The following is a 57,671-nucleotide window of genomic DNA, read 5'->3' as shown; positions in this document are numbered from 1 at the left end:
GGATCTTCCAGGGTCACGGTTAACAATGCCAGTGAACGCTCACCGACCTGTCCAATCAAACGCTCCAGGGTTTTCGCACTGGTCAGTGGCACATCCCCATACAGCACCAGGACATTGGCATCATCCGGCACATTCGGCAGGGCCTGAGCCACCGCGTGCCCTGTACCCAGCTGTTCTTCCTGCAACGCCCACTGGATATCGTCGGCCGGCGTGATCGCGCGGACCTGATCGGCGCCATGGCCAATCACCCCGTGGATTCCGGCGGCGCCAAGCGTACGGGCGGTATCGGCGACATGATGCAGCATCGGCTTACCGGCCACACAGTGCAGCACCTTGGGTAACGAGGATTTCATACGCGAGCCCTGACCAGCGGCCAGGATGATGACGTGGAGCGGTGTCATGGCGGAAGGGATCTCCTGTTGTGGCGCCTCGGCGCACGGCTGGATAGCGTTGCAGAATCCGTTTGTAGAAATAAAAAAGCCGCAGCCCTGGGGGCAGTGCCGTCGGAGACGACACCCGCCCGTTCAGGATGCGGCTTTGGCGATCAGCAATTCCCGACCGTAAGCGTTTACTTCATCTTACGGCGCAGCTGCTGAATGGTCCGAAGCTGAGCAACAGCCTCGGCCAGTTCTGCAGCGGCACGGGAATATTCGAATTCACCGGTCTTGCTGGCAATTGCCTTCTCGGCTTCGCGCTGGGCTTCAACAGCTGCAGCTTCGTCCACATCCTTTGCACGAACTGCAGTATCAGCCAACAGCGTGACGAGGTTCGGCTGAACCTCGAGGTAGCCGCCAGAGACATAAAGAATCTCTTCCTCACCGCCTTGCTTGATCACCCGGACAGGGCCCGGTTTCAGCGCGGTCAGCAGAGGGGTGTGACCCGGGGCAATACCCAGGTCACCCTCTGAACCGGCGGCGATCAGCATTTCAATCAGTCCGGAAAAGATCTTCTCTTCGGCACTTACCACGTCACAATGCACGGTTATACCCATGTCAGTTGCCTCTTTGGTCGATCCGGAAACAATGGCTTAGTGGAATTAACCCTTGGCCTTCATTTCCTTCGCTTTCTCGACCGCTTCCTCCATGGAGCCTACCATGTAGAACGCCTGTTCAGGCATATCATCGTAGTCGCCGTTGAGGATGCCCTTGAAGCTGCTGATGGTTTCCTTCAGCGACACGTACTTACCGGGAGAACCGGTGAATACTTCCGCTACGTGGAACGGCTGGGACAGGAAACGCTCGATCTTACGGGCACGGGCTACGGTCAGCTTGTCTTCTTCTGACAGTTCGTCCATACCGAGGATCGCGATGATGTCCTTCAGTTCCTTGTAACGCTGCAGGTTGGTCTGCACGCCACGGGCAACTTCATAGTGCTCCTGACCGATGATCAGCGGATCCAGCTGACGAGAGGTGGAATCCAGCGGATCGATCGCCGGGTAAATACCCTTGGAAGCGATATCACGGCTCAGTACCACGGTCGCATCAAGGTGCGAGAAGGTGGTGGCCGGAGACGGGTCAGTCAAGTCATCCGCCGGTACGTAGACCGCCTGGATGGACGTGATGGAGCCGTTCTTGGTGGAGGTAATACGCTCCTGCAGCTCACCCATTTCCTGGGCCAGAGTCGGCTGGTAACCTACCGCGGAAGGCATACGGCCCAGCAGTGCAGATACCTCGGTACCGGCCAGGGTGTAACGGTAGATGTTGTCAACGAACAACAGTACGTCACGACCTTCGTCACGGAACTTCTCAGCCATGGTGAGACCGGTCAGGGCCACACGCAGACGGTTTCCTGGGGGCTCGTTCATCTGGCCGTAAACCATGGCAACCTTATCGAGAACGTTGGACTCCTTCATTTCGTAATAGAAGTCGTTACCTTCCCGGGTCCGCTCACCAACACCTGCGAATACGGAGAGACCGGAGTGCTCTTTCGCGATGTTGTTGATCAGTTCCATCATGTTTACGGTTTTACCTACACCGGCACCACCGAACAGGCCAACCTTACCACCCTTGGCGAACGGGCAGATCAGGTCGATAACCTTGATGCCGGTTTCCAGCAGGTCGGCAGAGGCAGACTGATCTGCATAGCCAGGTGCTTTACGGTGAATCGCCCAACGCTCTTCTTCACCGATGTCGCCGGCTTCGTCGATAGGACGACCCAGAACGTCCATGATACGGCCCAGAGTCTGGGTGCCGACCGGGACGGAAATCGGTGCGTTGGTGTTGGTTGCGGTCAGGCCACGCTTGAGGCCTTCGGTGCTGCCCATGGCGATGGTACGAACAATTCCGTCACCCAGCTGCTGCTGGACTTCCAGAGTTGTATCGCCACCTTCAAGCAGCAGTGCGTCATACACTTTGGGTACGGAGTCACGTGGGAATTCCACGTCGATAACCGCGCCAATGATCTGAACGATTTGTCCGCTACTCATGCTCGGTTCCTCGTTATCTTAAGTAGTCAATAAAACCAGTTGGACTGTGGGCGGGATCAGACCGAAGCCGCGCCGCTCACAATCTCCGATATCTCTTGGGTAATAGCTGCCTGACGCGCCTTGTTATAAGCCAACTGCAGCTCGTCGATGATGCCACCGGCGTTATCAGTTGCGCTCTTCATGGCGATCATTCGGGCGGCCTGTTCACATGCCAGATTTTCTACCACACCCTGGTATACCTGGGATTCAATGTAACGTGGCAGAAGACCTTCGAGGATCTGCCTGGCATCGGGCTCGTAGAGATAATCCCACTGGCTCTTGATCTCTTCTTCGTCCTTTTCACCTTCCGGCAGGGGCAGAAGCTGCTCTACCTTCGGGCTCTGGGTCATGGTGTTCACGAACTCGTTGTGTACGACGTACAAACGGTCGATCTTGCCTTCGTTATAGGCATCCAGCATGACCTTGACGTTGCCGATGAGTTGGTCAGAACTCGGGCTGTCACCCAGATGGGTCAGCGCCGCAACGACGTTTCCGCCGTAGTTCTGGAAAAAGGAGCTGCCTTTCTGGCCAATCGCGCACAGATCAGCGTCCACACCTTTCTCTTTCCACGCTCTCATTTCACGGACAAGCGCTTTAAACAGGTTGACGTTCAGACCACCGCAAAGGCCCCGGTCCGTCGATACCACGATATAGCCCACGCGCTTGACCTCGCGCTCGACCATAAACGGGTGACGATACTGAGCATTTGCCTTCGCAATGTGTCCGATAACCTGAAGCATCTTCTGCGCATACGGGCGAGTCGCCTGCATACGATCCTGAGCCTTACGCATTTTGCTCGCCGCCACCATTTCCATGGCGCTGGTGATCTTCTGCGTGCTCTTGATGCTGGAAATCTGGTTACGTATTTCTTTTCCGACGGCCATAACTCACTGCCTTCTCAAGTTAGACACTCGCTGACACAAAGCCGGCCTGCGATGACTCGCAGGCCGAAGCCTGTTACCAGCTCTGAGTGGTCTTGAATGTCTCAAGTGCAGCTTTCAGGCCGGCAGCGATGTCATCGTTGAAATCGCCTTTCTCGTTGATCTTGGCCAGAAGCTCGGATTGCTCCGCGCGCATCCAGTCCAGAAGCTGTGCTTCGAAAGACACAACCTTCTCTACGTCAACGTCGTCCAGGAAGCCTTCGTTGGCTGCGAACAGAACAGTACCCATTTCAGCCACGGACTGCGGGCTGTACTGGTTCTGCTTCATGAGTTCGGTAACACGCTGACCGTGCTCGAGCTGCTTACGTGTCGCTTCGTCGAGATCGGAAGCGAACTGTGCGAAGGCAGCCAGTTCACGGTACTGGGCCAGAGCCAGACGGATGTTACCGCCGAGCTTCTTCATGATCTTGGTCTGGGCCGCACCACCAACACGGGATACCGAGATACCGGCGTTCATAGCCGGACGGATACCAGAGTTGAACAGGTTGGTTTCCAGGAAGATCTGACCGTCGGTAATGGAGATCACGTTGGTCGGTACGAACGCAGATACGTCACCGGCCTGGGTCTCGATGATCGGCAGAGCGGTCAGGGAACCGGTCTTGCCTTTCACTTCACCGTTGGTGAACTTTTCTACGTAGTCAGCGTTTACGCGGGATGCGCGCTCAAGCAGACGGGAGTGCAGGTAGAAAACGTCACCCGGGTAAGCTTCACGGCCCGGCGGACGACGCAGCAGCAGGGAGATCTGACGGTAGGCAACGGCCTGCTTGGACAGGTCATCGTATACAATCAGGGCATCCTCACCGCGGTCGCGGAAGTATTCGCCCATGGCAGTACCCGCGTACGGAGCCAGGAACTGCATCGCTGCAGGATCAGCCGCACCGGCAGCAACCACGATGGTGTGGTCCATGGCGCCGTGCTCTTCCAGCTTGCGCACAACAGCGGCAATGGAAGACTGCTTCTGACCAACGGCAACGTAGATACACTTGATGCCGGTGTTCTTCTGGTTGATGATCGCGTCGATGGCGACAGCGGTCTTACCGATCTGACGGTCACCGATGATCAGCTCACGCTGGCCGCGACCGATGGGAACCATGGTATCGATGGCTTTCAGACCAGTCTGAACCGGCTCGTCAACGGACTGACGAGCGATTACGCCCGGAGCAACCTTCTCGACCGGAGAAGTCAGGTCGGTACCCAGCTCGCCCTTGCCGTCGATCGCGTTACCCAGACCGTCTACAACACGGCCCAGCAGTTCCGGACCAACCGGTACTTCCAGGATACGACCGGTGCAACGAACTTTCTGGCCTTCGGCCAGGTCGTCGTAGTCACCCAGCACAACCGCACCTACGGAATCACGCTCCAGGTTCAGAGCCATGCCGAAAGTGCCGTTGGCAAATTCAATCATCTCACCGTACATAACGTCGGCGAGACCGTGGATCAGCACGATACCGTCAGAAACAGACAGGATCGTACCTTCGTTCTTTGCTTCGGAAGAGATGTCGAGCTTCTCGATTCTCTTCTTGATGATGTCACTGATCTCGGATGGATTCAGTTGCTGCATGCCTTTATCCTCAAACCTTGTGCTGAAGTCAGGAGCCCAGAGTCTCGGCCAGCTTTTTCAGCTTTCCGCGGACAGATGCATCAATAACCAGATCGCCGGTGCGTACAATCACACCACCGATCAGAGACTTGTCCATTGATGCTGCGAGTGACACTTGACGCTCAAGCTTGGTCGACAGTGCCTGGGCGAGCTTCTGCTGCTGTTCGTCCGACAGCTCAAATGCTGTGGTAACGTCGATATCAACAGTGCGCTCCAGATCAGCGCGGTACGTGTTGAAGAGCGCTGCAATCTCGGGAAGCAGAGCAAGACGACGATTCTCAGCAAGAATCGTGAAGAAGTTGCGCACCCCGTCGGAAACCTTCACTTCGGCGGTTTCCAGAATCAGGTCTGCCTTCTTCTGCTCGTCCATTCCCGGATTAGCGAGAAGCTGTCGAATTACTTCGTTCGCTGTGATTTGCCCTGCTACCGTCAGCGCTTCAGACCATTCAGCCAGCTGCTGCTGGTCCTGAGCGGCCTGAAAAGCCGCTTTGGCGTACGGGCGAGCCAGCGTTCTCAGTTCTGCCATGATGAACCTCGTCGTTTACAGTTCTGCTGCCAGCTTATCCAGCATCTCGCTGTGTTTGGAGGCATCGACAGAGGTTTCCAGGATCTTCTCAGCACCGGCAATCGCGATAGCGGCAATTTCTGCACGCAGCGCGTCACGAGCCTGATTGCGCTCCTGTTCAATTTCGGCCTTGGCTTGCTCAATCAGCTTCTCGCCTTCCTTGCGGGCGTCATCTTTCGATGCTTCCACAATCTGGGCGGCACGCTTGTTGGCCTGTTCGATCAGGGTAGCAGCCTGCTGCTTCGCTTCACGCAGTTCCTGGGCAGACTTCTCTTGAGCCAGTTCCAGGTCACGCGCGGCACGATCAGAGGCAGCCAGTCCGTCCGCGATCTTCTTTTGACGCTCCTGCAGGGCAGCCATGATCGGCGGCCAAACGTACTTCATGCAGAAGACAACAAAGATAAAGAACGCGATGGCTTGACCGATAATCGTCAAATTAATGTTCACGTCTTCACCTCTCGCCTGTTGTTTAGTGAATCAACAAACCGGGGCTCGCCCCGGAATGGCGACTCGATTAGCCAGCTACCTGGGCAACAAACGGGTTGGCGAAGGTGAAGAACAGGGCGATACCAACACCGATCATGGTTACGGCGTCAAGCAGACCAGCAACGATGAACATTTTAACCTGCAGCATCGGGGTCATTTCCGGCTGACGGGCAGCGCCTTCCAGGAACTTACCACCGAGGATACCAAAGCCGATAGCAGTACCCAGGGCACCCAGGCCGATCAGCAGTGCAACGGCAATCGCGGTCATTCCAACTACAGTTTCCATGTTAACTCCTAGTTTTCAGTTAAGTTTTCAGTTAATGGTTAAGGTTTTCTTCAATTCAAAACGGTTATTGCGACAACTCTGTTTCTACGGCCAGTACTCAGTGACTGTCTTCGTGCGCCATGCTCAGGTACACGATGGTCAGCATCATGAAGATGAAGGCCTGCAGGGTGATAACCAGAATGTGGAAGATCGCCCAGGGTACGGACAGGGTCCACTGGGCCCACAGCGGCAGCAGGGCAATCAGGATAAAGATCAGCTCACCGGCGTAAAGGTTACCGAACAGACGCAGCGCGAGAGAGATCGGCTTGGCGATCAGGCTCACACCTTCCAGCAGGAAGTTCACCGGAATCAGCAGGATCTTCAGGAACAGGTTGTCAGAAGAGAACGGATGCAGGGTCAGTTCACCCATGAAGCCGCCCACGCCTTTGACTTTCAGGCTGTAGTAGATAATCAGTGCGAAGACCGACAGGGACATGCCCAGCGTGACGTTAACGTCGGTGGTCGGAACCACTTTCATGTAATCCAGACCAGCCATGTGGAACAGCTGCGGCAGGAAGTCGACCGGCACCAGGTCCATCAGGTTCATCAGGAAGACCCAGCAGAAGATGGTCAGGGCCAGCGGGGCAATGACCTTGTTCTTGCCGTGGAAGGTTTCCTTGACGCTGGTGTCGACGAACTCGATCATCACTTCGACGAAGTTCTGCAGTCCACCGGGGATGCCGCTGGTGGCACGCTTGGCGGCCATGCGGAACAGGAACAGGAACAGGATACCCAGGCCAATGGCCCAGCCCATGGAATCGACGTGGATAGCCCAGAACCCCATGTCGCCAGCTTCGGCGCCGGTCTGGGCTAAAGTCCAGGTAGCGTCCTGCAGCACGGTACCGTCGGCGCGCTCATAGCCCGCCGGCAGTTGTCCATACGTCAGGTTCTGGAGGTGATGCTGGATATATTCAGATGCACTGCCTGCCATAACGTTCTCTCAGGTCCAGTTAATTTCGCTGCGCTCTGCCGTTCGCCAGGAACGGGGTCACCAGATTGGTGACCAGCATGATCGCAAAGGTTAGAAAAAGTGCCGCTACATCGAGCGGCTGAATCCATTTGAACACCATCGTAAAAAGGATGGCGCAGAGGATGAGCTTGCCGGCCTCACCCTGATAAAAAGAACTCATGATCTGCTTGGCCGCCCGCGCGCCGGAGTAGCGGAAGGCCTTGAACGCGAAATAACCGTGGGGAAGCAGAAAAACCAGGCCTCCCAGAAAGGCGGAATAACAGGCAACAGCGCTCTTCAGCCAAAACGCCAGACCAACGAGAACCAGCACCACGCCCTGGATCAGAAACCATTGTCCAATGGGCGGACGGCGTATGCCGTTCGTATGTGCCATCGTTATCTATGCCCCAAAATTGTCCGCCTCGCGGTGGTGGCGAAAAAGTGCGCACAATCACACCGCAATTAAGCGCGGCAGATTATATGTGTTCGATCTGCACGAATCAACATAACCGGCAGGGCCCAGCGACCCCGTAACTGCGCGAAAAAGCTAGGCTAGCGAAGGATTGGACACAAATGGGCATCTGTTTCTTTTTTAACCACTACATGTAGTGGTTGTGGTTCCTGATGGCTATTTTGTCGTCCTACTGAAGTCCCAGTCATACAGCACTAAAATGGCACAAATATGAAACAGACCCCTGTTCGCTATTTGATATGGCCCAGAATGCCATCCAGTTCGTCGAGGGAACTGTATTCGATCACCAGCTTGCCCTTGCCGCGCTGACCATGGGCAATCGACACCCGGGCACCCAGACGTTCGGAGAGATCGTCCTGCAACGCGCGAATGTTGGGATCAATGGCGCCCGGTTCCGTGGTCGTGGCGTTCTCGTTCTGCTGCTGGATACGCCGCACCAGGGCTTCGGTCTGACGGACCGAGAGCGACTTGGAAACGACGGTCCGCGCCACCTGAAGCTGCTGCTCCGGAGGCAGGGTCAGCATGGCACGGCCGTGGCCCATCTCGAGATCACCGTGCTCCAGCATCAGGCGGACGTCTTCGGTCAGGCCGATCAGTCGCAACAGGTTGGTGATGGTGGTTCGTGACTTTCCGACCGCTTCGGCAACCTGGGCCTGGGTCAGCCCGAATTCTTCCTGCAGCCGCTGCAGAGCAAAGGCTTCTTCGATGGGGTTGAGATTTTCACGCTGAATGTTTTCGATCAGCGCCATGGCGATGGCGGCTTCGTCAGGGACCTCGCGGATGATGGCCGGAATGCGGTCCAGCTCGGCCATCTGGGTAGCCCGCCAGCGGCGCTCGCCGGCAATCAGTTCATAGCGGCCTTCGCCGATGGAACGGACCACCACCGGTTGCATCACTCCCTGCTGACGAATGGAATCAGCCAGCTCCTGCAGTGCCGCCGGATCCATATCGCGGCGAGGCTGATAGCGGCCACGCTGGATCAGATCAACCGGCAATTCCCGCAGTTCACCATCCCGGTCCCGGCTGTCCTGTTCCAGGTTCACCTTGGAACCTGCCAGCAATGCCCCGAGCCCGCGCTCTCCCAATCCTCGTTTTTTCGCCGCCATGGTCTTTGTCATTCTTCCGAATAATAATCAGTCAGTGATACGGATCGCCAGGTTACACAGCCGCCGCGGCCGCTTTCCTGGTCGCGCCATGCCGACGCACCATCTCCCCGGCCAGGGCAAGGTAGGCAATGGCCCCCTTGGAGGCACGGTCATATTTCAGCGCCGGCAGGCCATAGGAAGGCGCTTCCGCCAGCCGTACATTGCGCGGGATCACCGCGCGGTAGACTTTGTCGCCGAAGTACTCGTTGAGCTGGCCGGAGACATCCAGAGTCAGGCTATTGCGAGGGTCGTACATGGTCCGCAGAATGCCTTCCACCTGGAGGTTCGGATTGACCGTCTCCTTGATTTGCTCGACGGTATTCATCAGCGCCGCCAGCCCTTCCAGCGCATAGTATTCGCACTGCATCGGAATCAGTACCGAATCCGATGCTGACAACGCATTGACGGTCAGCAGGTTAAGGGACGGCGGGCAGTCGATGAGGATGTAATCATAGTTGTCGCGCACGGTATTCAATGCGAGTCGCAGACGGTGTTCGCGGCCGATCTCGTTCATCAGTTCGACTTCCGCGGCGGTCAGGTCGCCATTGGTGCCCAGCAGGTCAAAACCGGCGGACTCGACATGGACAATGACTTCCGCTGCCGTGGCCCGCTTGGTCAGCAGGTCATAGCCGGACAATTGCAGGCTATTCTTGTCGACACCGCTGCCCATGGTCGCGTTACCCTGGGGGTCCATATCCACCAACAGTACCCTGCGCTTGGTGGCCGCAAGAGAGGCAGCAAGGTTGACGCAGGTTGTGGTTTTACCCACCCCACCTTTCTGGTTGGTGACCGCAATCACACGCGCCATGGTTTGCCTCCTGTGCAGGGATCGTGTTTGAACGTCTTTGAAATCGGATAAAAACCGGGGTCAGTCTGTGCTGGACCGTACCCGCGTCAGAATCAGCATGTGGCGCTCGCCGCTGCAGCCGGGCACCACCAGCGGCTGGTGCGAACCCAGCTGCCAGCCTGATGGTAATGCCGCCACCTCATCATCCGGAAACTGACCTTTCATGGCAAGGAACTCGCCGTCTTCCTGCAGCAGTGAACCACACCAGTCCACCAGGTTGGCCAGTGCTGTAAAGGCGCGGCTGGTAATCTGACTGAAGGGCTGGTCCGGCTGGCAGTCTTCGGCACGGCCGTGGATCACCTCGACGTTGGTCAGGCCCAGTTCCAGCACACACTGGTTGAGAAAACGGGTCTTCTTGCCATTACTATCCAACAGGGTAAAGCGACGCTGTGGAAAAACAATGGCCAGCGGTATCCCCGGCAGGCCGCCGCCAGAGCCAACATCCAGAATCCGTTCGGCGCGGATGAAGGGCAGGATGCTGAGACTGTCCAGCAACTGGCGCGACACCATGTCCCGCGGATCCCGCACAGCGGTGAGATTATAGGCGCGATTCCATTTGTTCAGCAGGCCGAGAAACGCCAGCAGCTGCTCCTGCACCTGCGGTGACAGCTCCACATCCATGGCGGCAAGGCCATCCTGGAGCTGACGGGCCCAGAGTGGGTGATTGACGTCCGGCATCAGGCAGATTGCTTCCTCAACAGGTCACGCTTCTTCAGGTGAACCAGTAACTGGGACACCGCAGCCGGGGTAACGCCCTGAATCCGGGAAGCCTGGGCGATGGTTTCCGGCCGTACGGTCTTGAGCTTCTGCTTGATCTCGTTGGACAGGCCGCCGACCACATCGTAGTCGAGGTCATCCGGCAGACGGGTGTTCTCGTTACGGCGCAGGCGCTCGATCTCGTCCGCCTGACGGGAAATATAGCCTTCGTACTTGATCTCGATCTCGACCTGCTCCGCCACTTGCGCATCTTCGGCCTGAACCTCGCCGATGTCGGCAATGTGCTGATAGCCCATTTCCGGCCGCCGCAACAGCTCCGCCAGTGACTGGTCACGGGTCATCGGCTGGTTGAGATGGCCGTCAGCGACCTCGCCCTGGGCCGTGCCCGGGTGGATGCGGGTGGTTTCCAGACGATGGCGTTCAGCGGCAATCGCGTCACGCTTGCGGTTGAACAGGTCCCAGCGGTGATCGTCCACCAGACCCAGCTTGCGACCGGTTTCGGTCAGCCGCAGGTCGGCGTTGTCTTCCCGCAGGATCAGCCGGTATTCGGCACGGCTGGTGAACATACGGTAAGGCTCGGAGGTACCCATGGTGATCAGGTCGTCCACCAACACCCCCAGATAGGCCTCATCCCGGCGCGGATACCACGGTTCCTTGTCCTGGGCCCGCAGCGCGGCATTGATGCCCGCCAGCATACCCTGGGCACCAGCCTCTTCGTAACCGGTGGTGCCGTTGATCTGACCGGCAAAGAACAGTCCGGCCATGTACTTGGTCTCCAGGGTATGGCGCAGATCCTGGGGATTGAGGTAGTCGTACTCGATGGCGTAGCCGGGCCGGGTGATGTGGGCATTCTCAAACCCGGGGATCGAGCGCACGGCCGCCAGCTGGATATCAAACGGCAAGCTGGTGGAGATGCCATTCGGATAAAGCTCGTTGGTGGTCAGGCCTTCCGGCTCGACAAAGATCTGGTGGGAATCCTTGTCGGCAAAGCGGTTGACCTTGTCCTCAATGGACGGGCAGTAGCGCGGCCCAACCCCTTCGATGACACCGGCAAACATCGGCGAGCGGTCAAAGCCGCTGCGGATGATGTCGTGGGTCTGCTCGGTGGTGCGGGTGACGTAGCAGCACACCTGTTGCGGGTGCTCGTCACGGGAACCGATGAAGGACATCACCGGAGTGGGGTCATCGCCCCACTGCTGCTGCATCACCGAGAAATCGACGCTGCGGGCATCGATGCGCGGCGGCGTCCCGGTTTTGAGGCGGCCGATGTTGAACGGCAGTTCCCGCAAGCGTCGGGCCAGGGCAATCGACGGGGGATCACCCGCGCGACCGCCAGCATGGTTCTGCATACCAATGTGGATAACGCCACCGAGGAAAGTGCCGGTGGTCAGCACCACTGACTGCGCCGAAAACCGGATACCGGTCTGGGTAACCACTCCGGTGACCCGCTCGCCTTCAACGATGAGATCGTCAGCCGCCTGCTGGAACAGGGTCAGGTTGGGCTGGTTTTCCAGCATTTCACGGATCGCGGCCTTGTACAGCACCCGATCAGCCTGGGCACGGGTGGCCCGCACTGCCGGCCCCTTGCGGGAGTTCAGTACACGGAACTGGATGCCACCGCGATCGGTGGCCCGGGCCATGGCGCCGCCCATGGCGTCGATTTCCTTGACCAGATGGCTCTTCCCGATACCACCGATCGCCGGGTTGCAGGACATCTGGCCCAGGGTTTCAATGTTGTGGGTCAGCAGCAGGGTCGCACAGCCCATGCGGGCCGCGGCCAGAGCGGCTTCTGTACCGGCATGGCCACCACCAATGACAATGACATCGAAACGGGTCGGAAAGTCCACACGTCACCTCGGAACTCAGGAGAAAAAATTGGCCGGGGAGTATAACGCCTCGGCCATGAAAATGCAGGCTTAATGTGCAAATTTTAACCAGATCGGGTCGACACTGGAAATTTGTCGGATCGGGTCACGGCTTCCAGCGGAGAACCGGCGACCGTTTGATCAAAAATCACTCACCAATTCAGTAGCTTGGAATCATGACTTGAGAAAAGTTTTCAAAATACTTATCCACAAGACAGGGACTCTCAAAAGCCCCCAAAAAACAATTCAAGTTATTGATAAATAATATATCTATTGGAATAACCCACGGTTTATCCGGCGTTTATCCCTAAAGTTATCCACACCAGAGCCGGGTTATCCTCAGGCCCGATCCCCCCGCAATTCCGAGACCTGCTGGTACAGCGCGTCGGCACTGGCCTGTTGCGGTGCCACCGGTGCCGACGCCCGCAATTCGATCCGCGACCAGAACCGTCGCGGCCAGTGGGAGAAGGCCGGGCCACCACAGTGGCTGAAGAAACTCCCCCACAAGCCCCGTAGCGCCATCGGGACCACCGGTACCGGGCGCCGTTGCAGGATAACCTCGACGCCGCTGCGGAAGGTGTCGATATCACCATCCTGGGTCAGCTTGCCTTCGGGGAAGATGCACACAACATGGCCGGCATCGAGTTCCTCGTCGATCCGCTCAAAGGCCTGATTGTAGATATCCGGTACCCGGTTACGGGAACCAATGGGAATGGTCTTGGCCAGGCGGAAAAAAGCGCCCAGCACCGGCGTTTTGAAGATCCGGTAGTCCATCACAAACCGCACCGGCCGCCGTACCGCCCCGGCGATGACCAGGGCGTCCATGTAGGAGACGTGATTACATACCAGCAACACCGGGCCTTCCTCCGGGATATTATGCAGGCCCTGATGACGGACCCGATAGACGGTGTGAGACAGCAGCCAGATCACGAAACGCAGGGCAAACTCCGGTACCTGCTGATAGACAAAACCAGCGACGATCAGATTCATGATCGACAGGACCAGGAAGAATTCCGGGATCGACAGACCGATCAGCCCCAGCATGACCACCCCCAACAGGGCGCTGACGACCATGAACAGGGCATTGAACACATTGAGCGCAGCAATCACCCGGGCCCGCTTGGGTTCCGGGGTTTCCTGCTGGACAAAGGCATACAACGGCACGATGAACAGGCCACCGAAGAGTCCGATCCCCAGCAGGTCGAGGGCGATGCGCAGGTAATCCCAGTCCGACAGCAACGCCCACCAGTCAACAGGTACGCTGGCTTCGGGCATGTTCAGGTAGATATCCACACCAAACAGACTCAGCCCCAGCGAGCCAATCGGCACGATCCCCAGTTCAACCCGGTGGCCGGACAGGCGTTCACACAAGGTGGAGCCAAGGGCGATACCAACGGTGAAAATCGCCAGCAGCAGGGTCACCACCGACTCGTCCCCCAGCAGCTCCTTCTGGGCGAAGTTGGGAAACTGGGTGAGATAGGCCGCGCCAAGAAACCAGAACCAGGAGATCGCCATGATGCTGAGCAGCACCGAGTGGTTTTCCCGCGCCATGCCCATTAACCGCCAGGTTTCCCGCAGCGGATTGAAACGGACCTTGAGGCCGGCGTCGCCGATCGGGGTCGTGGGCACCTTGCGTGCCACCAGGTAGCCAACGACTGCCATCACCACCACACCCACGGCCGCAACCCGCTGCGGCTCACCGCCCGCCATGATCAGACCTGCGGCCAGGGTGCCCAGCAGGATGGCCACAAAGGTCCCCATTTCCACCAGCGCATTGCCACCCACCAGCTCATCGTCTTTGAGCACCTCTGGCAGAATGGCGTACTTGACCGGTCCAAAGAACGCAGATTGGGTCCCCATCAGGAACAACAGCAACAGCAGCACCTCATACCAGCCCATCCAGAGCCCGGCTGCTGCCACCGCCATGATGGCGATTTCCAGCAACTTGACCCGACGGATCACCATCGACTTCTCGTACTTGTCGGCGATCTGGCCAGCGATGGCAGAAAACAGGAAGAACGGCAGAATAAACAGGAAAGCCGCCAGATTGACCACCACATCCGTGGACAACCCCAGCAGGCTGCCAGTGGTGTAGGTGACCAGTAATAGCAGAGCGTTCTTGTACAGGTTGTCGTTGAAGGCACCGGAAAACTGGGTCAGGAAAAATGGCAGGAAACGACGCTCCCGCAGTAACCGGAACTGACTGTGATCGGCCATGACAAATAACTCCTCCTTGCTGGCGCCCTTCGCAACGTATTGATCTGATGGAAAGAGCAACCATGCGACAAACTCCAGGCCGGAGCAACAGGAATTGTCAGTCCGTCCTGGCGTACGTCGAGGCTGTGCTAGAAATCTTCTGGCCGCGGCCCCTGAGGGGCACCCGCCGCGCCGCTGCCGCCGGCCTGGCGCAGGGCGAGACGTTCCAGTTCCCGCTCCACCGCATTGCTGGACTTGGCGAAGCGGGCCAGCAGCTGATACAGCACCGGAATAATGAACAGCGTCAGGGTGGTGGCGAACAGCAGCCCGCCCAGAATCACCACGCCGATGGCCGCCCGGCTTTCAGCGCCGGCGCCGGTAGCCAGCACCAGTGGTACCGCCCCGAACACCGTCGAGACCGTGGTCATCAGTACCGGCCGGAAACGCAGGATCGCCCCCTCAAGAATGGCGTCGTGGATCTCGTAACCGCGATCCCGCAGCTGGTTGGCGAACTCGACCACCAGGATGCCGTTTTTCGCCATCAGACCGAGCAGCATGATGATGCCGATCTGACTGTAGATGTTGAGGCTGATGCCACTCCACCACAACGCCAGCAATGCCCCGGTTACCGCCAGCGGAACCGACAGCATGATGATCAGCGGATGGATCCAGCTTTCAAACTGCGCGGCCAGCACCAGGAAAACAATCACAAACGCCAGCGCGAAGGTCACGTAAATGGCCGCCGAGGACTCGTCGAACTCCCGGCTCAGGCCCTTGTAACTGATCCGTGCTTCCGGTGGCAGGGTATCCAGCGCCAGCTGGTTGAGGTAAGCCATGGCCGTTCCCAGGTCATAGCCCTCCGCCAGCGAGCCGCTGATCACCACCGCCGGCAACCGGTCGACCCGCCGCAGATCGGGGTTGGCGCCCTGCTCCTTCACATCCACCAGCGCCTGCAACGGGATCAGTTCACCGCCGCTGCGGGCCCGCAGGAACACCCGCCCCAGATCCTCCGGGGTCGCCCGATCCTGATCCGCGGCCTGCACAATCACATCGTATTCCCGGCCCCGGTCCAGATAGGTGGTCACCTTCCGCGAGGCCAGCATGGTCTGCAGGGTCGCCCCCACATCCTCAATGGTGATGTCGAGGTCGGCCGCCCGGTCACGATCGATGGTGACCCTCAGCTCCGGCCGGGTCAGTTCAAAATCCGTTTCCAGGTTCAGCAGGTTGGGGTTTTCCCGGGCGTGGGCGATCAATTCCTCACTCCAGGCCTGCACGGTGGCATAGTCCGGCCCGCCAACCACCAGCTGCAACGGTTGATTGAAGCCACGCTGGCCAAGTCCGGGCGGATTGATGGCCGCCCCGCGCACCCCCGGTACACCGGCCAGAATCGGCCACAGCTGGCCGGTGATGGCCTGCTGTTTGGTGGCCCGCTGATCCCAGGGCGTCAGCCCAAGGATCATGAACCCCCGGTCCTGCTCGTCGCGAAAGCCGACGATAGACAGCTGTCGGTCCACATTACCGGATTCCAGGTACGGCAACAGCTGGGCTTCGATCTTGCGCACATGGTAATCGGTGTAATCGACCGTGGCGCCCCGCGGTGCACTTACCGGCATGATGATCACGCCCCGGTCCTCGGTGGGAGCCAGCTCCTGGGGTAGCCGCGGAAACACCGCCGCGGCCAGCACCAGCCCAGCCAGTCCCAGTCCGAGCACCAGCCCCGGTTGGGCCAGCGAGGCCCGCAGCAGGCGTTCATAACCCCGGTTGAGTCCGGACAGCAGGCGTTCGGTGGCCATCCACAGGCGATGACCTTCCGCGCTTTCCGGACTGTGCCGTAACCATTTGGAACACAGCATCGGCGCCAGGGTCAGCGCCACCAGGCTCGACACCACCACCGCCGCTGCCAGGGTAAAGCCAAACTCCGCAAACAGCCGGCCGATGTTGCCGCCCATAAAAGAGATCGGCACAAACACCGCCACCAAAGTCAGGGTGGTGGCAATCACCGCAAACGCGACCTGTTTGGCGCCGCGAAAAGCCGCCAGCAGTGGCGGCTCACCGTCGTCGATACGGCGCTGGATGTTCTCCAGCATGACAATGGCATCGTCCACCACCAGGCCAATGGCCAGGATCATCGCCAGCAGGGTCAGCACGTTGACCGAAAAGCCCAGGGCACCCAGGCCGATGAACGCCCCCACCACCGATACCGGGATGGTCACCGCCGGAATCAGCGTGGCCCGCCAGGAACGCAGGAACACGAAGATCACCAGGATGACCAGGCTGACCGCCATCGCCAGGGTAATCATCACCTCACGGATCGAGGCACGGATAAAAATGGATTCGTCGTAGCTCTCGGCGATGGTGACTTCCGCCGGCAGGGTTTCGCGGATTTTCGCCAGCTCTTCCTGCACCCGGTTGGACACCGCCACGGTGTTGGCCTTGGACTGGCGGATAATGCCCATACCGACCGCCGTCAGGCCGTTCGCCCGCAGTCGGCTGACATCGGATTCCACCCCCATCTGGACATTGGCGACGTCCCCCAGCCGTAACAGGTCGTTGCCATCGCGGCGGATGATCAGGTTCCGGAACTCCTCCACCGACGACAGCCGTCCCTCAGCCCGCACGGTGAAATCGCGAGTGGCGGATTCCACCGATCCCGCCGGGAACTCGACATTGTTGGCCTGCAGCGCCCGCTCCACTTCCGCCACGGTAATATCCCGGGCCGCCAGACGCTGGCGGTCGAGCCAGACCCGAATGGCATACCGGCGCTCACCGCCAATCAGCACATCCGCCACCCCGTCCAGCACCGACAACCGGTCTGCCAGCACCCGGTCGGCGTAGTCACTGAGTTCGGCGCTGTCCCAGACGTCACTGCGCAGGGTCACCCACATCATCGGCCGGGCATCGGAATTGGCCTTGCTCACCACCGGCGCATCGGCCGCATCCGGCAGCTGGTTGCGTACCCTCGACACCGCATCACGAACATCGTTGGCCGCGACGTCGATATCGCGGGAGGTGTTGAATTCGATGGAGGTGCGGGATTCGCCCTGTTCGGTACTGGATTCAATGCTGCGGATGCCTTCGATACCGCTGATGGCCCCCTCGATCACCTGAGTGATCTGGGTATCCACGACTTCCGCTGCGGCCCCCTTGTAATCGGTGGCAATGGACACCACGGGCGGATCTATATCGGGGTACTCGCGCACCGGCAACCCGAGCAGCGCGGCCATACCGAACACCAGGATCAGCAGACTGAGAACCGTGGCAAAGACCGGCCGCTTGATGGAAACGTCCGACAGGATCATGGTGTCGTTCCATCACTGGCGACGGCCTTGGTCTCGGCCAGGCGATGATCCTGTAAGGCGCCATCGCCTGGCTCGACCCGCACCGTTTCACCGTTGCTGAGACGGTCCTGGCCGGTCACCACCACGGCATCACCCGCGGTCAGTCCACTGCGGATTTCCACCTGGCCGGGTTTACGGCTACCCAGGGTGACCCGCACCCGGCGGGCAACGTCGCCGTCAACCACAAACACGAAGCTGTCTGCGCCCCGCATCAAAATGGCCTGTTCCGGAATCACCAGCGCCTCGCGCTGGCCCAGAGTCAGGGTGACCGACATAAACTGCCCCGGACGCAACCGGCCATCACGGTTCTCCACCAGCGCCCGCACTGGCAGGGTCCGGCTCAGCTCGCTGACTCGGGCCCCCAGTTCCACCAGGGTTCCGCTGAACACCTCGTCCAGGTAAGCCGGCGATTCACCCTGCACCGGCTGGCCCAGCTGCAGCTGGCCAAGATAGCGCTCCGGTACCGAGAAATTCAGCTCCATCTGAGCGGTGTCATCCAGGGTGGTAATCGTCTCCCCCTCGCTCACATAGCTGCCAAGGGAAATGTCGGTCAGGCCGACAAGGCCGTCGAACGGGGCTTCAATACGGTGATTGTCGAGGCGGATCTTTGCCGCGAGCCGCTCGGCCCTTGCCACATCGAGGGCGGTCCGAAGTTCATCCAGTTGCGACTGGGCGATGCTGTTGTTGGCCACCAAACGGCTGGCGCGGTCGTACTGGCGCTGGGCATCGGCAAACCGGGCCTCGGCTACCTGCAGATCGGCGTGGGCCTGACGGTCATCGAGGCGAACCAGCAGCTGCCCTCGAGCCACCGCCCTGCCGGACTGGATATTGAGCTCCACGACCCGCCCGCTCACTTCTGCAGTCACGGCCACCGCCTGGCGCGATTTCAGCGACCCTACCGCAGACAGGGCATCGGCCACCGTTTCCTGTACCGGCAGCACCGTGTTAACCAGACTCGCGGGCCGGGCACGCCCGGCACCGCCCCCCTCTACCGGTACCATCCACTGATACCCCAGTGCCGCCACCACCGCCATCATCAGAATCGCCAGTGCGATCAGACCTTGCTTCACCGAATACCCCTTGTCGAAGATTCATTGTCTGTTATTGGCATTTCAGGCCAGAGATCAGAAGTGACCTGAGCCCGGCAGAATAGTTCACTGGCACCGGCCAGAGCCCCATCCTGCCACGGCCATTGCAGGCTTTCCGCTGTTTTTACATGAAATTTACCAGAGCTGACGGGGACGCCTGCTTTCGCCCATTGTCTTTACTGACAAGAGCAAAAGCGATTGGGTCAATGCCTGTTACGCGGGGTATACCGTAAAACTGCCGTCAATGAATGGCCATTGCAGCGCCATTCCCGCCCTTGAACAGACATTACAGAGGTTGTTTACCATGCCGGTATACAAGGCGCCCCTGCGCGACATGAAGTTCCTGCTCAACGAAGTGTTCGATTATCCGAAGCATTATGCGTCCCTGGCCTGTGGCGAAAACGCCACTCCCGACATTGTTGACGCCATCCTGACCGAGTGCGGCAAGTTCTGTGAAGAAGTTGTGGGCCCATTGAACCAGGTCGGTGACGAGGAAGGCTGTAAGTTTGATAACGGCGAAGTCACCACCCCGAAAGGGTTCAAGGAAGCCTATAACCAGTTCGTCATGGGTGGCTGGCAGGGACTGTCAGCGCCGGAAGCATTCGGTGGTCAGGGCCTGCCTGCGTCCATGGGCCTGCTCAAGCAGGAAATGATGGGCACCGCCAACTGGTCCTTCTCCATGTACCCGGGTCTGTCCCTGGGTGCGATGAATACCATCTACCTGCACGGCAGCGAAGAGCAGAAGCAAACCTACCTGGTGCCGCTGACGGAAGGTACCTGGGGCGGCACCATGTGCCTGACCGAGCCCCAGTGCGGTACCGACCTGGGTCAGGTCAAGACCAAGGCCGAGCCCCAGGCTGACGGCAGCTACAAGATCACCGGCACCAAGATCTTCATCTCTTCCGGTGAGCACGACCTGACCGAGAACATCGTCCACATTGTTCTCGCCCGTCTGCCGGATGCCCCTAAGGGTACCCGTGGTATTTCGCTGTTCATCGTGCCGAAGTTCCTGCCTGATGCCAACGGTGGCGTTGGTGAGCGCAACGGCGTTAGCTGCGGCAGTCTGGAAAAGAAAATGGGCATCAAGGCATCCGCTACCTGCGTGATGAACTTTGATGACGCCACCGGTTTCCTGATCGGCCCGGAAAACCAGGGCCTGGAGTGCATGTTCACTTTCATGAACACCGCCCGTATCGGCACCTCCATTCAGGGTGTGGGCGCTGCGGAACTGTCCTACCAGGGCGCACTGGAATATGCCAAGGATCGTCGCTCCATGCGCGCGCTGTCCGGCAAGAAGGAACCGGACCAGATCGCTGACAGCCTGATCCACCATGCCGACGTCCGCCGTATGCTGCTGACCCAGAAAGCCATCGCCGAAGGCGGTCGCGCCATGCTGTATTACGCAGCCCGTCTGGCTGACCATATGGTCGAAGGCCACGAACAGGGTGACACCAAAAAGGCCGAGTCTTACGACGACAAGCTGGGCTTCCTGACGCCGATCCTCAAGGGCTTCCTGACCGAGATGGGTTTTGAAGCAGCCAACCATGGTGCCCAGGTGTTTGGTGGCCACGGCTACATTCGTGAGCACGGTATGGAACAGATCATCCGTGACACCAAGATCGCCGTTCTGTACGAAGGTACGACCGGTATCCAGGCCCTCGACCTGCTGGGTCGCAAGGTCCTCCTGATGACCCAGGGCGGTGCGGTACGGGAGTTCACCCTGACCGTTGCCAACTTCGCCCGCAAGCAGCTCACCAACAAGCGCACCCGTCCGTTTGCCCTGGAACTGCTGAAACTGACTGCGCAATGGAACGTACTGACCGTGCGCCTGATGCTGGCCGCCCGTAAGGATCGTGATGCCATCAGTGCCGCCGCCTATGACTTCCTGATGTACAGCGGCTACGTCACCATGGCCTACATGTGGGCCCGTCAGGCTTCGGTTGCCGCCAGCAGTCTGGCAAGTGGCGAAGGTAGCGAATCCGAAGAATTCTACAACGCCAAGCTGGCAACGGCAGAGTTCTACTACGAGCGCCTGCTGCCACGGGCACAGAGCCATGCCACCAGCATGCTCTCGCCGACCAGCAACCTGATGCAGCTCGACGCCGAGGCGATGGCCTTCACCAGCTGATCGACGGCATCAGGACACAGACAGGGGCCAATTGGCCCCTGTTTTTTTATGATCCCCGTAAAAGTTACGCTCGCCGAAGAATTGACGACGGGCCAAGCCTGCTGGGCCCGTTATGTGAATTCAATTATAATTAAATTCACATAGCTCAATCCCACCACAACAGCACAGCAGACCCAGCCATGGAAACCAAAAGCGCCCGCCTTACTGTCCTTATCGATCCCAACAAGAAGCGTGCATTCGAGCAGCTCTGCGCCTCCCAGGACCTGACGCCGTCACAGGTTGTTCGCCAGTTGATTCGTGACTATCTGGAAAAGCACGACGTGGGTTATGGCGACGACTACCCAGCCAGGAATCCCCAGGTCAGATCCTGATCCCCCGGCAGGCCGCCACCGCCTCTTCAAAGTCATCGAACACGCCCTCCTCGCCCACCAGACGAACGATCCCCGCTTTGCGCAGTTTTGCCGCAACCCGCGGGTTGGCGCCGGACAGCATCACCCGGACATCACGACGCTGGAGATCCTGGATCACCTCTTCCAGGGTCTGAAGCCCGGTAATGTCGATGAACGGTACCCACTTCATGCGGATGATCAACACCTTCGGATCGCTGTGAGTGCCGGCCAGGGCCCGTTCAAAGTTTTCCACCGCACCGAAGAAAAACGGGCCCTCGACGGTGTAGACCAGCACGTCCGGCGGTAACTGCCAGTGGCTGACATGGGCAAACTCCCGAGTCAGCTCATCCTCGGTGGCCTGGCGTACTTCGACACTGGTCGCCATTCGCCGTAGAAAATGCAGGGTCGCCAGGATCACCCCGATGTTGACGGCCACCACCAGATCAGCAAACACAGTCAGCCCGAAGGTCACCAGCAGAATCACCACATCCGCCCGCGGTGCCCGCCGGACCATCTTGGTGAAATGTTTGACCTCGCTCATGTTCCACGCCACCACAAACAGAATCGCCGCCAGAGCTGCCAGCGGTACATTCGTCGCCAGTGGTGCCAGGAACAGCAGCATCAGTACCAGGGTGATGGCATGGACGATACCGGACAGTGGACCAGTGCCACCGTTACGGATATTGGTGGCCGTACGGGCGATCGCCCCGGTCGCGGCAAACCCACCGAACAACGGCGTCAATACATTGGCCAACCCCTGACCCACCAGCTCCTGATTGGAATCGTGCCGGGTGCCAGCCATCCCGTCGGCCACCACCGCCGACAACAGGGATTCAATGGCGCCCAGCATGGCGATGGTGAAGGCCGGGCCGATCAGCTCAATAACTTTGTTCCAGGTAATGTCTGGCAGCTGGAATTCCGGAAGGCCCTGGGGAATACCGCCAAAAGCGCTGCCAATGGTGGCAACCCCGTCGAAATTGAACACAACGTGCAAGACCGTCGCCACCACCAGGGCTATCAGCGGCCCCGGCACCCGGGTCAATCCCGGAAACCGCGGGCCATAGATCACCAACAGCAGGGACAACAGGGCCAAAGCCGTGGTCGTCCAGTGCAGCTCCGGGAACACCTGGAACAGTTGCCATAGCGTGTTGTGAAAATGCTCGCCGCTGGCATCCGGCAGACCGAAAAAGGATGGCCACTGACCAACCCAGATAATCACCGCGATCCCCGCGGTAAAGCCGACAATAACCGGGTCAGGAATGAACTTGATGATCGACCCCATTTTGGCCAGGCCCAGCAGCAGTAGCATCAGCCCAGCCATCAGGGTGGCAATCTGCAGCCCCTCAATGCCGTATTCGGCGGTGATACCCGCAAGAATGACAATAAAGGCCCCGGTCGGACCGGCAATCTGCAGGCGGCTGCCGCCAAACACCGACACGATAAACCCGGCCACGATGGCGGTGTACAGCCCCTGCTCAGGCTCAGCGCCTGAGGCAATCGCAAACGCCATCGCCAGTGGCAGGGCCACCACCCCGACAATCACCCCCGATACGATGTTTCTTAGCCAGTGCTCGCGTGCGAACAGACCAGCCTTATGGGCTTCCAGGAACGCCAGCATAGAACCTCGGCAAGTTGGGGTTAATGATAATAGTATGTTAATGGCATTATCATAACTCACCGCGCTCGAAAACCCGAACGTCGGTCACAGGGTGACCGGGGCAACCGGACTAGACACTCGTTTTTCGCGACGACAGCAAGCCCCGCACCACGAACACAGGTGGCGCGGAGCTCAAAGAGACTAAAGAGGTTTTGTTAAGCGACGGGGGGGCGAGCGCTCTGATTACTTGCCGATACAGAAACTGCTGAAAATCTTGCCCAGCAAATCGTCGGGGGTGACGGTACCGGTAATTTCGCCAAGGGCGTCCTGGGCCGCTCGCAGATCTTCAGCCAGCAGTTCCCCGGCACCGTACCCCGCAAGTTGCCCCTGACCCTGAATAAGGGAATCCCGGGCCCGTAGCAAGGCATCAAGGTGGCGGCGGCGAGCCAGGAAACCACCCTCGGTGGTGCTGACAAAACCCATGCACTGTTTCAGGTGATTGCGCAGAACTTCCAGCCCTTCGCTGGACTTGGCTGCCAGGCGAATGACCGGTGCGGCCAAGTTATCCACAAGCCCGATGGCTTCGCCGGACAGGTCCACTTTGTTACGAATCACCGTCACCGGCGCTTCGGAGGGCAGCTGGTCGATAAAGTCCGGCCAGATTTCATGGGGCTCGGTTTCCGGTGTGGTGGTGGCATCCACCATCAGCAGGATCCGGTCGGCCTGACGGATCTCTTCCCAGGCGCGGGCAATGCCGATTCGCTCCACCTCATCCGGACTGTCTCGCAAGCCGGCAGTATCAATGATGTGCAACGGCATACCGTCGATGTGGATATGTTCACGCAGAACATCGCGGGTGGTGCCTTCGATCGCCGTAACAATCGCCGCTTCCCGACCTGCCAGCGCATTGAGCAGACTCGATTTACCCGCATTGGGACGACCGGCAATCACCACCCGCATGCCATCCCGCAGGATTGTGCCCTGTTGGGCTTCGGACAGGATACCGGCAAGCTCGGCCATAACTGCCTGCAGGTCGTCGGCCACTTTGCCATCGGCCAGAAAATCGATCTCCTCCTCGGGAAAATCGATGGCCGCTTCCACATAGATTCGCAACTGAGTCAGTGATGCGACCAGGGTATTGATACGTCGGGAAAACTCGCCCTGCAGGGACCGCACGGCACAGCGTGCCGCCTGTTCCGAGCTGCTCTCTATGAGATCGGCAATGGCTTCAGCCTGAGTCAGGTCCAGCTTATCGTTCAGAAACGCGCGTTCGGAAAACTCACCCGGTCGTGCCAGCCGTGCTCCCAACTGGCAAACCTCACGCAACAGCAGGTCGAGGATTACGGTGCCACCGTGGCCCTGTAACTCGAACACATCCTCACCGGTAAAGGAGTTGGGGTTGGGGAAGAACAACCCGATACCTTCATCGATGACCGTACCATCGTTCCCCAGAAAGGGCCCGTAGTGAGCAAACCTTGGCCGCGGCTCAAAACCGAGCAGACGTGCGGCGATGGCGGCAGCCTCGGGTCCGGACACCCGTACTATTCCGACACCCGCCTGGCCGGGGGCAGTGGCAATCGCGGCAATGGTATCGGTTGATGCTTGCATGTTGTACTCCGGTTACAGAACCAACAGGGGCCCCAAACGGGGCCCCTGTGGATAACATGTCTGACGTCGTAAAACCGTCAGTGTTTCTTGGTGGCGGCCTGGGCCTCGATCTGACGAGTAATGTACCACTGCTGACTGATCGACAGAATGTTGTTCACCAGCCAGTACAGTACCAGACCCGACGGGAACCACAGGAAGAACACCGTAAAGATGAGCGGCATCATCTTCATGATCTTGGCCTGCATCGGATCAGGTGGCGATGGGTTCAGGCTCATCTGCAGGAACATACTCGCGCCCATCAGAATTGGCAGGATGAAGTACGGGTCCATGACCGACAGATCCTGAATCCACAGCATGAATGGTGCGTGACGCAGCTGCACACTTTCGAAAAGACACCAGTACAGGGAAATGAACACCGGCATCTGGACCAGGATCGGCAGGCAGCCACCCAGCGGGTTGATCTTCTCGCGCTTGTACAAGGCCATCATTTCCTGGGACATGCGCTGGCGATCATCGCCATAGAGCTCTTTGAGTCGGGTCAGCTGCGGCGCAACCGCACGCATCCGCGCCATGGAGCGGTAACTGGTGGCGGAGAGGTGGAAGAAGACCGCCTTCACCAGAACCGTCAACAGAATAATGGCCACCCCCCAGTTACCAACGAGGCTGTGGAACCATTCCAGAATCAGGAACAACGGCAGCGCGATGAAGAACAGGAATCCGAAATCGACGGTACGATCGAGGTTGGGGGCGATCTGCTCCAGACGGTCGATGATCTTTGGACCGACGTAAGCGGTGGCACCGATTTCACCCTGCTCACCTGGGGCAACCACCGTGGCCGGGCTGACAAAACCAATCACATTCAGGCTGCCGCGGGCGGTGCTCTGGAACTGTTGCTGGAGGTCACGCTCCGGCAGCCAGGCAGTCAGGAAGTAGTGCTGCAGGAACGCCATCCAGCCGTTGGTTACAGGCTGATTGATCGGGGTTTCCTGCAGGTCATCAAATGTGAACTTCTCATAGGGATCTTCAGGGGTGCTGACCACGGCACCGAGGAACGCCTGGATACCGAGGCTGTTCTGAGCGGTAGGATCGGGGCTCTGGTCACGGACGATCTTGCCGGAGAAGTTGCCTTCCCAGATGCTGGCAGACTGGTTATCGATGAGGTAACGGACATCGATCTTATAGCTGTCTCGGGCCAGACTGTATCGTTTGGTGATCTTTACACCGCTATCCGCAGTGAATGTCAGGTCGATAACGAGTTCATCCGCACCTTCTTCGAGTTCAAAGCTGCTGGCACTGGCCTGGTAGACCGGCGTGGGGCCATTACGACGGCTGTCATAGCCGTTTTTGCCAATCAGTCCGCTTTCAAGGACATAGGTGCGTCCGCCAGAGTTTTCCAGAAGCTTCAGGGGCTGACCGCTGTTGAGCTTGTCATCGTAGGCAAGCAAGGAGGTTTCCACCAGGTTACCGCCAACACGGTCAATCTTCAGGATCATGACGTCGGTGGTCACGGTAATCAGCTGATCGCTGATCGCTGTGCTGTCGCCCGCTTCGCTCAGGCCCGTGCCGGAGGAGACGGTTTCCGGTGTGGAAAACTCCTCATCGCCGGAGGCATAGGTTCCAGTCCCGGTTGTGTCGGACACCAGCTGCGGGGGTTGACCAGAGGTCTGGTTGGCAGCGGCCAGCTGTTGGGGCTGGTTGTAGTCCTCGTTCCAGGCCAGAACCATCATGTAGCTGACAATGGCAAGGCCGGCGAAAAGTACTAAGCGTTTGATATCCATAAACCTACTGTGTCGTCTGGTTGGCGTGAGTCGCTTCGGTTGAATGGGCAGCGGGCCTGGACTCAGCATGGTGCTGGCAGGTTCCCGGAACTGGATCATAACCGCCTTCGGCCCAAGGGTGACACCTTAACAGCCGTTTTGTTGCCAGAAACAGGCCTTTTAACGGACCGTGGTGTTCAATAGCTTCAATGGCGTAAGTAGAACAGGTGGGGTAATGGCGGCAATGACTCGCCATCAGCGGACTGATCGCATACTGGTAAAAGCGAATGGGCAGGAGCAGCAATTTCCGCATGGACCCGTTCCTTTATCCGTCACCAGGAGATGGCTTGTCAGTCTGGGCGTGGTGGCTCTTGGTTTCTACCGGATCCGGGTGAGCGGGTGCCGGCTGTGCCTTTCGTTTAAGGCGACGCCAAAGATCATCGAGGAAGCTGTGCAGCTTGGGATTCTCGACGCTGGCAAGGCCTTGCCGTCCGAGCACAACAATGTCCAGGGACGGCAGGTCAGTCTGCTGCCTGAAGGTTTCCCGTACCAGGCGTTTGACGCGATTACGCTGTACCGCATGTTTCAGGTTCTTCTTGGAAAACACCAGTCCGATTCTGGCATGTCCGAGATCGTTGGACGTTGCCAGTAACAAAAAGTGACGGTGCGGTACCCGAACCTGAACGTTATCAAAGACCCCGGCGTAATCCCGCGGACGCAGCAGTCGTGCATTCTTGGGAAAGGACAGGGCCTTCATGGCAGCAGTTTAAATCAGATCAGGCGGACAGACGCGCACGACCTTTGGCACGACGACGAGCCAGAATCTTACGACCATTAGCGGTAGCCATACGTGCACGGAAACCGTGGGTGCGCTTACGCTTCAGTACGCTCGGTTGAAACGTTCTTTTCATGGTGATGTTCTCACATTACAGAAATTGGATATTCAGTTGCTGGCTGCAAAATGAACAGCCAAAACAGGAGCGGCATTCTAGTCAATGTGGCGACGTAATTCAATGCTTGTGAGAAAGGAGATTGTAACTTGTCAGTCTGGATCGGTGAGGTTCCGGATCATTCACTGACTAATAAGTTAAATAAGGTTCTTTTGAAATTTTCTTTAAAGATTATTTATTACTGTTATTAGGCACCTCTGTTTCTGTGGAAAGGTCTAAAAAAACTTGATTTATCAGAGGGCTGATTCAATGACAAAGAGGTTGAAGAAGCGTCCTGAGGGCTGTGGGTAACGAACGCAGGAAATGGGGATAAGTCGGGTTTGCGAAAAACATCCGGGTTATCCACGGTTTGTTAGCGGGTCTGGACACAGGGTTCAGACCGGGGTGTCAACAAGGTCCTGTGGGTAACTTAACGAGAAATAATTTCTGTACACAAGCCTGTAGGTAAGTCTGTACATTATTGTTAATAAAAGGAATAAATTTCCACAGGCTGTGAGTTAATCTGGTTTTGCCCTTTCACTGGAGGGCCCTGCGAGGTAGAATCCGGGATTACCTTTTACACGCTCCACCACCCTTGTCAGTTGTCAGTTGTCAGGGGTGGCGGGATTACGTTCAGCATCGGAGGCAGGCGTCGTGCCGCAGACGATTTGGCATCAATGTCTAGAAGTACTCCGGGATGAGTTTCCCGCTCAGCAGTTCAATACCTGGCTGAGGCCGTTACAGTCTGATCATCGCGAAGGGCAGCTCATGCTGTTTGCCCCGAACCGTTTTGTCATGGACTGGGTGAATGAAAAATACCTACGGCGTATAGAGGAAGTACTCAAGGATCTTCAGGGGGGCCAGGCGCCCCGTGTCAATATGAAGGTCGGATCGGCACCCAAGCCCGGTGACGGCAATGCTGCGCCTATAGAGGTGGTCAGAAAGGCAACCCCCCGACGGCAGACGGTCAATGAGGAGTCGGTGACGGTTACCGATGAAGAACGTGGTGTTGCAGCGACCGTGCCCGAGCCCCAGGTCAGACCCAAGACTGACGACCGCCGCTCGGTGCAGGTGGAAGGGGATATCAAGCATCAGAGCTTCCTGAATGAAGGTTTTACGTTTGAAACCTTCGTTGAGGGTAAATCGAACCAGTTGGCCAGGGCAGCCTCGATGCAGGTGGCGGAAAACCCGGGCGGTGCCTATAACCCTCTGTTTCTTTATGGCGGGGTTGGTCTGGGCAAAACGCACCTGATGCACGCCATTGGTAATGAAATCGTTCGTCGTAACCCGGGGGCTAAGGTGGCCTACCTGCGTTCGGAACGCTTTGTTGCCGATATGGTCAAAGCTCTGCAGCTCAACGCGATTAACGAATTCAAGCGGTACTACCGGTCGGTGGATGCGCTGCTCATTGATGATATTCAGTTCTTTGCCCGCAAAGAGCGCTCTCAGGAGGAGTTCTTCCATACCTTCAACGCACTGCTCGAAGGGGGCCAGCAGGTCATCGTGACCTGTGACCGCTTCCCGAAAGAAATTGTGGATATGGAAGAGCGTCTGAAATCCCGTTTCGGTTGGGGTCTCACGGTTATGGTTGAGCCGCCGGAGCTCGAAACGCGGGTGGCGATTCTTATGAAGAAGGCTGAGCAGGCCAACGTTCGCCTCAGCAGTGAAGCTGCCTTCTTTATTGCCCAGAAAATCCGTTCCAACGTACGTGAACTGGAAGGTGCGTTGCGACTGGTCATTGCCAATGCCCACTTCACCGGATCCGAGATTACGCCTCCCTTTATAAGGGAAAGCCTCAAGGACCTGCTGGCCCTTCATGAAAAGCAGGTGAGTATCGACAACATCCAACGCACGGTCGCGGAGTACTACAAGATCAAGGTCGCTGACCTGTTGTCGAAACGCCGGACCCGTGCGGTTACCCGACCCCGGCAGGTTGCGATGTCTTTGTCGAAGGAACTGACCAATCATTCCTTGCCGGAAATTGGCGACGCCTTTGGCGGCCGAGACCACACGACGGTGTTGCACGCCTGCAAGAAAATTATCGAGTTGCAGGAAACCGACCCCAACATCCGTGAGGACTACCAGAATTTCATGCGGCTGTTGACGACTTGATCCTCGATAGCCGGATACTGTGAGTACCTGTTTGACCCAACGCTAATTTCAACCACTGACAACAAAGCCGAGTGCCATGAGACTGACGATCAGCCGCGAGTCCCTGCTTACGCCCCTGCTCTCTATTGCCGGGGTGGTGGAAAAGAAACAGACCATGCCGGTGCTGTCCAACGTTCTGTTGGAGGCCGATGGCAATACCCTGACCCTGACGGGTACCAATATGGAAGTGGAGCTGGTCGGTCGGGTCGCCCCGGTGCATATCGATCAGCCCGGGCGCATTACCGTACCGGCCCGCAAGCTGGCGGATATCTGCCGTGCGCTGGGCGACGAATCGCCCATTGAACTGGCGCTGGAAGGCGATCGCCTGCACCTGCGCAGCGGCGCCAGCCATTTCACGCTGTCGACACTGCCCGCAGAGCACTTCCCCAACGTTGAAGACGAGCCCGAGAGCTTCCGCCTTGAGTTGCCCCAGAACGAGCTTGGGCGGATGCTGGACGCGACAGCCTTTGCCATGGCTCAGCAGGACGTGCGTTATTACCTCAATGGTTTGCTGTTGGAAGTGGACCAGGATCATGTCCGCACCGTCGCTACTGACGGCCATCGTCTGGCCATGGCACACGAAAACATGGCCACAGGTTGCCCGGAACTGCGCCAGGTCATCGTACCCCGCAAGGGCGTGCTCGAACTGGCCCGTCTGCTCGACGATGTTGAAACCCCGGTGACCCTGGTTATCGGCGACAATCACCTGCGCGCAACGATCGGTTCGTACACGTTTACCTCCAAGCTGATCGAAGGCAAGTTCCCGGACTACAACCGGGTTATTCCCCGTGGGGGCGACAAGATCGTGCTTGCGGACCGTGCCACGCTCAAGAGCACGCTGCAGCGGGCTGGTATTCTGTCCCACGAAAATATCCGCGGTGTGCGGCTAAACCTGTCGTCCAACCAGTTGCAGGTGTTCGCCAATAACCCGGATCAGGAACAGGCCGAAGATGCGTTGGCGGTCGAGTACCAGGGCGAATCACTGCAGATTGGCTTTAATGTAGGCTACCTGGTAGATGTGCTCAACGTGCTGGACGAGGAGCTGGTCAAGATAACGCTGGCCAACCCCAACAGCAGTGCCTTGCTCGAAGCACAGAATGACAACCGTAGCCTGTACGTGGTCATGCCCATGCGCCTTTGATGCCGGGCGCCATGGACGGCTCTCACCGTGTGGGCTGAAGGCGGTAATACCTGCGTCAGCCCCGCGTCATCGAGGACACTATGTTTAAAAGGAAGGCTCTCATGACAGCTGTGACGAATACTTTCAAGGGCGCGTTGCGTATTGGCCAGACCCTGTCGGTTCTTGGCCGCACCGGCGTCAACTGGCTGCGGGGTGAACGTCCCCCTGCCCCCCGTCTGCTGCGACAGACCTTCGAATCACTCGGCGCGACTTACATCAAGCTGGGACAGTTTATTGCCAGCTCCCCTACGTTTTTCCCCAAGGCGTACGTGGAAGAATTTCAGTACTGTCTGGATCAGACACCGGTCCTGCCGTTTTCAGTCATTCGCCGGATTATTGCCGAAGAGCTAGATCAGCCGATCGATCAGGTGTTCGCCGAGATTGAGCCCGTAGCGTTGGCATCGGCTTCGATTGCCCAGGTACACGCTGCACGTCTGCTTACCGGTGAAGAAGTGGTGATCAAGGTGCAGAAGCCCGGTGTGGAAAACATTCTGCTCACGGATCTCAACTTCCTCTATCTGTCTGCCCGGGTTCTGGAAACGCTGGCGCCGAAACTGTCGTGGACCTCGCTGTCCGGTATCGTTGAGGAAATTCAGCGAACCATGATGGAAGAGTGTGATTTCATCAAGGAAGCGAATAACCTCAAGGTGTTCCGCGAGTTTCTCCATAACACCCACAATGAAGATGCGACGGTGCCGCGGGTGTACGAACATTGCAGTACCCGCCGGATCCTCACCATGGAGCGGTTTTACGGGGTTCCGCTCACTGACCTCGACAGCATCCGTGGTTATGCCCGTGATCCTGAGCGTACCCTGATTACTGCGATGAACACCTGGTTTGCCAGTCTGACCCAGTGCGAGTTCTTCCACGCGGATGTGCACGCCGGTAATCTGATGGTACTTAAGGACGGTCGTATCGGGTTTATCGATTTCGGGATTGTCGGTCGAATTCGGCCGGACACCTGGCAAGCGGTGTCGGACTTTATTTCGGCGGTGATGGTGGGCAACTTTGAAGGGGTTGCCGATGCCATGATCCGGATCGGTATCACCCATGAAACCGTTGTTGTCGCGAATCTGGCAAATGACCTGCGTAAACTTTATCAGCAGATGGACCGTATGGTCCCTGACGAAGTCCCCTATCAGGCGGATCAGGCTGAGGACGACGTTAACAATATCCTTATGGATATGGTGAAGATTGGCGAAAGTCATGGCCTTCATTTCCCGCGTGAGTTTGCCCTGTTGCTGAAGCAGTTCCTCTATTTCGATCGCTACGTGCATATCCTGGCGCCCGAAATGGATGTGTTCATGGACGAACGCCTCAACATGCTGCACTGATCCGGCGGATCTCAGCAATTAGCGCACGCGAGTGCCTGCAACACGATGACGGCCAGCGGAGACATCCGCTGGCCGTTTTTTTTGCCCCGTCTGTTGGTGATCAGCGGTTTGTTCTTTGTCTCGCCATACGGCGCCCATCGCCTTGCTGCCCTGGCTTTTGTACACTAGGGCAGCCCGCGTGCTTTTGCGGGTAATCGTATCCCGCTCCCGGTTTCTTTCATTTCCCTTACCCAGGACTTTATGGCTCTGCTCAAACTCCAGACTGATCAGTTCCGCAATCTGTCGGCTGACCCGGTGACGTTCTCGCCTTCGTTTAATTTGCTGTATGGCGAGAATGGCAGCGGTAAGAGCAGCGTGCTGGAAGCCATTGGCTATCTCGGTCTTGGGCGTTCGTTCCGGATCAGCCGGCATCAGGCCGTGTGTCGTCACGGCCAAAACCGGTTCACCGTGTTTGGCGTGGTGCAACCGGTCGTTGACGGTCCTGCGCCCGAGCATAGTCATGCAGGTGATCATCACCGCCTTGGCTTCGCTCGCAACATTCAGGACAAAGAGACCTTGCTTCGGGTCGATGGTGAGACCGTTCGTGGTTTGTCGGCGTTGGCCCGACTGTTACCGGTGTCGGTGATTGACCCCGGTGTGTTTGAGATCGTAGCGGGTGGACCAGGCCAGCGACGTCAGTTTCTCGATTGGTCAGTGTTCCACGTGGAACCTTCATTTGCGTCGCTCTGGCAGCAGTGTCAAAGAGTGACATCACAGCGGAATCAAACGCTGAGAAATGGTAGACTAGACGAGCATTTACTCCGTGTCTGGGACGGCCAGTTTGCGTTGTTGGCGGAGCGGATTACGGAGGCAAGGCAGTCAGTGGTAGCCCTGTTCCAGCAGGCCTTTCAATCCCTGCTGGATGAGATCGAGACCCCCTGGGTCGACGGGCTCAAGATGGACTTTTACCCCGGCTGGGACCGCAAGCTGTCCCTGCTGGAGGTGCTGGCCAGTCATCGGGATCAGGAAGTGCGGATGGGGCACACCCTCTACGGGCCCAATCGCGCGGATCTCAGGCTTCGGTATCAGGGCCGGCCGGTGGCTGAGACCTTTTCCCGCGGACAGCAAAAGACTCTGGTGATCCTGATGAAGATTGCCCAGGGGATGGTGTTAGCCAACCTGGGCAAGCAGGTCACTTTTCTGCTCGATGACATCAACGCGGAACTGGATGCTGAGCACCGCGCCATGCTGGCGCAGAAACTTTATGAGCTGCGATGTCAGGTGTTTGTAACCTCCATCGAGCGGCCCCAGCCAGAACTGTTATGGCGGGACACCATACCCGACTTCCGGATGTTCCACGTGGAACATGGTCGGTTGTCGGAAGAATAAGACCCGCGCTTTAGGGAGCGTCTAATGAGTGAATCGAATTACAACTCCTCCAGTATCAAGGTCCTGAAAGGACTGGATGCGGTCCGTAAGCGGCCGGGAATGTACATCGGTGACACCGATGACGGAACCGGTTTGCACCATATGGTCTTCGAGATCGTGGACAACTCCATCGATGAAGCGCTGGCCGGTTATTGCTCGGAAATTGGTGTGGTGATCCATCCGGACGAGTCTGTGACGGTGCGGGACAACGGCCGTGGCATTCCTGTGGATCTGCATGAAGAGGAAGGGGTTTCCGCGGCTGAGGTCATTATGACCGTACTGCACGCTGGCGGTAAGTTCGATGACAACACCTACAAGGTCTCCGGTGGCCTGCACGGGGTTGGGGTGTCGGTGGTTAACGCCCTGTCCTCGAACCTCAAGCTGACCATTCGCCGTAACAACAAGGTGCATGAGCAGACCTACACCCACGGTGTGCCGGATGCACCGCTAAGCGTGGTGGGGGATACCGATCGTAGCGGTACCGAGGTTCACTTCATTCCTTCCCCGGAAACCTTCACTAACATCAAGTTTCATTACGACATGCTGGCCAAGCGCTTGCGTGAGCTGGCCTTCCTTAATTCCGGCGTGCGTATTCGCCTGCAGGATGAACGCAGTGGCAAGGAAGAAGTCTTTGAGTATGAAGGCGGGTTGAAGGCCTTTGTTGAGCACCTCAATACCAATAAGACCCCGATCAACCGGGTCTTCCACTTCTGCCGTGAGCGGGAGGATGGGATTTCGGTCGAGGTGTCGATGCAGTGGAACGACGGTTTCCAGGAAAATCTCTACTGTTTCACCAACAACATTCCCCAGAGGGATGGTGGCACGCACCTGGCCGGGTTCCGCTCTGCCCTCACCCGCTCTCTGAATACCTACATCGAGCATGAAGGCCTGGGCAAGAAGTCCAAGGTGTCCACCTCCGGGGATGACGCCCGAGAGGGGCTGACGGCAATTATCAGCGTCAAGGTGCCGGACCCGAAGTTCTCGTCGCAGACCAAGGACAAACTGGTGTCGTCGGAAGTGAAAACAGCCGTCGAACAGGAGATGTACCAGTCGTTTGCAGACTTCCTGCAGGAGCAGCCGAACGAAGCCAAACTCATCGTCAACAAGATGATTGAAGCTGCCCGGGCCCGGGAAGCCGCCCGAAAGGCGCGGGACATGACCCGCCGTAAAGGTGCTCTGGACATTGCCGGGTTGCCCGGAAAACTGGCGGACTGCCAGGAAAAGGACCCCGCCCTGTCTGAACTGTTTATTGTGGAGGGTGATTCTGCGGGTGGCAGTGCCAAGCAGGGTCGGGAACGTCGTACTCAGGCGATTCTTCCCCTGAAGGGTAAGATCCTCAACGTTGAGAAAGCACGTTTTGACAAGATGCTCTCTTCGGCCGAAGTCGGTACCCTGATCACGGCGCTGGGCTGTGGCATTGGCCGGGAGGAGTTCAACCCGGACAAGCTGCGCTATCACTCCATCATCATCATGACCGATGCTGACGTCGACGGATCCCACATCCGCACGCTGCTGCTGACGTTCCTGTTCCGCCAGATGCGCGAAATCATCGAGCGGGGTCACGTGTTCATTGCAATGCCACCGCTGTACAAGGTCAAGCGAGGCAAGCAGGAACAGTATCTGAAAGATGAGAAGGCCAAGGAAGCCTACCTGACTCAGACGGCCCTCGAAGGTGCTCAGTTGTTCGTCAATCCGGAGGCGCCTGCCATCAAGGACTCGGCATTGGAATCCATGGTTAAGGACTACCAGGCTGTGATGGCGATGATTGATCGTCTGTCCCGGGCTTACCCGGCGAAAGTGCTCGAACAGATGCTGCAGGCAGCAACCCTCACTGTTGAGGACTTGAAGGATGAAGCTGCGGTTACCCGTTGGGTAGAGGTTCTGGGCGAAGGCCTGAGTCTGGATGCCCGTACCGGCACCAAATTCACCTTCTCGGTCACCAAGGATAATGAGCGGAACCTGTTCCTTCCCAAGGTGGTGGTCTACGTTCACGGCATTCCCCATGACCATGTGTTTGGTCACGAGTTCTTCGAATCGGCCTCCTACGCAGCGATCGCCCGTATGGGCGAGACCCTGACCGGTCTGATTGAGGACGGGGCCTTTATCCAGCGTGGTGAGCGCAAGCAGGCGGTATTGTCCTTTGAGGGCGCACTGGCCTGGCTGATGAAGGAAGCCCAGCGCGGTCTCAATATCCAGCGCTATAAGGGACTGGGTGAAATGAACCCGGAACAACTGTGGGAAACCACAATGGATCCGGAAACCCGCCGCATGATGAAGGTCACTATCGAGGACGCCATTGCGGCAGACCAGATCTTCACCACCCTGATGGGTGATGATGTTGAACCCCGCCGGGCGTTTATTCAGACCAATGCCCTGGAAGTGACCAACCTGGACGTATAGGTCAGGGCTTCCCCTACCCGTTGGCATAAAAAAAGCGACCCATTCGGGTCGCTTTTTTTATGCTGCCTCAGCTTTATTTTGACGAGGGCTGGTCACCGTTGCTCTGGTCATGGTGCTGGTGCAGATGGGGCGACATCACTTCTTCCAGGGTGTAGCCGGTAAGGCGACGGATGGTTCGCCACAGGTAATAGAAGATGCCAATCATCATGATCATCGACGGAATCGCGATCATCGGGTAGCTCACCAGTGTCATCTGGCCCAGTTCTTCATTGAACGCCTGAGTGCCCGCAGGGCTGGTGACGATCCATTTCGCCAGAATGTAGTTCATAGCCGACGAGAAGAAGAACGTACCACTGAACAGGTAGCTGGCGTTGAGCAGCCGTTGCTCGAACTCTGCGACCGCCTGATGTTCCACAAGGGCTTGCTGAATCTTGTCCACATCGAGCACGGATGGGTTGTAGAGCAGTGTACGTACCAGCGGGTAAGACGTGCGGGTCGACACCAACACCGCCAGACCTATCAACAGTGGGACAGCGGCTTCTTTGATTGCCAGCCATTGGGGACCCAGTTCCATCAGTCCGATGCCGCCGGTGAGACCGACACTGATCACGCCAAGTACCGCAATAAAGTTGTACTTGCGGTAGCGGATCAGTTCAAACAGCCCCCAGCCAAGGGGGAATGCCAGACCGATAACGAGAGCCCAGGTATTACCAAGGTATTCATCACCGCTGAGCTTCATCAGAATCAGCGACGGGATGACGATGCTGACCAGCAGATCAACCCAGGGACGGGGTTTATGGGTGGGTCGTGATGTTTGCGACGCTTGGTTCATATAACGGCCTGTAGCAAGTCAGTCTGTACCCTGCCGGCCGGTGCCGGAGATGGGCTCGGATCAGTATACGATGGACGCTGCAGCCACCGAAATGGATATGCAGCCATTAGGATCAGTTTGTGCCGGTCATCGAGTTGGATCGGGCTTCTCCTCCAATGAAGAGGAAATTCGTATAACGGCGCCCGGGACCTCCGGTCTGTAGAGTGGTCTGTACCGAAACCACGGCATGGGTCTCCGGGGAGCGAAAGCGGGAGGCGTAACCATCGGTCTCGCCATTACGTTCACGCCAGTCGCCTTCTTCCTGCCAGGGCGAACCGAGACAGCCGCGTACTGCGGCAAGGGAGCGCTCGTGGCGTTGTCGGGCAGTCTCAAGATCGCGATTGCTGGCTGAACACAGATAGGCTGAGTCACCCTGACCCCAGTTCCAGATCTGACAATGCCCCTCTACCAGCTCGACCTTGGCGTCATACACCGTGCTTAACGGCATCTGGGTGCCCTTGCCGCGGAAACCTGCAAAGCCATTGTCATAGTCGTCGATCAGCTGCTGGAGGCTGCCGCACACGTCGTCCGTGCCGCGGGTCAGTTGTTGCATATGACTGCACCCAGTGACAATCAGGAGGCTGACGGCAATGGTGGAAAATGGCCGAACAAAGCGCATGATGAATTCCTTATCAAGTCTGCTGTGGACATTGGAAACGTTGAAGTTAATCGAAACAGATGGCTAGTCTAACGTGCTTTGGAAGGCTTGTGGGAACTGTTGTAAGCAGCGGGGCTTGCAGAGGCAACGGTGCCGAAAGACAGCTTTGCGTCAGTATAAGAAAAAGCTCACTGGGACAATAAATAAGGAACTGAACGGATGACTGAATGAGAACGAATAAAACGGATACGAGAATTGGAGACTAACTGAGCGGGGAGATTGGTCGGCGTGAGAGGATTCGAACCTCCGACCCCTTCGTCCCGAACGAAGTGCGCTACCAGGCTGCGCCACACGCCGAATCAAGGCAGGTATTATACGGAATCGGACGACGAATTCCAGTAGCCAGGAGCGGAAAATTAGCGGGATTTGCCGGCCAGCAGATGATCCACCACGGCGGCCAGGTTATCGAAGACCTGAACGCCTTCCAGAGGGCGCTCAAGCAGGTGTTGCTCGGTCTCAAGGCCATTGCCGGTCCGTACCAGATAAGTGTCGCAACCAACGGCGAGCCCGGCTTCCAGATCCTTGCGGCTATCCCCCACCATGACTGCGCCGGTCAGCGAGCCAAGACCGTAATGCTCACGGATCTGTCCGAACAGTCCGGTTGCAGGCTTGCGACACTGGCAGTGTTCATCGGGATGGTGAGGACAGTAAGCGATGAAATCGACGGTGCCACCGTGGGCTTTCAGCAACTGTCGCAGTTTGTCGTGCATCGCCTCGAGGGTATCGAGATCATAATAGCCACGGGCAATACCGGACTGGTTGGTGGCAATGGCAATCCGGAAACCGGCGCCACAAAGCTGGCCAATGGCTTCCAGACTACCGGGAAGGGGGTGCCATTGAGCCGGCGAGCAGATATAACTGCCGTCGTACTCATTGATAACCCCATCCCGGTCGAGGATGACCAGCATCACGTCGCTTGCCGGTTAGCTGGCGGTAGGCAGCAGCGAAATGTCCGCGACCCGCAGGAACAGGTTACGCAGACGGTTCAGCAGTGCCAGTCGGTTGTTGCGGATGGCCTCGTCGTCGGCCATGACCATGACCTGATCGAAGAAGTTATCCACAGGCTCACGCAGGCTGGCGAGGGAACTGAGGGCAGACCCGTAATCCCCCTGCTCGAACAGCGGCACCACCTTGTCTGCCTGGCCGGCAACCTGCTCAGCGAGCGCCTTTTCCGCGGCATCCTGCAGCAGCGCGGAATCTACGGCTTCACCGATGCTGTCACCTCCCTGTTTGGTGAGAATGTTGGAGACCCGCTTGTTGGCAGCGGCGAGCGCCTGGGCCTCTGGCATCTGGCGGAAGGCTTCCACCGCCTTGACCCGGCGATCGAAATCGAGGGGACGGGTCGGGCGGCGAGCATGCACGGCAAGATAGACTTCGGCGCCAATGCCCTGCTCGTCATAGTGGGCCCGGAAACGCTCCAGCATGTAATCGACAACGGTGGTGGCGGTGTCCTGCTCACTGAGGTTGTCGAAGTTGGCGGCGGCCCATTCACAGCAGGTCTGCAAATCCAGCGGCAGTTCGCGCTCGATGATGATTCGCAATACCCCCAGTGACGCCCGGCGCAGACCGAACGGATCGCGGGTACCGGAAGGCGGCTGCTTGATTCCGAACAGCCCGACCAGGGAGTCGAGGCGGTCGGCAATAGCGACAGCGCAGCCCGTCAGGGTGGTGGGCAGATCATCGCCGGCGAAACGGGGCATGTACTGCTCGTTCAGCGCGCTGGCGACATCCGCGGGCTCACCGTCGTTGGCGGCGTAGTACTGACCCATGATGCCCTGAAGGTCGGTGAATTCGAGCACCATCTCAGTGACAAGGTCTGTTTTGGCCAGCATTGCAGCGCGTTCCGCCAGCGCCGGATCACTGCCGATCGCTGCGGCAATCTTGCTGGCGAGGGCGGCAACCCGGACCGATTTGTCGTAGATACTGCCGAGCTTTTCCTGGAACACAATCGGCTTGAGCCGTTCAATACGGTCTTCCAGGCGTGCTTTACGGTCGGTGTCGTAGAAGAAGGCAGCGTCCGACAGGCGCGGACGGATAACCTTTTCGTTCCCGGCAATAACCTGGGCCGGATCGCGGCTTTCCAGGTTGGCAACGGTAATGAACAGCGGCAGCATCTGACCAGTGCCGTCCACCACGTGGAAGTACTTCTGGTGCTCCTTCATGGAGGAGATCAGGGCCTCCGCGGGAACATCAAGGAAACGATCCTCGAATCGGCCCAGCAGCGGCACGGGCCACTCGTTCAGTGCGGTGACTTCGTCCAGCAGGTCGTCGTCGATCACGGCCTGGCCGTTGCCTTCACTCAGGGCGATCGCGGTGACGCCGGCGCGAATGACGTCGCGGCGCTCTTCAAAGTTGGCAATGACATGGCCTTCTTCCCGCAGTACCACTTCGTAATCCGCTGGCGTCGGAACGATCAGTTCCATCGGGCAGTGGAAGCGGTGACCACGGGTCTGGTTACCGGCCTTGAGGCCCATGACCGTATCATCAATGACCTTGTTGCCGAACAGCAGTACCAGCCAGTGAACCGGGCGGACAAATTCGGTGCGATAGGCGCCCCAGCGCATCCGCTTGGGAATCGGCAGGGCCGCGAGGGACTGCTCGATCAGCTGCGGCAGCAGTTCGATGGTCGGCTTGCCCTGCTCCACCGTGCGGTACACCAGCCAGGCACCCTTGTCGGTTTCCAGGGTGTCGAGCTGGTCCGGAGTTACCCCCAACGACGTCGCGAAGCCGGTCAGTGCCCGGGTCGGGTTACCGCCGTCGTCGAAGGCGGCCTTGACGGCAGGGCCGCGCTTTTCGACTGATTTGTCCGGCTGGGCATCGGCGAGATCACGAATGCGCACGGCCAGACGACGGGGAGCGGCGAACGCTTCTACCGCACCGTGTTGAATGCCTGCGTCCGCCAGACCCTTGGTGATGCCCTGGGTAAACGCATTGGAAAGGGTTTTCAGTGCCTTTGGCGGCAGCTCTTCGGTACCCAGTTCGACCAGAAAATCCTGTGTAGCCATGATTATGCGTTCCCTTTACCTGAGTCAGTCGCTTGTTCGTCTGCATCGGCCAGCAGTTCCTGGCGCAGGGCGTCTGGCGCCATCGGGAAGCCGAGGGCCTTGCGGCTGTCGAAATAGGCCTGGGCGACGGCCCGGGCCAAGGTACGGACCCGAAGGATGAAACGTTGACGCTCGGTTACCGAGATGGCATGACGGGCGTCCAGCAGGTTGAAGGTATGGGAGGCCTTGAGGACCTGCTCGTAGGCGGGCAGTGCCAGGCCGGCTTCGATCAGCCGCTTGCTCTCGCGCTCATGGACGTCAAAGCTGTGAAACAGGAACTCGGTATCGGCCTGCTCGAAGTTGTAGGTCGACATCTCCACCTCGTTCTGGTGGAACACGTCGCCGTAGGTGACCACGCCATCAGGGCCTTCGGTCCAGACCAGATCGTAGACACTGTCGACCCCCTGCAGGTACATGGCGATACGCTCAAGACCGTAGGTCAGCTCGCCGGTCACCGGATAGCACTCAAGGCCACCCACCTGCTGGAAGTAGGTGAACTGGGTGACTTCCATGCCATTGAGCCAGATTTCCCAACCCAGACCCCAGGCTCCCAGCGTCGGGGATTCCCAGTTGTCCTCAACGAAACGGATATCGTGGACCAGCGGATCCAGTCCCAGTGCCTTGAGGGACTCGAGGTACAGTTCCTGAATGTTGTCCGGTGACGGCTTGAGCACCACCTGGAACTGATAGTAATGCTGCAGGCGGTTGGGGTTTTCGCCGTAACGGCCATCGGTGGGACGGCGGCTGGGCTGCACATAGGCGGCGTTCCAGGTTTCCGGCCCGATGGCCCGGAGGAAGGTGGCCGGGTGAAAGGTACCGGCGCCCACTTCCATGTCCAGTGGCTGGAGGACGACACAGCCGTGCTGCGCCCAGAAGTTCTGCAGTGCCAGGATCAGCCCCTGGAAGGTCTTGACGTCCTGGGGTGCATTGAGAGTTGCCTTGTCTGTCACGACGATTGCCTGCTAATCGGTATAAGTGTCGCGCTGCCGGTCAGGAACCGGCGCGCATCGAAATAAAAGAGGGGCATTATACGCTGCCGTAGCGATGTTTTCTAAGTCAGGTATGTAACCTGTGGATAACCTTTAATGAAAATGGGACCGTAGTCAGAAAAAGGTGAGTCCGACCTGGAACAGCCGCTCGACGTCGCGGATGCGGGATTTGTCCACCAGGAACAGGATCACATGATCGTCCGGTTGCACTCGCAGGTGGTCGTGGGCGATGAGCACCTCGTTGTGACGAACGATGGCGCCGATGGTGGTCCCTTCCGGCAGGTGGATCTCATCGAGCCGCTTGCCGACGACCTTGGACGACCGGTGGTCTCCGTGGGCGATGGCCTCAATCGCCTCTGCAGCGCCTCTGCGGAGTGAGTGAACATTCACTACATCACCTCGGCGAACGTGGGTCAGCAGGCTGCCAATGGTGGTTTGCTGGGGCGAGATGGCGACGTCGATGTCCCCGCCCTGGATCAGGTCGACGTAATCCGGGTTGTTGATCAGGGTCAGGACCTTGCGGGCGCCCAGGCGCTTGGCCAGCAGCGACGCCATGATATTGGCTTCATCGTCGTTGGTGACCGCGCAGAAGACATCGGTATTCTCGATGTTCTCTTCCAGCAGGATGTCTTTGTTGGCGGCATTACCTTCCAGCACCACAGTCTTGCGCAGGTTCTCCGACAGCATCACACAGCGCTCGCGGTCCCGCTCCAGCAGTTTGACCTGATAGCGGCCTTCGAGAGTATGGGCCAGGCGCTGGCCGATGTTCCCGCCGCCGCAAATGAAGATGCGTTTGTAGGGCTTGGATAATGGCTGCAATTCGCTCATGACCGAGCGGATATGGTCGGTACCGGCAATGAAGAACACCTCGTCACCGTCTTCGATCACGGTATCGCCCTGGGGGATAATCGGCCGGTCACGGCGGAAGATCGCCGCCACCCGGGTGTCGATCCGCGGCATGTGGGTACGCAGGTGGGACAACTCGTGACCCACCAGCGGCCCGCCCTTGGTGGCCCGCAGTGCCACCAGTCGCACCAGCCCCTTGGAAAACTCCAGTACCTGCAGCGCGCCCGGGTATTCAATCAGCCGGGTAATGTGGCGGGTGACCAGATGCTCTGGGCTGATCAGCACGTCAATCGGAAAGCCCTGTTCGGAAAACAGTTCCTTGCGGGCCAGATAGGCATTGGCGCGAACACGGCTGATTTTGGTGGGCGTCTTGAACAGCACGCTGGCAACCTGGCAGGCCACCATGTTGACCTCGTCGCTGTTGGTTACCGCAATCAGCATCTCAGCGTCGTCGGCGCCGGCCTGACGCAGGATGGTGGGGTAGGAGCCGCGGCCCTGGACGGTACGGATATCGAGGCGATCCTGCAGTTCTCGCAACCGTACGCTGTCGGAGTCGATCACGGTGATGTCGTTGGCTTCATTCGCCAGGTGTTCCGCCAGGGTACCGCCGACCTGTCCGGCGCCGAGAATGATGATTTTCATGGATCGGTTTCCTGTTCAGGGCGCTCTGGGGCCCGCTGTTCACGACTCGGGTTTCGTCAGTACCGCATAGAAAAAGCCATCGTGGCTGTCCGGATCCGGCAACAGCTGCCGGCCAGCCCCCATGTCCCGTCCCCAGCTAACCGTGGGCTCCACCAGCCGGGCGTCGGTTTGCTGCTTGAGGAAGCGCTGGATTATACGGTGATTTTCCTGCGGGAACACCGAACAGGTGGCGTAGACCAGACGCCCGCCCGGTTTGAGGATACGCCACATAGCCGCCAGCAGTCCGGTCTGGATAGCGGCCAGCGGGACGATATCCCCTTCCCGCCGCAACAGCTTTATGTCCGGATGACGGCGAATCACGCCGCTGGCGCTGCAGGGAACGTCGAGCAGGATGCGATCGAAGGGCTGGCCGTCCCACCATTGTTCCGTCGCCGCGGCATCGGCTGCTTTGAGGGTTGCCTGCAGCGCCAGCCGGTCCAGGTTTTCCTGGACCCGTGGCAGGCGCTCCTCTGACTGGTCTATGGCCACCACTTCGTCGAGCTGGTCGCAGCTCTCGAGGATGGCGCAGGTCTTGCCACCGGGGGCGGCACAGGCATCGAGTACCCGCTGCCCCGGCGCCAGATCAAGGAGCGACGTACACAGTTGTGCGGCTTCATCCTGAACGCTGACCGCCCCGTCGGCAAAGCCTGGCAGGCGATCGACGGGCTGGGGTTTGACCAGTTGGATACCGTTACGGGCAAAGCGGGTGGGCCTGCCCTCGATGCCGGCCTCGGCGAGGCGCTCGAGATAGTCCTCGCGGCTACCCTGGCGCTGGTTTACCCGCAGCGTCATGGGGGCCTGGATATTATTGGCGGCGAGCACCGCTTCCCAGTCATCGGGCCAGTTATGGCGTAGTTTCTCGACCATCCACAGAGGATGACTCAGCACGGCGGCGGGATCCGTCAGCTCAGGACTGCCGTCCCGTTCGGCGCCGCGCAGCACTCCGTTGACCAGTCCGGTCAGGTGGGGCTTACCGAGGTCGCGACAGGCCTCAACCGCTTCGTTGAGCACGGCATAGCTGGCCTGCTGGCTGAACCGAAGTTGGAACAGCGCTACCAGCATAAGCTGGTGGATGACCCGATCCTGCTTGCGCAGGGGCTTTTTCAGCCGTTGCTGCAATTCGGCGTCGAGCCGGTGAAACCAGCGGCAGGTGCCATAGCACAGAGCCTGCAGCTCGGACCGTTCGTGGTCATCGACCTGATACAGGGCCGGTGGTAACGCCTGGGACAGGGACTGGCCCTGTTCAACGGCGAGCAGAACCTGGGCGGCAACGGCCCTGAGTGACAGCATCGGGGCGGCCATTCAGTGCAGCTCCTCGCCGACCAGCAGCAGCGGTTTGCCGCCATTGATCAGATCATTCACTGATTGCGCCCGGCTGCCGGGCAGCTGCAGCTGGTGGATACGCAGGCCGCCATCGCCGCAACGGACGTCGATACCTTCGCGCTCGCGACCAATGATCGTGCCGGGAGTCGCCTGGGGGTTGCTGGCGAGTACCTCGACCTGATGGATGCGGACACGCTGGCCATCGGCGGTGTCGGTGTAGCTGCCGGGCCAGGGGTTAAATGCGCGGATCTGGCGGTCGATGGCGGTGGCCGCTCGGGACCAGTCGATGTGGCCTTCGTCCTTGCTCAGCTTATGGGCGTAATTGGCGAGGTTGTCGTCCTGGGGTTCCGCGACCAGTGTGCCTGCCGCCAGTTGCGTCAGTGCCTTGACGATGGCCTCACCGCCCATGTCGGCCAGCCGGTCATGGAGACTGCCGCCGGTGTCAGCGGGCGTGATGGCGGTGCTGGTTTTCAGCAGCATGTCGCCGGTATCCAGGCCGACGTCCATCTGCATGATGGTAATGCCGGTTTCCTCATCGCCAGCCGCAATGGCGCGCTGGATGGGCGCGGCCCCGCGCCAGCGAGGCAACAGCGAGGCGTGGATGTTGAGGCAGCCAAGGCGCGGTGTTTCGAGCACGGCTTTGGGAAGAATCAGGCCGTAGGCAGCGACGATCATGACGTCGGGAGCGAGTGCTGCGAGTTCTTCCCGGGACTGGTCGTCCTTGAAATTGAGCGGCTGGAACACCGGAATCCCGGCGTCGAGGGCGACCTGTTTGACGGGGCTCGGAGTCAGCCTGCGTCCGCGACCAGCCGGCCGGTCGGGCTGGGAGTAGACCCCCACGACCTGGTGCCCGGCCTGTAACAGGGCCTTGAGGGCAACAGCGGCAAAATCGGGGGTTCCTGCAAATACAATGCGCACGGATGAATGATCTCTGAGTCGGTGAATACGAAAAGACCGGGTGTGTAACCCGGTCTTGGAAATCTGTTGTGGCGCCACCTGGCCGGTCAGGCGCGGATCTTGTGCTGTTTCTCCAGCTTCTTGCGAATCCGGTTACGCTTGAGCGAACTCAGGTAATCAACGAACAGCTTGCCGTTGAGGTGGTCCATCTCGTGCTGGATACACACGGCCAGCAGACCTGTGGCCTCCAGTTCATAGGGCTCACCGTTACGATCCAGGGCCTTGATCCGGACGTGCTCGATGCGCTCGACGTCCTCGTAGAAACCGGGTACGGAGAGGCAGCCTTCCTGCATCTTCTCGTAGTCGCCCTCGAGTACTTCCACTTCCGGATTGATAAACACCAGCGGTTCGTTATGGTCTTCCGACAGATCCATCACAATGATCTGCTGGTGGACGTCCACCTGGGTGGCGGCCAGGCCAATGCCGGGCGCATCGTACATGGTCTCGAACATGTCGTCGATGAGCTTGCGGGTCTGGTCTGTGACCTCGGTGACTGGCTTGGCGATGGTTCGCAGTCGCGGGTCCGGGTACTCAAGAATCTCTAAAATCATGGTCTGTGGTTTCGTCTGCCGTTTACATGCGAAATAATCATCTGCGATGCGTCGTCGCGGGTCATCCGGTTGCTGCCTGGATGCCAGAAATGCGACCGTGTACTGCGCATCGACGTTGCCCCGTCTATTATGATCTGGGTATGCCCGTGCAGGAATCAAGTGAACACGGGGGTTGGACCGCGTTATTATCCCCCAAGTTCGTTGCTGAGTACAAACTGACCAGCGACATCGGGAGAGAGCGAAACGTGGTGATTTCGCCGCCATTGGCAAATAGAATTCACTGGAAGAACAAAAGATAACATCACAATTTGCGAGAGTTCTTCTATAGTATTGGAATACGCAACTACCTGTCGGTCGGAAGACCTGCGATAACAACCATCGATTAAGGCACGCGATCAAGGACTTACACAATGAGGAAACTGCTGTACGCTCTGGCAGCGTCACTGCTGCTGCTAACTTCCTGGGCACAGGCCGCAGGGCCTGACCTGAGAACCGATCACCCCGAGCGTTACACCGTTGTGAAAGGGGATACGCTGTGGGACATCTCTTCCCGTTTCCTGAACAACCCCTGGTACTGGCCGGAAATCTGGCACGTTAACCCGCAGGTTGCCAACCCGCACCTGATTTATCCCGGTGATCTGCTGGCTCTGGTTTACATTGATGGTCAGGCCCGGGTCACCAAGGTCGGCAGCAACGATGTGGTGCGGTTATCCCCGAGCATCCGGTCCGAGCCGATTGATTCTCCGATTCCTGCCATTCCGCTCGATGTGATCGGCAGCTTCCTCTCTGACACCCGTATTGTGTCGGTGGAAGAGCTGGAAGGCGCCCCTTATGTCCTTGAAGGCGAAGGTGGTCGCATCATCACCGGCGCTGGTGACCGGATTTACGCCCGCGGTGAGAAGCCGGCGGAACATGTTGGCGTCTTCCGTCGCAGCAAGAGCTTTGTAGATCCGGATACCGGTGAGTTCCTTGGTCTTGAAGCGCGCGCCATTGCCCGGGGAGCGGTGAGTGCAGAGAACGGCGAGGTACTGACCGTTGAACTGACCAACTCCAACGAGGAAGTGCGCATTGCTGACCGTCTGCTGGTCAGTGAGGACCGTCGCATCAACACCACCTTCATACCCAGCTCTCCGGATGGCGACATCAATGGTGAGATGATTTCCGTGGAAGGCGGGGTCAACAACATTGGTCAGTACAATGTGGTTGCGATCAATCGCGGTGAGCGTGAGGGCCTGGAAGCAGGCAACGTGCTCGCGGTCTACAAGGCCGGCAACGTGGTTCGTGATCCGGTGACCAATGAAACCATCAAGTTGCCGGACGAACGCGCTGGCCTGCTGATGGTGTTCCAGACTTACGAGAAGATGAGCTACGGGGTTGTGCTGCAGGCGCTGCGTCCGCTGGCTCTGGGTGACCGGGTACAGAACCCCTGATCCCGTTGGGAGGCTGACCGCCGCTCAACAAAAGCGTGATAGAGCCGGGTAATCCCCGGCTCTTTTTTTGTCTTGAGGCCGGTCAGTAACCGGTTTGGCACAGTGCCGGTGCGCCAGGATGGCGACCGTTCCGGGAAAGGAAACCCAATGACCACATACTCCGAAAGGCCCATCAGCGGCCATGCCCTGTTCAGCGATAAGGCCGGCCCCTGGCTGGTACTGGCCCACCTCCCGGGCCTGGGGCCGAAACGCCGGCTGGCGGTCCTGGAACATAACGACGATCCACTGACCCTGCTGCGGGCTTCGCCGGCCACGCTGAAACAGCTTGGCATACCACCGACTGCACGGGCGGTGATCCTGGCTTGGCAGCAGCAAGACCTGAGCCACCCTCACCTGCAGCGGCTGGCAAATGACATCGACCGCTGCCAAGCCCTGGGAATTGAGCTGATGACCTGGGCTGATAGTGACTATCCCGAGCCCCTGCGCCATATTCATGATGCCCCATTGCTGCTGTACCTGCGTGGCAACCGGGCCTTGCTGGCGCGGGAACAGATTGCCATTATCGGTAGCCGCAATGCCAGCCCGGCGGGGCTGGATCATGCCCGCCAATTTGCCCGCACGCTCAGCGACAGGGGTTATCTGGTGACCAGTGGCCTGGCGTTGGGGGTGGATGGCAGTGCCCATGCCGGGGCACTGGATGCGGGTGGTGCGACGGTGGCGGTGATTGGTACCGGGGTCGATGTCGTCTATCCCCGGCAGCACCGGGCCCTGACCGGGCGGATCATCGAGCAGGGCCTGCTGGTCTCGGAGCTGCCGCCGGGCAGTCAGCCCCGGGCGGCCCACTTCCCCCAGCGGAACCGTATCATCAGTGGCCTGAGTCGCGGGGTGCTGGTGGTCGAGGCCGGCCTGCGCAGTGGCTCGCTGATCACGGCCCGTCTGGCGCTGGAACAGGGCCGCGAGGTGTTCGCCATTCCCGGGTCTGTCCACAATCCGCAGGTTCGCGGCTGTCATGCTCTGATTCGCCAGGGCGCGCGGCTGGTCGAGACGGTGGACGATATCGAGGAAGAGCTGGGAGCCTGGTGGTCGGTGCCGACGCCAGCCATCAAACCAGGCCGGCACGCGCCGGTACCTGAGCCTGCAACAGGCGGCGCTGCTCCCGTCGCCCCGGGTGGACTGGAGCCTCGGGAAATCGCGGTACTGGAGGCTTTAGGGTATGATCCGCAGTCAACCGATGAGCTGTGCCAGAACACCGGTCTGGCCGCGGACCAGTTGCTGCAATCCTTGCTGTTGTTGGAGATACAGGGCCTGGTTGGCGATGTCCCCGGTGGTTATGTGCGGCTACCCTGAGACCGACCCTCTCAAGGGTCCATGTGAGATACGAGCAAACGATGTCCCTGAATACCTGGCAGTGCCGCATGGCGAGCCATACCGTCCGCCATGGCGGCGTAATTGCCTATCCCACTGAAGCGGTCTGGGGCCTGGGCTGTGATCCCTGGAACCAGGCGGCGGTGGAACAGATTCTCGAGCTGAAGAAGCGGCCGGAACACAAGGGCCTGATTCTGGTGGCGGCATCGGCCGAGCAGATCCGGTTTTTGCTGGAACCGCTGCCGCAGTCGCTACAGCAACAGGCGCTCAGTCACTGGCCAGGGCCGGTGACCTGCCTGATTCCCGACCTCCATGGCCAGATTCCCCGCTGGGTTCGGGGTGAGCATGACACCGTGGCGGTGCGTGTCAGTGCCCATCCGGTGGTGCAATCCCTGTGTCAGGCGGTGAACAAACCGCTGGTGTCCACATCCTGTAATCCGGCGGGACATCAGCCTGCCCGCTCTGCCCTGCAGGCGCGTCGCTATTTTGGTGGCGGTATCGACTGGCTGGTACCGGGCGCCCTGGGCGGCGCGCGACAGCCCAGCCGCATCCTTGACCTGGCCAGCGGTCGCCGACTTCGTTAGGAGACAATCATGTCGCAAACAGCCCTTCCCGATATTACCGCCGTCCGTGAGTACTTGCTGGAACTGCAGCAGCGGATCTGCGAGACCCTCGCTGAGGTTGATGGCCAGGCAACGTTTATCACCGACACCTGGGACCGGCCGGAAGGTGGCGGAGGCATGAGTCGGGTGATCACCGATGGCGCGGTGTTCGAGAAAGGCGGGGTTAATTTCTCCCATGTCATGGGCGATACCATGCCGCCTTCTGCCACCGCCCACCGTCCTCACCTGGCTGGGGCGCCGTGGCAGGCCATGGGGGTGTCGCTGGTCATCCACCCCAACAATCCCTACGTGCCCACCTCCCATGCCAACGTCCGTGTGTTTGTGGCAACCCCGAAAGATGGCGACCCGGTGTACTGGTTTGGTGGTGGCTACGACCTGACCCCCTATTACGGCTTCGATGAAGACTGCGTTCACTGGCACCGTGTCGCCAAGGCTGCCTGTGATCCCTTCGGCGATCGGGTCTACAGTGACTACAAGCACTGGTGCGACGAGTACTTCTTCCTCAAGCATCGCAACGAACCCCGCGGCATTGGCGGGCTGTTCTTTGACGACCACAACAGTGGGGATTTCCGTCGTGATTTCGCGCTGATGCAGGCGGTGGGCAACAGCTATCTGGAGGCGTACACACCGATTGTCCAGCGCCGCAAGGACACGCCGTTTGGTGAGCGCGAGCGGGACTTTCAGCTGTATCGCCGGGGTCGCTATGTTGAGTTCAACCTGGTGTATGACCGCGGCACCCTGTTCGGCCTGCAATCCGGCGGCCGTACCGAATCCATCCTGATGTCGCTGCCGCCACTGGTGCGCTGGGATTACAGCCGGGAGGCTGAGCCCGGTACCGAAGAAGCGCGGCTGACCGACTATTTCCTCACCGGACGGGACTGGCTGGAGCTGAACCATGAGTGATGACCTGTACGCGGTGGTGGGTAACCCCATCAGCCACAGCAAATCCCCGAAAATCCACAGCCTGTTTGCCAGCCAGACCGGCGAGGCGGTGGACTATACTGCTATTCAGGCTCCGCTGGATGGCTTCAGCGAGACCGTAGCCGAGTTCTTCGCCCGGGGTGGCAAGGGGCTTAATGTGACGGTGCCGTTCAAGGAACAGGCCTGGGGCCTGGCCGACCGGCGGACAGCGCGGGCGGAAAAGGCCGGTGCTGCCAACACCCTCTACCAGGACGAGGGCGGCAAACTGGTGGCCGACAACACCGATGGCCAGGGTCTGGTCAGCGACCTGACCGATAACCATGGCCTGTCACTGGCGGGCAAGCACATTCTGGTGCTCGGTGCGGGTGGGGCTGTGCGCGGCGTTCTGGGACCGATTCTGGCCCAGGGACCGGCACGGCTGGTGATCGCCAACCGCACCCTGGCCCGGGCCGAAGCCCTGGTGGCCCTGTTCGCCGATGAGGCCGGCACCACCGAGCTGTCGGCTTGCGGCTTTGAGCAGCCCGCGGAGCCGTTCGACCTGATCATCAACGGCACCAGTGCCAGTCTTCAGGGCGATCTGCCACCACTGGCCCCGGCTGTGATCAGTGCCCGGACGGTGGTCTACGACATGATGTACGCTGCAACCACGACCACCTTCAACCAGTGGGCGCTGGATCAGGGGGCCTGCCAGGCGATCGATGGTCTGGGCATGCTGGTGGAGCAGGCGGCTGAGTCCTTCAAGGTCTGGCGCGGGGTTTCCCCGGCGACGGCTGCCGTTATCGACCGCTTGCGGGAGTGAGCTGTCAGACGCGTCAATCTGGACTATGCTTGACGGATAACCTGTTGTTCCGCGTGACAGTTTTGGCAAAAGGCACCCGATGGACATTCTCACCCTTGTAGGTCTGATTGCAGGCATTCTCATCGTCATCCTGGCGATGCTGGCCAATGCCACGCTACTGACGTTCTTCAATCTGCCGGGACTGGCCATTGTCGTAGGGGGGACGTTTGCCGTAACCCTGATCAAGTTCCGTCTGAGTTCGGTAATGAGTGCTTTCCGGCTCGCATTTTCGGCTACCTTTACCGACCGGGTGGAACGGCCCACCGATCTGGTGCGGGAAGTCAGTGAGTTGGCCCGGCTGGTGCGCAAGGAAGGTATCCTCGGGCTGGAAAGCCATGAAACCGACAACCCGTTTCTGCGCAAGGCTGTGAATCTGTGTGTCGATGGCCACGCACCGGAACTGGTGGAGGAGGCCCTGGCCCAGGAGATCCAGCAGACCACCGAACGCTACGAGGTGTCGGAGCGGGTGTTCCGCGGCATTGGTGACTCGGCACCGGCCATTGGCATGCTCGGTACCCTGGTGGGGCTGGTGCAGATGCTCAACACACTGGATGATCCTTCCTCCATTGGCCCGGCCATGGCCATTGCGCTGCTGACCACTCTCTACGGTGCCTTCATCGCCCAGCTGATTGCCTTGCCGTTGGCGGACAAGTTGCAGCTCAAGGCCGAAGACGAGCAGCGCAACCAGTTACTGATCGCCACCAGTATCCGCAACATCATGCGGGGTGAAAATCCCCGGGTGATGGCGGAACTGTTGTCTTCGTTCGTGAATCCCGAGCACCGTAAGGGATTGGTGGCTGAACGGGAGGCCTGAGCCCGGTGCCCCTGCCGAAGCCCGTCGCCAGAAAGCCGAAGACCAACGGCTCCCCTGCATGGATTGTGACCTTTGCCGATCTGGCCACGTTGCTGCTGACCTTCTTTATCCTGCTGCTGTCGTTTGCCGAACTGGACGCGGCCAAGTACCGCATGATGGCGCAGTCGATGGCGGTGGCATTTGGCAGCAGTAATGTACTGGCGGACGGAGTGGGCGGGTCGCCGCTGACGATGATCGAATCGGACACGGTGTCATTGCCGGAACCCACCGAAGCTGAAACCCCGGAGCTGATCGACGAACGCGCTGCAGGGCAGGCACCCACCCAGGTACCGGGGGGCGTGATTGATCTGGCGTCGCGCCTGATTGAGGAGCTGGAGCCGCAGGTGCGCTCTGAAGCATTGAACGTCAGTTACGATACCGAGCAGGTGGTGATCCGCTTCTCCGAGGAAGCCACCTTCCGCTCCGGTGAAGCAGCGCTCAAGCCGGGCATGGTGCCCATCATTGACCGGGTGGTGGAGGTGCTGGCTGCCTGCAGTGGTGACGTGCTGGTGGCGGGTTATACCGACGACCGCCCCATTGTCAGTGGCCGTTATCGCTCCAACTGGGACCTGTCGGCGGCCCGCGCGGTATCCGTGGTCCACGAACTGGTGATGAACCGGAAGTTGCCCGCGGAACGGGTGACGGCGGCCGGCCGTGCTGAAACCCACCCGTTGGCCCCGAACGACTCTGCGGTGAACCGGGCCCGCAACCGGCGGGTGGAAATCTCGATCCGCGATCCCCAATGCCTGGCGGCCATGCCCACGGCTGAACTGCCGGTGGAAATTCTGCCCTGAAGCCGACATCCGGACAGTTTTTAACTGTGTTTTTAACTGCTTATGACAGACGGACAGTAGCTCAGATGCAATTTATATAAGCACTGACGGATCAGCTCGTTATACTGTCGCCCTTCCTAGAACCCGATTTCAACAGTTGAGAGAGACCATGAGCGGACCTGAAAAGCCGAAAGTCATTGGCGAGGAACTGAACGACGAGCGCATCAGCGACTTTCTGAAACTCCAGCCTTATGATGCCAATGAGAATGCTGACTACTTTGTACTGATCCGCGCCTATCAATCGCTGCGGGCCGGTGATTTCGAACGGTTTGTCGGCTTTTTTGTTGCCGCAGGGCGGGATCTGAATGCGGTCAACGGCGACGGTCAGACCATTCTCGACCATGTGTCTGAACATGGCCGCAGTGGTGAGTATGCCGATTGTCTGGCCCGGGCTGGCGCCCGCAAAGCCGCGGAAGCCGGCCAGTAAGGCGGCCCCGGGAGTCTCCCGGGGCCGGACGCAGGTCAGTTCACCTCGACCTCTATGGCCTTGGGCTCCCTGGGTTCCTGCTTGGTTAACGTCAGGGTCAGCAGGCCATCTTTGAAGCCGGCGGCAATGCTGGCTTCATCAACGTTATCCGGCAGCGTAAAACGGCGGGTAAAACGGCCATAGAAGCGTTCAATCCGGTGGTGCTTCTTGTCACCGGATTCCTCTTCCTTGTGACGTTCGCCCTGAATGGTCAGTACGCCGTCGTGGACGGTGACCTTGACGTCTTCCTTGTTCATACCGGGCAGCTCGGCTTCAATGGTGAAGGCCGAATCGGTTTCCTTGATGTCCACCGCCGGGGTCCAGTCGCTGCGGGTCAGCAGCCCTTCCCGTTCACCGGCATTACGGTTCAGACCGAAGAGCCGGTTGTAGCGGTCGACCATGTCCTCAAACTCCCCCATGGGGTTCCTGCGCGTCAGATTACCCATAATGAAACTCCTCCTACGAACCTGAAATCGTGGGATGCATTGCTGCATCCGTGGTTGTGTCAGACATCAGCTTCGTTCCCGGAACAGCCCCATCACAGTGGCGCCTACTGGACGGTTATCCGTGAACTGCCTCTATTCCGGTTTATAGGAGCGGCCAGGGAGTTTTTCAACGGTCGTTTTTTGATCAGGGTCAAGGTTGGGTTATTTGAGGTTCGCCAGCTTGTTCCGCCAGATATTCGTCCTTCAGCTTCACATAGTTGCCGGCGGTGTACTTGAAGAAGGTCCGTTCCTTGTCACTCAATGGCCGCGCCTGCTTGCAGGGTGAGCCCACATACAGGTGACCGGACTCAAGGGTCTTGCCCGGCGGCACCAGGCATCCGGCCCCAATGATAACTTCGTCTTCTACCACCGCACCGTCCATCACCGTCGCCCCCATGCCCACCAGGACCCGGCTGCCAATGGTGCAGCCGTGAAGCAGCGCCTTGTGGCCCACGGTCACGTCGTCGCCAAGGATCAACGGCCAGCCGCCAGGATTGAAGTCACTGGCGTGGGTGATGTGCAAGACCGAACCGTCCTGAATGCTGCAGCGGTCGCCGATGCGAATACGGTGCATGTCACCGCGGATTACGGTCATTGGCCATACCGAACAATCGTTGCCCAGCTCCACATCTCCGATCACGACGGCACTGGGATCAACCCAGGTACGCTCGCCGAATTGTGGCGTGGTACCCTTGTGAGAACGGACATTCGCCATTACATATACCTCATACGAAACGTGATTGAGTCTGCTGTCCCCGCAACCTGGGGAAAGGTTTGTCTCAACTTACCGGACATGACACGCACTGAGAAGGGGACCTATGACTAACCCGCTGTTGACCGACGACCTGCTGCCCGCCTTTGGTCAGATCCGCACCGAACACATGGAGCCGGCGATTGACCAGATTCTCGGCGATAACCGGGCGCAGATCGAGCAACTGGCACGCCAGCAGGATCCGACCTGGGATTCCCTGGCTCAGCCGATGCAAGCGCTGGATGACAGGCTTAACAGCGCCTGGTCGGTGATTTCCCATCTCAATGGGGTGATGAATAACGACGAGCTTCGGAGTGTCTACAAACGCTGTCTGGAAAAGCTCACGGAATACAGTACCGAGGTCAGTCAGAACGCTGAACTCTGTGGCGCCTATAAGAAGCTGGCGGCGCGTGATGATTTTGCCCGCCTCAGCGAGGCGCAGCGCAAGTCGGTGAGCAATACCTTGCGTGATTTCCACCTTGGCGGTGTCGATCTGCCAGCGGAGCAGAAGCAGCACTACGCCGAACTGTCGCGGGAGCTGGCCGAGCTATCGAGCAAATTCAGCGATAACGTACTGGATGCAACCCAACACTGGTTCCGCCATGTAACGGATGTCGAAGAACTGTCCGGGCTGCCGGAAAGCGCCCTCGACGGCGCCCGTCATGCGGCGCAGCAACGGGAGCTGGACGGTTTTGTCATTACCCTCGACTTCCCCAGTTTCTATCCGGTCATGACTTACTGCGATAACCGCGACTTGCGACGGGACGTCTACGAGGCCTTCGTGACGCGGGCGTCTGACATGGGACCCGATGCCGGCCAGTGGGACAACACAACGGTCATGAGTGACATCCTTGCCCGCCGCCACGCCCTCGCCCGCCTGCTTGGTTTCGCCAACTACGCCGAACGCTCTCTGGCCACGAAAATGGCACCCGGGGTGGAGGATGTCATGCATTTCCTCAACGAACTGGCCGCGAAATCCAGGCCGGTGGCGCAGCAGGATGTGGCAGAACTGCAGGCGTTTGCCCGGGAATCCCATGGCGTTGAGGCGCTGGAAGCCTGGGACATTGGCTATTACAGCGAAAAGCTGCGCCAGCAACGATATGACATTTCCCCGGAAACGCTGCGGCCCTGGTTCCCGGCTGACCGAGTGGTGCCGGGATTGTTCGCGGTGGCAGAAAAACTGTTCGGCATCCAGATTGAGGAACAGCCGCAGGTGGAGACCTGGCAGGATGACGCCCGGGCCTACCGGATCAGCCGTGATGGCAACACCATTGCGTGGTTCTACCTGGATCTGTTTGCCCGTCAGGGCAAGCGGGGCGGCGCCTGGATGGCGGACTGCCGGGTACGCTGGCGGAATCTTGAAGGCCAGTTACAGTTGCCGGTGGCGTTCCTGACCTGTAACTTCACGCCGCCGGTGAATGGCAAGCCGTCGCTGCTGACCCATGATGAAGTCACTACTCTGTTCCACGAATTCGGTCATGGTCTGCACCACATGCTGACTCAGGTCGAGGTGGCGGATGTATCCGGCATCAATGGCGTCGCCTGGGACGCGGTGGAACTGCCAAGTCAGTTCCTGGAGAACTGGTGCTGGCACAAGGAATCCCTGGCGCTGATTGCGGCTCACCACGAGACCGGGGAGCCCCTGCCGGAGGATTTGCTCGACAAGCTGCTGGCGGCGAAGAATTTCCAGTCCGGTATGCAGATGGTGCGGCAGCTGGAGTTCTCGCTGTTTGATTTCCGGATGCATGCGGAGTACAACCCCGAAGCCCCACTGGATCCGCTGGAGGTTCATCGTCAGGTCCGCGAGGAGATTGCGGTGGTGCGGGCGCCGGCGTTCAACCGTTTTCCCAACAGTTTCTCCCATATCTTTGCCGGTGGTTATGCGGCGGGCTATTACAGCTATAAGTGGGCAGAGGTTCTGGCGGCGGATGCGTTCTCCCTGTTCGAGGAACAAGGCATCTTCGATCCGGAGACCGGGAAGTCGTTCCTGGCGAACATTCTGGAGAAAGGCGGGTCCCAGGAGCCGATGGAACTGTTCAAGGCATTCCGTGGTCGTGAACCGGAAGTGGATGCCCTGCTGAGGCAGTCCGGTATCACAGATCACGCGGCCTGATAGCCCTGATTGCAGGCCCGGTCGACGCTGGCCGGGTCGGTTAATCCAACAGCGTATGAATGATGAGAGTGTAATGATGGCGAGTCCCAAACGTTTTATCGCCGGTGCTGTCTGCCCCCGTTGTGCGGAGATGGACAAGATCGTGATGTATGCCACCGATGAAGGCCAGTTTCGTGAGTGTGTGGCCTGTGGCTATAAGGAGCGGCAGGGTGACGCCGAGTCCGAGGTGGCTGAGCTGGATACCCGGGTGAACAGCAAGAAGAACGAGGATGACCACACGGTAAAGCAGGTGGTGTTCTTTAAGGCGGGCTCGGACGAATAGCTGGTTTTGTTCTGGGACCGTTTGGCTCTATGGCGGAGTAGACAGGGAGTGGGGACAGCATCCAAAACGAGAAACGTTGTTTCTCTGATTGTTTTGGAAGGTGTCCCCACTCCCTTTTTGTACTTCTGAGTTTTTATTTTTTAAGAATCTTGGCGCATCAGGGCCACTTGAATCGCTCGACCACCCCCACAACCCCGCTCCCAATCAGCAGATGCGCCAACCAGAACGAGCGGTTAAAGCACCATGGCCGCTACCCAGCCAAAGCCCAGCAAGGGCAGGTTGTAATGCAGGAACGTTGGTACCACGGTATCCCAGATGTGGTTGTGCTGGCCGTCGACGTTGAGGCCGGATGTGGGGCCGAGGGTGGAATCGGAGGCCGGTGAACCCGCGTCACCCAGGGCACCGGCGGTGCCGACCAGGGCCACAATAGCCAGTGGGCTGAAGCCCATTTCCAGTGCCAGGGGCACATACAGTGCGGCAATGATGGGGATGGTAGAAAAGGACGAGCCGATGCCCATGGTGATCAGCAGCCCAACCACGAGCATCAGCAAGGCGGCCAGTGCCTTGTTGTCCCCGATCGCCGCCACCGAACCCTGCACCAGGGACTGGATCTCACCGGTTTCGCGCATGACTTCGGCAAAGCCGGACGCTGCGATCATGATAAAGCCGATCATCGCCAGCATCTTCATGCCTTCGGTGAAGAGGTCGTCGGCTTCTTTCCATTTTACGACCCCGGACAGGTTGAACAGGACAAAGCCGGTGAGTGCGCCGAGGATCATGGAGTCCAGCCACAGTTGCACCACAAACGCGGCGGCAATGGCGACCAGCGCCATCACCAGGGTGCCGCCACTGTAGCTGACGCTGACCCGTTCG

52 protein-coding genes and 1 tRNA gene (2 of these 53 running past the window's edge) are annotated in these 57,671 nt (G+C 59.0%); 17 read left to right on the top strand and 36 right to left on the bottom strand.

Annotated features, from left to right (window positions below; all coding sequences use genetic code 11):
• From glmU to BLV11_RS07690, 17 genes are all read right to left on the bottom strand, one after another.
• Positions 1–401: the start of a bifunctional UDP-N-acetylglucosamine diphosphorylase/glucosamine-1-phosphate N-acetyltransferase GlmU gene (gene glmU, locus BLV11_RS07770; protein WP_091812402.1), read on the bottom strand. The gene continues 967 nt to the left of window position 1, outside the view; the window shows 401 of its 1,368 coding nt (coding positions 1–401); it begins with the start codon at positions 399–401; its stop codon lies off the left edge, out of view.
• 167 nt (positions 402–568) lie between these two features.
• A complete protein-coding gene (locus BLV11_RS07765) occupies positions 569–991 on the bottom strand; it encodes a F0F1 ATP synthase subunit epsilon (protein WP_091812401.1) in 423 nt (140 codons plus the stop codon).
• Positions 992–1,036: 45 nt separating this feature from the next.
• Complete coding sequence (atpD, locus tag BLV11_RS07760) at positions 1,037–2,425, bottom strand: F0F1 ATP synthase subunit beta (RefSeq protein WP_091812400.1); 1,389 nt, start codon at positions 2,423–2,425, stop codon at positions 1,037–1,039.
• A gap of 56 nt (positions 2,426–2,481) precedes the next feature.
• Positions 2,482–3,348 (bottom strand): F0F1 ATP synthase subunit gamma, encoded by an 867-nt coding sequence (atpG, locus tag BLV11_RS07755; RefSeq protein WP_091812399.1) that lies wholly within the window; start codon positions 3,346–3,348, stop codon positions 2,482–2,484.
• Positions 3,349–3,421: 73 nt separating this feature from the next.
• Entirely contained in the window at positions 3,422–4,966 is a 1,545-nt protein-coding gene (atpA, locus tag BLV11_RS07750; protein ID WP_091812398.1) for a F0F1 ATP synthase subunit alpha, read from the bottom strand.
• A 28-nt stretch (positions 4,967–4,994) separates the two neighbouring features.
• Positions 4,995–5,531, bottom strand: a complete 537-nt coding sequence (locus BLV11_RS07745) for a F0F1 ATP synthase subunit delta (protein WP_091812397.1) — start codon at positions 5,529–5,531, stop codon at positions 4,995–4,997.
• A gap of 15 nt (positions 5,532–5,546) precedes the next feature.
• Entirely contained in the window at positions 5,547–6,017 is a 471-nt protein-coding gene (locus BLV11_RS07740) for a F0F1 ATP synthase subunit B (protein WP_091812396.1), read from the bottom strand.
• A 67-nt stretch (positions 6,018–6,084) separates the two neighbouring features.
• Positions 6,085–6,342 (bottom strand): F0F1 ATP synthase subunit C, encoded by a 258-nt coding sequence (atpE, locus tag BLV11_RS07735; RefSeq protein WP_091812395.1) that lies wholly within the window; start codon positions 6,340–6,342, stop codon positions 6,085–6,087.
• A gap of 97 nt (positions 6,343–6,439) precedes the next feature.
• Positions 6,440–7,312, bottom strand: coding sequence for a F0F1 ATP synthase subunit A (atpB, locus tag BLV11_RS07730; RefSeq protein ID WP_091812394.1), 873 nt, complete (start codon positions 7,310–7,312; stop codon positions 6,440–6,442).
• Positions 7,313–7,331: 19 nt separating this feature from the next.
• On the bottom strand, positions 7,332–7,724 hold the full coding sequence (locus tag BLV11_RS07725; protein WP_091812393.1) for a F0F1 ATP synthase subunit I: 393 nt from the start codon (positions 7,722–7,724) through the stop codon (positions 7,332–7,334).
• A gap of 308 nt (positions 7,725–8,032) precedes the next feature.
• Positions 8,033–8,908, bottom strand: coding sequence for a ParB/RepB/Spo0J family partition protein (locus BLV11_RS07720; RefSeq protein WP_091812392.1), 876 nt, complete (start codon positions 8,906–8,908; stop codon positions 8,033–8,035).
• 52 nt (positions 8,909–8,960) lie between these two features.
• Complete coding sequence (locus BLV11_RS07715) at positions 8,961–9,755, bottom strand: ParA family protein (RefSeq protein WP_091812391.1); 795 nt, start codon at positions 9,753–9,755, stop codon at positions 8,961–8,963.
• A gap of 60 nt (positions 9,756–9,815) precedes the next feature.
• Complete coding sequence (rsmG, locus tag BLV11_RS07710) at positions 9,816–10,472, bottom strand: 16S rRNA (guanine(527)-N(7))-methyltransferase RsmG (protein ID WP_091812390.1); 657 nt, start codon at positions 10,470–10,472, stop codon at positions 9,816–9,818.
• Complete coding sequence (gene mnmG, locus BLV11_RS07705; RefSeq protein ID WP_091812389.1) at positions 10,472–12,358, bottom strand: tRNA uridine-5-carboxymethylaminomethyl(34) synthesis enzyme MnmG; 1,887 nt, start codon at positions 12,356–12,358, stop codon at positions 10,472–10,474. Before mnmG ends, rsmG begins: the two co-directional genes overlap by 1 nt.
• A 357-nt stretch (positions 12,359–12,715) precedes the next feature.
• On the bottom strand, positions 12,716–14,593 hold the full coding sequence (locus tag BLV11_RS07700) for an MFS transporter (RefSeq protein ID WP_091812388.1): 1,878 nt from the start codon (positions 14,591–14,593) through the stop codon (positions 12,716–12,718).
• A gap of 128 nt (positions 14,594–14,721) precedes the next feature.
• Positions 14,722–17,871 carry an efflux RND transporter permease subunit gene (locus BLV11_RS07695; protein WP_091812387.1) on the bottom strand — a complete coding sequence of 1,050 codons (3,150 nt, stop codon included), beginning with the start codon at positions 17,869–17,871 and terminating at the stop codon, positions 14,722–14,724.
• Positions 17,868–18,980: an efflux RND transporter periplasmic adaptor subunit gene (locus tag BLV11_RS07690; protein WP_245725958.1), complete on the bottom strand. Its 1,113-nt coding sequence runs from the start codon at positions 18,978–18,980 to the stop codon at positions 17,868–17,870. The genes BLV11_RS07695 and BLV11_RS07690 overlap by 4 nt, the downstream gene beginning before the upstream one ends.
• Positions 18,981–19,302: 322 nt before the next feature.
• Here BLV11_RS07690 and BLV11_RS07685 point away from each other — a divergent pair, with 322 nt between their 5' ends.
• Both BLV11_RS07685 and BLV11_RS07680 read left to right on the top strand, forming a co-directional pair.
• On the top strand, positions 19,303–21,126 hold the full coding sequence (locus BLV11_RS07685; RefSeq protein WP_091812386.1) for an acyl-CoA dehydrogenase C-terminal domain-containing protein: 1,824 nt from the start codon (positions 19,303–19,305) through the stop codon (positions 21,124–21,126).
• 179 nt (positions 21,127–21,305) lie between these two features.
• Positions 21,306–21,497, top strand: coding sequence for a ribbon-helix-helix protein, CopG family (locus tag BLV11_RS07680; protein ID WP_091812385.1), 192 nt, complete (start codon positions 21,306–21,308; stop codon positions 21,495–21,497).
• On the opposite strand, the gene BLV11_RS07675 is transcribed toward BLV11_RS07680, so the two are convergent.
• The 6 genes from BLV11_RS07675 to rpmH all read right to left on the bottom strand — a co-directional run bounded on the left by BLV11_RS07675 (position 21,487) and on the right by rpmH (position 27,388).
• A complete protein-coding gene (locus tag BLV11_RS07675; protein WP_091812384.1) occupies positions 21,487–23,133 on the bottom strand; it encodes a SulP family inorganic anion transporter in 1,647 nt (548 codons plus the stop codon). The genes BLV11_RS07680 and BLV11_RS07675 overlap by 11 nt on opposite strands.
• A 222-nt stretch (positions 23,134–23,355) precedes the next feature.
• Positions 23,356–24,720, bottom strand: coding sequence for a tRNA uridine-5-carboxymethylaminomethyl(34) synthesis GTPase MnmE (mnmE, locus tag BLV11_RS07670; protein ID WP_091812383.1), 1,365 nt, complete (start codon positions 24,718–24,720; stop codon positions 23,356–23,358).
• Positions 24,721–24,797: 77 nt separating this feature from the next.
• Entirely contained in the window at positions 24,798–26,498 is a 1,701-nt protein-coding gene (yidC, locus tag BLV11_RS07665) for a membrane protein insertase YidC (RefSeq protein ID WP_091812382.1), read from the bottom strand.
• A gap of 4 nt (positions 26,499–26,502) precedes the next feature.
• Positions 26,503–26,790 (bottom strand): membrane protein insertion efficiency factor YidD, encoded by a 288-nt coding sequence (gene yidD / locus BLV11_RS07660; protein WP_091812381.1) that lies wholly within the window; start codon positions 26,788–26,790, stop codon positions 26,503–26,505.
• A gap of 12 nt (positions 26,791–26,802) precedes the next feature.
• Positions 26,803–27,234, bottom strand: a complete 432-nt coding sequence (gene rnpA, locus BLV11_RS07655) for a ribonuclease P protein component (protein ID WP_091812380.1) — start codon at positions 27,232–27,234, stop codon at positions 26,803–26,805.
• Between the two features lie 19 nt (positions 27,235–27,253).
• Complete coding sequence (gene rpmH, locus BLV11_RS07650) at positions 27,254–27,388, bottom strand: 50S ribosomal protein L34 (protein WP_091812379.1); 135 nt, start codon at positions 27,386–27,388, stop codon at positions 27,254–27,256.
• A 672-nt stretch (positions 27,389–28,060) separates the two neighbouring features.
• On the opposite strand from rpmH, the gene dnaA reads away from it, so the two are divergent.
• The 5 genes from dnaA (at position 28,061) to gyrB (ending at position 35,878) form a co-directional block, all read left to right on the top strand.
• Positions 28,061–29,518, top strand: a complete 1,458-nt coding sequence (gene dnaA / locus BLV11_RS07645) for a chromosomal replication initiator protein DnaA (RefSeq protein WP_091812378.1) — start codon at positions 28,061–28,063, stop codon at positions 29,516–29,518.
• A 76-nt stretch (positions 29,519–29,594) separates the two neighbouring features.
• Entirely contained in the window at positions 29,595–30,698 is a 1,104-nt protein-coding gene (dnaN, locus tag BLV11_RS07640) for a DNA polymerase III subunit beta (RefSeq protein ID WP_091812377.1), read from the top strand.
• 101 nt (positions 30,699–30,799) lie between these two features.
• Positions 30,800–32,071, top strand: coding sequence for an ABC1 kinase family protein (locus BLV11_RS07635; RefSeq protein ID WP_091812376.1), 1,272 nt, complete (start codon positions 30,800–30,802; stop codon positions 32,069–32,071).
• Between the two features lie 240 nt (positions 32,072–32,311).
• The gene (recF, locus tag BLV11_RS07630) at positions 32,312–33,439 is read left to right on the top strand and encodes a DNA replication/repair protein RecF (protein ID WP_091812375.1); all 1,128 of its coding nucleotides are present in this window, start codon (positions 32,312–32,314) and stop codon (positions 33,437–33,439) included.
• 24 nt (positions 33,440–33,463) lie between these two features.
• Positions 33,464–35,878, top strand: a complete 2,415-nt coding sequence (gyrB, locus tag BLV11_RS07625) for a DNA topoisomerase (ATP-hydrolyzing) subunit B (RefSeq protein WP_091812374.1) — start codon at positions 33,464–33,466, stop codon at positions 35,876–35,878.
• Between the two features lie 73 nt (positions 35,879–35,951).
• Here the strand turns inward: gyrB and BLV11_RS07620 are convergent, their stop codons facing one another.
• The 10 genes from BLV11_RS07620 to def all read right to left on the bottom strand — a co-directional run bounded on the left by BLV11_RS07620 (position 35,952) and on the right by def (position 45,798).
• Positions 35,952–36,710 (bottom strand): VC0807 family protein, encoded by a 759-nt coding sequence (locus BLV11_RS07620; RefSeq protein WP_091812373.1) that lies wholly within the window; start codon positions 36,708–36,710, stop codon positions 35,952–35,954.
• Positions 36,711–36,822: 112 nt separating this feature from the next.
• Positions 36,823–37,368, bottom strand: coding sequence for a hypothetical protein (locus tag BLV11_RS07615; protein WP_091812372.1), 546 nt, complete (start codon positions 37,366–37,368; stop codon positions 36,823–36,825).
• A 259-nt stretch (positions 37,369–37,627) separates the two neighbouring features.
• Positions 37,628–37,704 (bottom strand) — tRNA-Pro (locus BLV11_RS07610).
• Between the two features lie 59 nt (positions 37,705–37,763).
• Entirely contained in the window at positions 37,764–38,315 is a 552-nt protein-coding gene (gene gmhB, locus BLV11_RS07605; protein ID WP_091812371.1) for a D-glycero-beta-D-manno-heptose 1,7-bisphosphate 7-phosphatase, read from the bottom strand.
• 15 nt (positions 38,316–38,330) lie between these two features.
• Positions 38,331–40,412 carry a glycine--tRNA ligase subunit beta gene (gene glyS, locus BLV11_RS07600; protein WP_091812370.1) on the bottom strand — a complete coding sequence of 694 codons (2,082 nt, stop codon included), beginning with the start codon at positions 40,410–40,412 and terminating at the stop codon, positions 38,331–38,333.
• Between the two features lie 2 nt (positions 40,413–40,414).
• Positions 40,415–41,401: a glycine--tRNA ligase subunit alpha gene (glyQ, locus tag BLV11_RS07595; protein WP_091812369.1), complete on the bottom strand. Its 987-nt coding sequence runs from the start codon at positions 41,399–41,401 to the stop codon at positions 40,415–40,417.
• A 153-nt stretch (positions 41,402–41,554) separates the two neighbouring features.
• The gene (gene trkA / locus BLV11_RS07590; RefSeq protein WP_091812368.1) at positions 41,555–42,928 is read right to left on the bottom strand and encodes a Trk system potassium transporter TrkA; all 1,374 of its coding nucleotides are present in this window, start codon (positions 42,926–42,928) and stop codon (positions 41,555–41,557) included.
• 39 nt (positions 42,929–42,967) lie between these two features.
• On the bottom strand, positions 42,968–44,269 hold the full coding sequence (gene rsmB / locus BLV11_RS07585) for a 16S rRNA (cytosine(967)-C(5))-methyltransferase RsmB (protein WP_091812367.1): 1,302 nt from the start codon (positions 44,267–44,269) through the stop codon (positions 42,968–42,970).
• Complete coding sequence (fmt, locus tag BLV11_RS07580; protein WP_091812581.1) at positions 44,270–45,208, bottom strand: methionyl-tRNA formyltransferase; 939 nt, start codon at positions 45,206–45,208, stop codon at positions 44,270–44,272.
• 86 nt (positions 45,209–45,294) lie between these two features.
• Positions 45,295–45,798 (bottom strand): peptide deformylase, encoded by a 504-nt coding sequence (gene def / locus BLV11_RS07575; RefSeq protein ID WP_091812366.1) that lies wholly within the window; start codon positions 45,796–45,798, stop codon positions 45,295–45,297.
• Positions 45,799–46,208: 410 nt separating this feature from the next.
• Here def and BLV11_RS07570 point away from each other — a divergent pair, with 410 nt between their 5' ends.
• From BLV11_RS07570 to BLV11_RS07535, 8 genes are all read left to right on the top strand, one after another.
• Positions 46,209–47,228: a LysM peptidoglycan-binding domain-containing protein gene (locus BLV11_RS07570; RefSeq protein WP_091812365.1), complete on the top strand. Its 1,020-nt coding sequence runs from the start codon at positions 46,209–46,211 to the stop codon at positions 47,226–47,228.
• Positions 47,229–47,375: 147 nt separating this feature from the next.
• Positions 47,376–48,575: a DNA-processing protein DprA gene (gene dprA / locus BLV11_RS07565; protein WP_091812364.1), complete on the top strand. Its 1,200-nt coding sequence runs from the start codon at positions 47,376–47,378 to the stop codon at positions 48,573–48,575.
• Between the two features lie 41 nt (positions 48,576–48,616).
• Positions 48,617–49,177, top strand: a complete 561-nt coding sequence (tsaC, locus tag BLV11_RS07560) for an L-threonylcarbamoyladenylate synthase type 1 TsaC (protein ID WP_091812363.1) — start codon at positions 48,617–48,619, stop codon at positions 49,175–49,177.
• A gap of 9 nt (positions 49,178–49,186) precedes the next feature.
• Entirely contained in the window at positions 49,187–50,119 is a 933-nt protein-coding gene (gene hemF / locus BLV11_RS07555) for an oxygen-dependent coproporphyrinogen oxidase (RefSeq protein ID WP_091812362.1), read from the top strand.
• Positions 50,112–50,936, top strand: coding sequence for a shikimate dehydrogenase (gene aroE, locus BLV11_RS07550; protein ID WP_091812361.1), 825 nt, complete (start codon positions 50,112–50,114; stop codon positions 50,934–50,936). Before hemF ends, aroE begins: the two co-directional genes overlap by 8 nt.
• 79 nt (positions 50,937–51,015) lie before the next feature.
• Positions 51,016–51,789, top strand: a complete 774-nt coding sequence (locus tag BLV11_RS07545; protein WP_091812360.1) for a motility protein A — start codon at positions 51,016–51,018, stop codon at positions 51,787–51,789.
• Between the two features lie 5 nt (positions 51,790–51,794).
• Positions 51,795–52,622, top strand: coding sequence for a flagellar motor protein MotB (locus tag BLV11_RS07540; RefSeq protein ID WP_091812359.1), 828 nt, complete (start codon positions 51,795–51,797; stop codon positions 52,620–52,622).
• A 148-nt stretch (positions 52,623–52,770) separates the two neighbouring features.
• A complete protein-coding gene (locus BLV11_RS07535; RefSeq protein ID WP_091812358.1) occupies positions 52,771–53,088 on the top strand; it encodes a PA4642 family protein in 318 nt (105 codons plus the stop codon).
• Positions 53,089–53,123: 35 nt separating this feature from the next.
• Here BLV11_RS07535 and BLV11_RS07530 read toward each other — a convergent pair whose 3' ends face one another.
• Positions 53,124–53,573, bottom strand: coding sequence for an Hsp20/alpha crystallin family protein (locus tag BLV11_RS07530; protein ID WP_091812357.1), 450 nt, complete (start codon positions 53,571–53,573; stop codon positions 53,124–53,126).
• A gap of 190 nt (positions 53,574–53,763) precedes the next feature.
• Complete coding sequence (locus tag BLV11_RS07525) at positions 53,764–54,327, bottom strand: gamma carbonic anhydrase family protein (protein WP_091812356.1); 564 nt, start codon at positions 54,325–54,327, stop codon at positions 53,764–53,766.
• A 103-nt stretch (positions 54,328–54,430) separates the two neighbouring features.
• On the opposite strand from BLV11_RS07525, the gene prlC reads away from it, so the two are divergent.
• Together prlC and BLV11_RS07515 are read left to right on the top strand one after the other, a co-directional pair.
• Entirely contained in the window at positions 54,431–56,476 is a 2,046-nt protein-coding gene (prlC, locus tag BLV11_RS07520) for an oligopeptidase A (RefSeq protein ID WP_091812355.1), read from the top strand.
• A gap of 76 nt (positions 56,477–56,552) precedes the next feature.
• Positions 56,553–56,798: a YheV family putative zinc ribbon protein gene (locus BLV11_RS07515; protein WP_091812580.1), complete on the top strand. Its 246-nt coding sequence runs from the start codon at positions 56,553–56,555 to the stop codon at positions 56,796–56,798.
• Positions 56,799–57,031: 233 nt separating this feature from the next.
• Here the strand turns inward: BLV11_RS07515 and BLV11_RS07510 are convergent, their stop codons facing one another.
• Positions 57,032–57,671, bottom strand: partial view of a Na+/H+ antiporter family protein gene (locus BLV11_RS07510; RefSeq protein WP_091812354.1) — the 3' end only. Its footprint extends 683 nt past the window's final position; 640 of the gene's 1,323 nt are visible here — the last part of the coding sequence; its start codon lies off the right edge, out of view; it ends in the stop codon at positions 57,032–57,034.

The organism is Marinobacter mobilis (assembly GCF_900106945.1).
Taxonomy (GTDB): domain Bacteria; phylum Pseudomonadota; class Gammaproteobacteria; order Pseudomonadales; family Oleiphilaceae; genus Marinobacter; species Marinobacter mobilis.
Note: the sequence above shows the minus strand (reverse complement) of the source record. Positions and strands in the feature narration are given on the sequence as shown.

Coding starts and splice junctions, on each gene's coding strand:
- BLV11_RS07765 (WP_091812401.1), bottom strand. CDS start 991: ATGGGTATAACCGTGCATTGTGACGTGGTAAGTGCCGAAGAGAAGATC.
- atpD (WP_091812400.1), bottom strand. CDS start 2,425: ATGAGTAGCGGACAAATCGTTCAGATCATTGGCGCGGTTATCGACGTG.
- atpG (WP_091812399.1), bottom strand. CDS start 3,348: ATGGCCGTCGGAAAAGAAATACGTAACCAGATTTCCAGCATCAAGAGC.
- atpA (WP_091812398.1), bottom strand. CDS start 4,966: ATGCAGCAACTGAATCCATCCGAGATCAGTGACATCATCAAGAAGAGA.
- BLV11_RS07745 (WP_091812397.1), bottom strand. CDS start 5,531: ATGGCAGAACTGAGAACGCTGGCTCGCCCGTACGCCAAAGCGGCTTTT.
- atpE (WP_091812395.1), bottom strand. CDS start 6,342: ATGGAAACTGTAGTTGGAATGACCGCGATTGCCGTTGCACTGCTGATC.
- atpB (WP_091812394.1), bottom strand. CDS start 7,312: ATGGCAGGCAGTGCATCTGAATATATCCAGCATCACCTCCAGAACCTG.
- BLV11_RS07725 (WP_091812393.1), bottom strand. CDS start 7,724: ATGGCACATACGAACGGCATACGCCGTCCGCCCATTGGACAATGGTTT.
- BLV11_RS07720 (WP_091812392.1), bottom strand. CDS start 8,908: ATGGCGGCGAAAAAACGAGGATTGGGAGAGCGCGGGCTCGGGGCATTG.
- BLV11_RS07715 (WP_091812391.1), bottom strand. CDS start 9,755: ATGGCGCGTGTGATTGCGGTCACCAACCAGAAAGGTGGGGTGGGTAAA.
- rsmG (WP_091812390.1), bottom strand. CDS start 10,472: ATGCCGGACGTCAATCACCCACTCTGGGCCCGTCAGCTCCAGGATGGC.
- BLV11_RS07700 (WP_091812388.1), bottom strand. CDS start 14,593: ATGGCCGATCACAGTCAGTTCCGGTTACTGCGGGAGCGTCGTTTCCTG.
- BLV11_RS07695 (WP_091812387.1), bottom strand. CDS start 17,871: ATGATCCTGTCGGACGTTTCCATCAAGCGGCCGGTCTTTGCCACGGTT.
- BLV11_RS07685 (WP_091812386.1), top strand. CDS start 19,303: ATGCCGGTATACAAGGCGCCCCTGCGCGACATGAAGTTCCTGCTCAAC.
- BLV11_RS07680 (WP_091812385.1), top strand. CDS start 21,306: ATGGAAACCAAAAGCGCCCGCCTTACTGTCCTTATCGATCCCAACAAG.
- BLV11_RS07675 (WP_091812384.1), bottom strand. CDS start 23,133: ATGCTGGCGTTCCTGGAAGCCCATAAGGCTGGTCTGTTCGCACGCGAG.
- mnmE (WP_091812383.1), bottom strand. CDS start 24,720: ATGCAAGCATCAACCGATACCATTGCCGCGATTGCCACTGCCCCCGGC.
- yidC (WP_091812382.1), bottom strand. CDS start 26,498: ATGGATATCAAACGCTTAGTACTTTTCGCCGGCCTTGCCATTGTCAGC.
- yidD (WP_091812381.1), bottom strand. CDS start 26,790: ATGCGGAAATTGCTGCTCCTGCCCATTCGCTTTTACCAGTATGCGATC.
- rnpA (WP_091812380.1), bottom strand. CDS start 27,234: ATGAAGGCCCTGTCCTTTCCCAAGAATGCACGACTGCTGCGTCCGCGG.
- rpmH (WP_091812379.1), bottom strand. CDS start 27,388: ATGAAAAGAACGTTTCAACCGAGCGTACTGAAGCGTAAGCGCACCCAC.
- dnaN (WP_091812377.1), top strand. CDS start 29,595: ATGAGACTGACGATCAGCCGCGAGTCCCTGCTTACGCCCCTGCTCTCT.
- BLV11_RS07635 (WP_091812376.1), top strand. CDS start 30,800: ATGACAGCTGTGACGAATACTTTCAAGGGCGCGTTGCGTATTGGCCAG.
- recF (WP_091812375.1), top strand. CDS start 32,312: ATGGCTCTGCTCAAACTCCAGACTGATCAGTTCCGCAATCTGTCGGCT.
- gyrB (WP_091812374.1), top strand. CDS start 33,464: ATGAGTGAATCGAATTACAACTCCTCCAGTATCAAGGTCCTGAAAGGA.
- BLV11_RS07620 (WP_091812373.1), bottom strand. CDS start 36,710: ATGAACCAAGCGTCGCAAACATCACGACCCACCCATAAACCCCGTCCC.
- BLV11_RS07615 (WP_091812372.1), bottom strand. CDS start 37,368: ATGCGCTTTGTTCGGCCATTTTCCACCATTGCCGTCAGCCTCCTGATT.
- gmhB (WP_091812371.1), bottom strand. CDS start 38,315: ATGCTGGTCATCCTCGACCGGGATGGGGTTATCAATGAGTACGACGGC.
- glyS (WP_091812370.1), bottom strand. CDS start 40,412: ATGGCTACACAGGATTTTCTGGTCGAACTGGGTACCGAAGAGCTGCCG.
- trkA (WP_091812368.1), bottom strand. CDS start 42,928: ATGAAAATCATCATTCTCGGCGCCGGACAGGTCGGCGGTACCCTGGCG.
- rsmB (WP_091812367.1), bottom strand. CDS start 44,269: ATGGCCGCCCCGATGCTGTCACTCAGGGCCGTTGCCGCCCAGGTTCTG.
- def (WP_091812366.1), bottom strand. CDS start 45,798: ATGATTTTAGAGATTCTTGAGTACCCGGACCCGCGACTGCGAACCATC.
- BLV11_RS07570 (WP_091812365.1), top strand. CDS start 46,209: ATGAGGAAACTGCTGTACGCTCTGGCAGCGTCACTGCTGCTGCTAACT.
- dprA (WP_091812364.1), top strand. CDS start 47,376: ATGACCACATACTCCGAAAGGCCCATCAGCGGCCATGCCCTGTTCAGC.
- tsaC (WP_091812363.1), top strand. CDS start 48,617: ATGTCCCTGAATACCTGGCAGTGCCGCATGGCGAGCCATACCGTCCGC.
- hemF (WP_091812362.1), top strand. CDS start 49,187: ATGTCGCAAACAGCCCTTCCCGATATTACCGCCGTCCGTGAGTACTTG.
- aroE (WP_091812361.1), top strand. CDS start 50,112: ATGAGTGATGACCTGTACGCGGTGGTGGGTAACCCCATCAGCCACAGC.
- BLV11_RS07545 (WP_091812360.1), top strand. CDS start 51,016: ATGGACATTCTCACCCTTGTAGGTCTGATTGCAGGCATTCTCATCGTC.
- BLV11_RS07535 (WP_091812358.1), top strand. CDS start 52,771: ATGAGCGGACCTGAAAAGCCGAAAGTCATTGGCGAGGAACTGAACGAC.
- BLV11_RS07530 (WP_091812357.1), bottom strand. CDS start 53,573: ATGGGTAATCTGACGCGCAGGAACCCCATGGGGGAGTTTGAGGACATG.
- BLV11_RS07525 (WP_091812356.1), bottom strand. CDS start 54,327: ATGGCGAATGTCCGTTCTCACAAGGGTACCACGCCACAATTCGGCGAG.
- prlC (WP_091812355.1), top strand. CDS start 54,431: ATGACTAACCCGCTGTTGACCGACGACCTGCTGCCCGCCTTTGGTCAG.
- BLV11_RS07515 (WP_091812580.1), top strand. CDS start 56,553: ATGGCGAGTCCCAAACGTTTTATCGCCGGTGCTGTCTGCCCCCGTTGT.